The sequence below is a fragment of the Lentibacillus songyuanensis genome (assembly GCF_039548255.1).
In the GTDB taxonomy this organism is placed as follows: Bacteria; Bacillota; Bacilli; order Bacillales; family Amphibacillaceae; genus Lentibacillus_C; species Lentibacillus_C songyuanensis.
This window is the reverse complement of record NZ_JBCLVH010000004.1, coordinates 1-57,671: the sequence shown is the minus strand read 5'-3', so window position 1 is coordinate 57,671 and position 57,671 is coordinate 1. Positions and strand designations below refer to the sequence as shown.

Sequence of the window (57,671 nt, the reverse complement as noted above, 5' to 3'; positions counted from 1 at the left end):
AATCTCTAAAGATAACTGCTTAATGATTAAAAAAACGGCTGACTCATATACGAGTCAGCCGTTTTTTTGTCCTAGTAATACATGAGTTAAGCCCATGTATACATATTTTACAAATTAAAGTCGTAAAGCACAAGATTTTCAGCAATTGTTCATGATTCGTTCACAAATTGTTCACGATTCTGGGAGAACCTGCTTCAATTCATCTGTTGCATTTTTCCACATTTCCCCTTCTTTAAAGTCCACTAAAAAATCGCGCAGTAATTTTTTCGAATGGTCATCCATATGTTCGAGCATTATTTTTCCTTTTAATGACTTTTCCATATGGGTAACATGCTCAGGCATGGATTTATACGCGCGTTTTATCGAACGGTCGACACGGATTTCACTGCCACACACACCGGAAAAATAGGGACCATTCTCTCCTTTTTCAACTGTTACCCATACAATCCAGTACAATTTACCATTTGGAACAGAATCTTTATCCGGCAGAAATTTCACACGACGCTCCACCTCACTGCGCCCATGCATGGCACCCATATCGACAAAAGCTCGATCCTCAGTCGGATCAATAATTACCGGGGACATATTTTCCAGGCTGATCGTTCCAGCACCAAAACCTCTATCCCCGTCAAGTGGGTCATCTTTTATAATAGTGAATGGATTACTTTTCTTATTGTTAGAAGATTGTTCAGAACTCATTTTAGAACCTCCTTTATTACTGTTGGCACTATTGTAGCACAGATGATTGCCCATTTTCACGTCAGCGGAGTTCCTCTTGAGCTTGCCTATCCATGTTCTTGAAGTGAGTCAATCAATATCCAGGCGTCACTTATTTCCTGTTGTGTATAGTTTTGCTTCGGTTTGACGGCATGTACTTTTTCTACCACTTGCCCACGAGGTAAATCATCGAAATACAACATAGTTGCAACCAATTCTAAAAACCGCGAGCTTTTCGTTTTTAACTGCTCCACCTTAGCGGCAAAATCAGGCATATGTAAGTCAAATTGATGGAGAAACTCCAGACCATCTGCCGTAATTTGATAATGATATTGATAATAATTGCTTTTTTCCTCTTTTTCCTCAGATACAAATCCCAGGTTTGTCAATTCTTCCATACGTAACGATAATTCCTCAGAGTATGGTCCGTAAAAATGGAATTGATACTTTTCTTCAAATGGCACATGATTTTTTTGCAATATATAAATCATTTTCTGCAGCTTTTTGCGGCCTGTAACGTCTTTTGCGATTGAAAAAAAATGCATTAGTTTTGCATGATCAGTTAACATGTTTTTTCGCTCCCCCATACAAAAGTTCCTCTATTCGTTGTTTCATCTGATCGTTATTAATATCACGCAGTATATCCGCTGGGAAATACAGCTTATGGTCAGTCCGTTTTTTTCCGGAAATGGACTCGACAATATCTGACTCCCGTGACAGCTCCCGGAGCTCATGATTTGGCATAAGCAAATGAATGGGCAGGCGCTCTTCTTCCTCCCCCGGCCGATAAAAATCGTATGGCAAATCGGATGATGAATCCACCACGAGATAGTATTCCGGGTCAATTCCTGCTTCCTGAAATAAACGATGCAATTCCATCCATTCTTTCATTTGCAGGTTTGGGTTGAATTCCACGTATTTAAACAAGCGCCGATTCATAAATCGTTCACATAAATCGCTTAATATCGCATCATCTTCCTCTTGCCAAAGCTGAAAATAATAAAACACAATCGCCTCGTCAAGTTTTAGATATTCTTCCAGTGCCGGTTTTTTGTTGAAAAATGATATAAAATGTGTTGGTTTAAGCTTGAATTGGTAGTCATTTTCGAACAAGTATTTTGCCCGGTGCAGTATTTTCGATAGAATCACTTCCGCACTGCGGGTTACTGGATGAAAGTAGACTTGCCAATACATTTGATAGCGGCTCATAATATAGTCCTCCACCGCATGCATTCCGCTTGATTTGATCACAACCTGATCATCAAGCGGCCGCATCACCCTTAATATTCGTTCCATATCAAAATGGCCATAGCTTACTCCCGTAAAATAAGCGTCCCGCTGTAAGTAATCCATACGGTCCGCATCAATTTGGCTGGAAATCAGACTGACAACTAATTTATCTTCATATGTTTTCGCAATCACATCAGCGACCTTTTGGGAGAACCCTTCCTCCACTTGTTCCAAAATTGTATGTATCCGGGTATTACCAAGAATGATCTGCTGGGTAAAATCCTCATGGTCCAATTTAAATACCTTTTCAAAGGAATGGGAAAAGGGTCCATGCCCTAAATCATGGAGCAGAGCCGCACACAGGCAAAGCAGGCGTTCATCATTATTCCATTGTGGCTGGTCCTGGAAGTTAAAAATGATCCGCCGAACGATTTCATACACACCCAATGAATGATTGAAACGACTATGTTCTGCCCCGTGAAAGGTTAAATTAGTTGTTCCCAGTTGCTTAATCCGGCGCAGCCGCTGAAATTCCGGCGCTGCAATCAAATCCCAAATAACTCGGTCTTTTACATGCACATAACGGTGTACCGGATCTTTAAACACCTTTTCTTCATCCAGTTGTTCTTCCTTATACATCATAATGACACAACCCGTTTCTTTTCGACAGTTTTGTTATATTATATAATAGAAAGCGAAAGTTAAAAAGGGGTACTCGAGATTTTGAGCTTTATTTTAGACTCTTGACCAAAGTTATGGTGGATAACTTAATGTGATTTTGAGATAGACGACCGTTTCGGAAAAAACACGACGCTTTTCGTGGGCTTGTCCTCAGCCTCCTTGCCCATTCATAGGGGTATGCCGACGTTAGCCGTAAAGGCCGTTTTTAATCGCCCCTCCTGTAACAGAGCACTTTTTCTGTGGGATCTTCACACTGCGAAATTCGAGATCACTGAAAAAGTACCTTCTTTGGAAGAAAACGGGCTGGGACGTGCGAGAACAAATTCGAAACGTACGAGAGCAGGCCCGAAACGTGCGGGATCAAGTTCAAAACGTGCGACAGCAGGACCGAAACGTGCGGGATCAAGTTCGAAACGTGCGACAGCAGGACTGAAACGTGCGAGAGCAGACCCGAAACGTGCGGCAGCAAGCCCGAAACGTGCGACAGCAGGACCGAAACGTGCGACAGCAGGACCGAAACGTGCGGGATCAAGTTCGAAACGTGCGGGATGCAAAAGTTTCAAATCGAATCTACTTCACTTTTTCAGCAGTCTCGCGAAATTCCCATTGTTATTCATTAATTTCAACCATAGATTTTAGTGTCGACCCTTATTTTACGATTGAAGGAGAAGAGGATGAAAAATTGGCAAGACATCATTCATCACAAGACTTTTCGGTATATTGATCAGTCAAATCAATCCTATATTCAGCATGTGCCTGTTTCTGCTATTGTATCATTTGCCATTGATGACGCATTGGCCACATCGGTCAGTGAGGGTAATTCACCACCGTCTGTACGATTATGGGTGCATCCGCGGACTATTGTGCTAGGAATTCCTGACGCCCGCTTGCCTTTTATCGAACAAGGAATTACACAGTTGCAGCAACGCGGATATCAAGTGGTCGTACGTAATTCTGGGGGGCTTGCCGTTGCATTGGATGAAGGGGTTCTGAATATATCACTTGTATTGCCCGGCGTGAAACATATTTCGATTAATGAATGCTATGAGGCAATGGTCAGCTTTGTCCAATTTATGCTGCGGGATAAGAGCCGTGTGATTGAAGCGTATGAAATCAAAGGGTCCTACTGCCCAGGCGACTACGACCTAAGTATTGACGGCCGCAAATTTGCTGGTATTTCTCAACGGAGAATTAAAGATGGAGCTGCTATCCAAATTTATCTGGATGTAAATGGGGACAGCTATAATCGTGCTTCTGTCATCCGTGACTTTTACAATATTAGCTTGCAAGGAGCAGAAACAAAGTTTACGTACCCATCTGTTCAGCCGGAAACGATGGCATCCCTGTCTGAGCTTTTACATGAGCAGCTAACAATGACCGAGATGAAAAAGCGTGTGCTTACCGCTTTGCGCACATTATGTGAAGAAGTTGTGTTTACCGACTTCTCAGATAGCGAACTGACAACATTTCAAAAGCGACTCCAGCAAATGAAAGAGCGTAATGCTTTTATTGCGGAAATAACAAAGACGTAAGTGCGTGACAGCCGGTTGAGAAGCCGTTTCGGGATTTATTCCGAAACGGGCCGGACTCAGCTCAAATCAGCCAGGCTCGAAAGTGTCTATATTCTGTGTACATGAATTTTCTTTCGTGGCTTCATCAAGGCGATGAGGCCACGAAAGATGATTTCCCGCCTTCGTGACCTCATCTGGACACAGCCTACTAAAGTGGGAGTTTTCCGAATGAATTAGTTTCACCATTTCAATAACTAACCCCGTCCTCGGGTGCACACTTTACATAACCCCGGTTAGGACTGTGCTGCAGTGATTAGAGCAAGGTGGTAAACATCGTCACTGCTACAGCCGCGGGATAAATCATTAACTGGCTGGTTTAATCCTTGTAAAATTGGACCGACTGCTTCAAACCCGCCGAGGCGTTGGGCGATTTTGTAACCGATGTTTCCTGCTTCCAAACTTGGGAAGATAAATACATTTGCGTTTCCTGCCAAGACAGAATCCGGTGCCTTCTTTTGGGCTACACTTGGAACAAAGGCCGCATCAAATTGAAATTCCCCATCGATTAACAGATTCGGGTCTTTTTCCTTTGCCAATCGGAGCGCTTCAACCACCTTTTCTGTTTCCGCTGATTTAGCTGAACCTTTTGTTGAAAAGCTCAACATGGCAATACGCGGATCTATATCAAATAATTGGGCAGTTGTACCACTTTCAACGGCAATTTCTGCTAGATCCTGACTATCTGGAGCAATATTGATGGCACAATCAGCAAATACATATTTCTCTTCGCCACGCACCATGATGAATACACCGGACGTTTTCCTGATGCCTGCTTTCGTTTTAATAATTTGCAATGCTGGTCGAACCGTCTCCGCTGTTGAATGTACCGCTCCACTTACTAATCCATCAGCCTGATTCATGTACACCAGCATGGTACCAAAATAATTTTCGTCCTGTAAGATTTTCTGTGCCTCTTCTGTTGTTACTTTCCCATTCCGACGTTCAACAAACGTCTCTACCATCAATTGAAATTCTGGAAATTCCGCTGGGTCGACGATAGTGCAGGAAGAGACATCCACACCAATTTCTTCCGCTTTATGTTTAATACTTATCCTATTTCCGATTAAAACAGGTGTCAACGTTCCTGCTGCACCAAGCTTGCTGCAAGCTTCCAGCACCCGTTCATCCATCGCTTCCGGGAATACGATATGCTTATCTTGATTGGCGATGTTGCTTTCCATTGTTTCGAATAAACTGCTCACTTATTACCCTTCCTCTCTTAACGCTTGAACAAATTTTATTACATTCCCTGATCAAAAACCAAGCATCTTCATCTACTCAAAATGATAAGCTTTTTTAGACAGTAATGAAAGAAATTCCATCCATGAACCACGGCTTTTCACACATTTGCCATGAACTATTCACAATTACGTGACAATCTTTACGATCAAACCTAATTACAAAGCCATTCTCCATGATTATCATTCCCAAATTGTGATATAGTAAAAACGTTAGCAAGATTATTGATCGTAATAAAAGGAGCGATAGAATGGTTGAAGCAGTAGAAACAGCAGACGGATGGTATTCCTTGCATGATCTCAGAAGTATCGACTGGACTTCTTGGAAGATGGCTTCAAGCGAGGAACGAGAAGCGGCCATTAATGAATTTGAACAGTTGCTGGCAAAATGGGAGGCTGTGGAAGAAGCAAAAAATGGAAGTCATGTCCTCTACACAGTCGTTGGCCAAAAAGCCGATATCATGTTCATGTTTCTTCGTCCAACAATGGAGGAATTGAACGAATTAGAAACAGAATTTAATAAATCAAAATTTGCCGAGTATCTCAGACCGGCTTATTCCTTCGTCTCCGTGGTCGAGATTTCCAAGTACTCGGAACCCAAAGAAGGAGCACCGCTCGAATCCTATCCTAAAATCCAGGAACGGTTAAAACCGACTTTGCCAAAATGGGAGCATATGTGTTTTTACCCTATGGATAAGCGCCGTCAAGGAGAAGATAACTGGTATAACACAGAAAAAGATGTCCGAGCGAAATTGCTCTATGAACATAGTAAGACCGGACGCAAATATGCTGGCAAGGTGAAACAAATTATCACCGGATCATTTGGTTTTGACGATTGGGAGTGGGGAGTAACCTTATTTGCCCATGACGTTCTTCAATTCAAGAAAATCGTATATGAAATGCGGTTTGACGAAGTAAGTTCGCGTTTTGGCGAATTTGGCGAGTTTTTCGTTGGCAACCATCTGCCAAAAGAAAAGATACCAGCATTCTTACACGTGTAAATCAACAAGTAAAAGGGGGCCTTCTGTTTTATGCAGGAAGCCCCCTTTCGTGTACCAGTAAACAAAGGTTGATTCGGAACTAAAAACAGGGCTAAACCGATCATTTAGCCTTCTTGCCCATCGTCCTCGCACGCGCTCCCGTTTTGGCCTCTTATACTTCGTAATTACCTTTTTCTTTGTATACCCAGGAGTTCCCCCCGGAAGAAAAAGGCGAGAACTGCTTCCGTTAGTCATACCCCGGCTAAAAATTTCATACACATCATTAAAGAGCCTAGCATAAGGATATACAGAAATGGAGGTGTGCATCTGACTATTTTTTCTTAAACATAATAGTTATAAACCAACGTACTTCACAGGCACTGTGGTCAATAGAATACGAGTGCGACAGATCCCCTTGTATTTCTTCATACAACGGATCAAAAATTTTTTAGTGGAGGTTTTTTTATGAGTGAACAACAATATTATACGAACCAAATGTATCCATATTATTACCCATACCAAGCCTATTATCCAGCATATGACTATCAGGCGCTAAACCGGCAACAACAGCAATATCCACAGGCAGATACACAAATGCCTCAAGCAACACAACAAATGCCACAAACGAATGGAACAACAGGAATGCTGCCACCACAAGAATCCTATATTGAAAACATATTACGACTCAACAAAGGAAAAATCGCAACTGTTTACATGACGTTTGAAAATAGTTCAGGCGGTGGGAATGAGCAGGTTTTCAAGGGTGAAATTCTGGCAGCCGGACGAGATCACATTATCCTAAGTGATCCCGAAACTGGTATGCGTTATTTGCTATTAATGGTTTATTTGGATTACATTACATTCGATGAACCAATTAATTATCAGTATCCATTTTCTGGAGCAGCTGGACCCAACCTTGTACAATATCCACCAAGATAATGTCTCCGCCAAATAAGACACCTGTATGGGAAGAAACTGCATTCATACAACGGTTTATCTTTCCATACAGGTATATTCTTAACAAACCGCTTACCAGGAAAACTGTGAACGCCAAAAGGAGTGTATTGTTATGCGGCATCCATATGAAAAATTCATGAAAATCGAGTTATTCGCTATTATCGCCGCAATCATTGTTGGTGTCTTTGCGCTTATCAAAGGCTTTGTCTTAGTGATCACCCTTGCCCTATACATCATTGCCTTTAGTATGTTTAGCGGGGCAATTGTGGAATGGAACACACAACAGACACAACAAGCAGGCAAGCATATGGCGCAAGCAGCGTTATTGTTTATTCTCACAACCTATATGATCTTTCATTTATAAACCTATATTTACGTTAAAACCTGTTTTTATACGTGTTTCACAATAGCATATCCGAGTAACACCCAGCCGATTAAAAATGCCACTCCCCCAAGAGGTGTGATCATCGCAAACGTTTTAATCTCCGATGTAGCATAAATATACAAACTCCCGGAAAATAGCACAATCCCAATAAAGAATAACCAGCCTGCCCACATCAGTCCACCTGTTTGAATTTTACTGATTACCAGTCCGGTTACCAATAATGCCATCGTATGAAACATTTGATAATTGACCGCTTTTTCCCATATCCCTAGGGACTTTTCAGTAACCTTCCCCTCTAGTCCATGCGCTCCAAAGGCACCTAAAGCCACTGCCAAAAATCCATTGATGGCACCAAGCACTAAAAATAATTTCATATCCATTCATCCTCTCATTAGAAGTCGAAAATTGATTTCCCATTTGCATCATCATGATCAAGTGTTGGCTGCTTTGCTGGCGGATGCACTGTTCCCGTCATTGCCTTCATCTCATCAGCTGATATTTCATCACGCGTTACAGTTGGCAATTCATTACCTTCCAGCAACAGCTCACATAGCAAGCTGACATTTGCGACATGTTTGAGCATTTCCTGATGGTTTGCTTGTTTTTCGTTTGCCTGCTGCGCTTCCTTGATCATCTTTTGAAGTACGGTACGATCTGTTACTGCCATATTCTAACCGCTCCTTTAATCAAACTTGATTCATTATAACATGTGGAACTGCGGTGGTCTTCTGATTGCAATCACCACCATATATTTTTATCCATTTAAAAAAGCCTTGGAATTCCCAAGACCTTTTCCCCTATTTACTTATGACGAAATTGTTGTCATCCCGCATCTCTTCTTTTTTATAGCGGTCATAAACCCATCGCAAGAATTCTATTTCACGTTCCTGCAATGGTCTGCCAAGCTTCTCCTGTGTATCCTCTACTACATGTAAAAAGCTTTCCATTACGCCATATCCCCCTAAGTACAACATAACCTCTTTATATTGTAGCGTGATTTCAAACGCATATCAATACCGAAAAACAAAAATACAAAATATACAGACATAGTAAACTGATTTTTCGATTAAAGTAATCTTGATTCGGTTAACTGCTATGCGAGTAACTCATCACTTTATTGGCCCGGTTAAACCGATCTTTATAAATAATGTGCTCACGGTTAAATTTCGTTGGGCTGTCTAAACCGGCAACAGCGGCCATCTCAAAGACACCTTGACGAAGAGCGAGCAGATAATTACAAACACGATACTTTTTTTCCTCAATGCTTAGGGCATTTTGAAGCTTAGGATCGGTTGTTGCGACACCGACCGGACAATTATTCGTATGACAAACCTGAGCCATAATGCAGCCAACACTCAGCATAAAGCCTCTGGCAATATTAATCATATCCGCACCCATTGCAAGTGCCATCGCAATCTTATCGGGGGTAATCAGCTTGCCAGATGCAATTATTTTCGTCCGGTCCCTCAGGTTATATTTCTTCAGGAGATCATCTACGAGCGGCAATGCTGCAAATGTTGGCAGTCCAACTGATTCAGCCAATTCATAGTATGTTGCACCTGTTCCGCCATTTCCGCCGTCAACCGTAATAAAGTCCGGAACAATTCCCGTTTCAACCATTGCTTGAACATATCCCTCAACCTGCTGCTCATCGCCGACAACAATTTTGGTACCGACCGGCTTGCCGCCAATATCGCGCATTTTATCGACAAACTCCAGCAGTCCTTTTGCATCGCTAAACTCTCTAAATCTATTCGGACTATTAATGGTGACGCCAGGCTCTACTTTTCGGATGGCAGCAATTTCTTCGGTCACTTTTTGTCCTTCTACGTGACCTCCGCGGGTTTTTGCACCTTGAGCCAATTTTAATTCAAACGCTTTGACCTGTTCAATATCACTCCTTTTTTTAAACGCTTCCCAGGAAAATTCGCCTTCCGTTGTGCGCACACCAAACAACCCCGGGCTGATTTGCATGATGATATCCACATCACCCTTTTGATGATAAGGTGAAATACTTCCTTCCCCTGTATTCATCCAAGTACCACCAGCCATACCAAGTCCTTTGGAAAGTGCTGTTATCGCATGATCTCCCAGTGAACCAAAGCTCATCGCCGACTGACCAATCATTCCCTTAATCGTAAATGGATTTCGGACAGTGTCTTTTCCTAGAATAATAGCTTCATCATCCGTCAAATAGAATGGGTTTAATATCCCTTCTTCATGATGTTCCTTGCGACTGAGCAGCTTCTCATTGTCAATCGTATAAAGTCTTGTTTTAACTTTTGGCTGCTGATCAATCTTCATTTCCTCCCGTTGACTGGGAAACATGTTGTTGACAATATATAAACCATCCTGCTCAAATTCGCGTTCCGATCCATAGCCGATCATTCGATCATTGTATTTCGCTGCCTTGTAAACAAATTCAAACTCGCGCCGGTTAAACGGCTTGCCTTCATTATTATTGTTGAACAAATATTGGCGAAATTCCGGGCCTGCCTTCTCAGCAATGTAGCGAACTTTTCCCAATACTGGGTAATTCCGTAATATAGAATGTTCCTTTTGTCTTTGGTCATTGATGTAGATACGCAAAAACAATACAAATGGAACGATGATAATGATGGCTAAGATAATAATTAACGCAATAAGTAACGCCTTTGTCATGACTCCTTCTCCCTTCAAAATCACTTATTATTCCAACATACAATCATTGACGGCAAAAACGGAAGCATTCCCAATTCAGACTGCTTCCGTTTTCGGCTGTCATTCATCTCATGTCAGGTTAGCTGTCCAGTTTTTCTTCCAATTCTCTAATTCGTGATTGTAACGCTTCGATATCGTCTTTCGTTGCAATACCAAGATCCTTCATAATCTGTTCGGTTTGCTCATATTGCTTAGAGCTCCACTCACTTTTTTTCGCTTCTCCCTTGTCAATAAAGTTATTCATGACGGTGCGCGCCTGCTCCTGTGTCAATTCATTTTTCTCAACTAAATCCTTTAGCTTTTGTTCCAGTTTTTCCTTCCCACTTACTGCAGCACCCAGACCTAATAAAAAACCATTTTTTAATAAATCTCCCATCAGATATCCCTCCTATTTAGTTAATCGTATCATATGATAATGCCTAAAAAACAGCAAATGTAACATAAAGAAAAAAACGACAAGGACAATGACGCTTATTATCAACAATACAGACATCCCCATTTGGTACGCATAGATGCCGGTTAAACTGCTGCCTACTACCAGAACAAACATGATGATTTCAAGCAGCAAATAGAATTGATGCTGTAATCGCGTCTGCTGTTTCTCCCGTTGCCATTTCCTATCCTTTTCCCCATTTTCCAGAAAACCTAACATTGCTTTAGGAAGCGAGAGGATTGGTTTAACCGTGTCCATAGCAATTTCTTTATATACTGTTTCCAAAAAGGTCTTCCCGCAGCCAAACCATTGCTTCACCATCAATTTGGACCATTTGCCAAGATCAATGTCCGGATAAATACTAATTAACACACCAACAACAATGGAAATGGCCCTTCCCAAATAGGCATAGTCGGCCGACAGTTGAATTGGCTGCTCGTTAATAAACACACGAATGTCATCCTTGATTTGTTCCATCAAACGGGCATCCATATCCTTAAATGTTCCATTTTGGTACATGTCGATGGTCTGTTTAAAAATTTTTACTAATTTGTCTCGATCAGCGTTCGGCAGAATAAAGTTCATTTCATCCAGGGTCTTCAATATTTTGTCATAATCATCAACAATTATCCCTTGAACAAGCCGTTTAAACAGCTGGGTATCCTGCTTACGAATCTCACCGATCATACCAAAGTCAATGATAGCGAGCGTCCCATCCGGTTGAATTAAAATATTGCCAGCATGAGGATCAGCGTGGAAATAACCAGGGTTAAAAAATTGATCAAAGTAAAAATCAAATAACGTCTTTGCTGTCTGTTTAACACTAATCTGGTGCTCGCTCATATAAGTGGTATCCGTTATTTTTGCACCTGTTACCCATTCCATCACAAGGACTTTATCGGTGCAAAGCTCTGCATAGTAATCGGGAATATAGATCAACGGATAATCTTTGTATCGTTCTTTAAAATACTCCCCAAACGTAAGCTCCTGGTTGAAATTCAATTCACGATCCATGACAAAAACCATTTCCCGATAAAGCGTATGTAGATTGGTTACTTTTTCTAGTTTCGTGAATACCCGAATCAGCCAGAAAACAATTTTTAGTGCTTTAAAATCCATCTGAAACGTTTCCTTCACCCGATAGCGTCTGATTTTAATTGCGACAAGACTGCCGTCATGCAATCTCCCCTGATACACCTGCCCAATCGATGCAGATGCAATGGGTTTCTCCAATATTTCCGCAAAGTAATCATCAATACAACCATGCCATTCGGTTTCCATAACGTTTCGTGCATAGGAGAAAGGGGCTGGCGGTACACGGTCAACAAGCCCGGTTAATTCTTGTATGAACACATCTGGCATGAGATCTGCCCTCGTACTTAAAAACTGACCAACCTTAATTAATACCCCACCAAGATTAACTGCCTTTACGCGATATTCTTGTGCCATTTTCCGTAACAGATCATTCCACTTTTGATTGGTTTTCTCATCCCAAATCCGATGCCGTATATGGAAAAAGTATAGTTGCAACATAAATTTTACCGTCATCCAAACAATGACTGTACAACGGTAAATAACATTATATTTTAATGTGTTTTGCACAAACAACACCTCTAGCGCTTATTCCCAAAACAGCTATTATTTAAACTGGTTTTTTGGACTATTTATAGCATATTCATTTCCTTATATTCTACTCTCTTATTTCTGTCCTTAAGCTTATTTTTATTCAGCCAAGCAAAAAAACACGAAAAGGGAATTGCTATTTATACCGTTTTGCTTTACAATCAGATAATATAAATTATACTATCATTATGCATCTATTCGCGCTATAATTCAGTATATTATTGGATTATGTGTATAAAAATGCAATAAAGGGAGATTATTATGCAGTCTAAGTACACATTATTTGACCATCTTAAATTTATTATTCCATCATTACTTGGTGTTTTTCTATTTATGATACCTGTTCCAACGAGTGGCGGATTAACGATTCCAATTGCCATTCTCGCTAATTGGGTTCAAGATTTACTAGCGGATCAGCTTTCTGCAATTATGATGATGATTGTTGTCATTACAGCGCTCCTGACAGTACTAGCTACGGTAAAACCAAAAGTATTTGCCAAGACACCATTCTTTCAGCAGTTATTTCATACAAGTCCGTTTTGGACAGTGACGCGGGTACTTGCTGGAGTATTTGCTATTATGGTATTTTTCCACCTTGGACCAGAAGCCATTTATGGAGAAGATACCGGCGAAATGCTGTTAGGTGACTTATTGCACGTATTATTCGCTGTGTTTCTATTTGCTGGTTTATTTCTGCCACTGCTGATGAATTTTGGTCTTCTCGATTTATTCGGTACCTTAATGACGAAAATTATGCGGCCATTATTTCGCTTACCAGGACGGGCATCGATTGACTCACTGGCATCATGGGTTGGTGACGGAACCATTGGCGTCTTACTAACAAGCAAGCAATACGAGGATGGATACTACACCAAACGAGAAGCTGCCATTATCGGTACGACATTCTCCGTTGTTTCTATCACGTTTACCTTAGTTGTGATTGACCAAGTTGGACTTGGCCGTATGTTCGTCCCATTTTATTTAACAGTTCTTGCCGCTGGTTTTGTTGCTGCCATTATCATGCCGCGGATTCCACCGTTATCCAGAAAGTCGGACACATACATTACGGAATCATCGGAAAAAGCAGATGAACAGATTCCAGAAGGATATAATAGTTTAACATTTGGATATAAAAAAGCATTAGAACAAGCTAAAACGCAAACAAGTGTTACCAAATTCCTTAAAGAAGGCGGACAAAACATTTTGGATATGTGGATGGGAGTTGCTCCTGTTGTTATGGCGTTTGGGTTAGTTGCCTTGGTTATCGCCGAATCCACGCCATTCTTCCAATGGATTGGGGTTCCTTTTATTCCTTTACTTGAACTGTTACAAATTCCATATGCAGCCGAGGCCTCACAAACCATTTTGATTGGCTTCACGGACATGTTCCTGCCATCCATTATTGGGTCCTCCATTGAAGCGGACATGACCAGATTTATCATTGCCGCACTATCGGTCACCCAGTTAATTTATATGTCCGAAGTCGGTGGATTGCTGTTAGGATCCAAAGTACCTGTTTCATTTCTCGATCTAGTCTTGATCTATATCTTAAGAACGATCATTACATTACCAGTTATCACGTTGATTGCTCATTTTCTTTTTTGATGGTGCCAGAGATGGTCTATAGTTATTAAGTGACTAATCAGATTGCGTTTGAACATCAACCTAAAGGAGTGCGTATCAACCGAATTACAGGAATTATCGACCTAAATGTGCGGGCTTCAACCTAATTCCAGGAAGCATCGACCTAAGAATTCGGATATCAACCGAATCCGGAAAAACATCGGCCCAACCCCATGATTCTCAAGCAATTTTTATACTATTTGACAAAACGAAAAGGCCGTCCCATTTCTGCATGTGAGACGACCTTTTCTCTGTTGTTTATCCCACTTTTAAAATGGGTGTGAAAAGGCGGCTAAGAACAATACGTCCTGTGGCAAGCGCCTGTATTAAATTCTGAGTTCATCGAATGAATGAAACTTCATTTTATCCCACTCTTAACGGGCAGTAAGACTCCCACTTCAAGATTTTAGATAAGTAGAAAAGATAAGTGGGAGTCAACTGCATGACAAAGGTCCGATTCTGTTTAACTAACATTCAGCCGGGAAAAGCACCCTGCTGAATGAAGTTTCACTTTATTGAAAAGTTATATGCATGACATCATTTATTTTATTGGTCGCTAACGAGGTGTCTTTCGGAAGTTCCTGATCGACTTTTTCTACTTCACTATCTTTTTCAATCAGTCGATCCTGGTAGCCCATTTGTTTTGCTTGTCCTTTCATAAATTGGTAGAAACTGAGATTTTCCGTTGACCCCACATGATACACACCAGTAACATCATGATGAACCATTCCATCGATTACATTTGTTAAATCATCAATATGCACAAACGTTCGAATCAGGTCATCCCGGTAAGCGACTGATTTGCCAGCGCGTAAATGGTACGCCATTCGATCCGTTCGTTCGTCAAGTTTGCCAATGCCATTTTCACCATAAATTGGTCCGGCTCGTAAAATCACCGCATTTGTTAATTCATTATCGATCAGATACTCTGCTTTCACTTTGCCATTCACATAATTATGGTAGGCGTGATCATCGGGCAATGTGGAGATGGAATCCTCCTCTGAATATGGGCCATGACCATCGGAGAAAACAAGGTCAGATGATATATATACTAATTTGGTCTGCGGGGTTAAATGCGTGATTAGATGCATTAACCCCTGATCAGCCAATTGATATTCATTTGGTCCACTCATCACCGCCCACACGACTACATCAGGATTCTCCTGCTTGTAAAAATCAGAGAATGCCTCTGGTTCATTCACATCTAATTGATAGAGATTGTCAAGCATTGCTGGTTCCTGTAAATACGTTCCAACCACTTCGTCTTCACCCGAACGATTAAGCTGCAAATACACGGATGTACCTAGATATCCATTGGCACCAAACACACAAATCTTCATTTCTGTCACCATCCTTATTGGATTCGCATACAGTTAAAATTCTAATTTTGCTCTGTTCGTTTATTTGTTGGACTAAAGAACCCTCCTAGTGTTACTATCTTCCCTTCAACGAACGGTTGTGAAACCACTTTAATTGGTTTACTCGATAATACAAGTACGATAGTTGCAGCAATGACGCCTAAGCCAATGAGATGTAATATATTATGAACCTCAAATAAATCGGTTGCTCGGAACACTTGAATAAAAAATCCGTGTAAGAGATACACATATAATGTTCTCGTACCTAAATGTGTCAAGAAATTATGCTGTTTCGGTATCCACGCCAATACGCTCATTGCCATCAACGCAGAAGTAGTATAAACAAGCAGACGTGCCAGACCGCCAAATTCCGGCATTCCCAAATCGCCGTACGATTTGGAGGCTAATAACCAACCAGAGTTTATCTCTGGTGCAAAATAAATTGCCCCAGCTACCGATACCATGATAATGACTGAAATAATTTTTGCAGCTTTTGTTTTCAACAACATGACGTGGTCTTCTTTCAACCAATAGCCAAGCAAGAAGAATGGGAAGAACACGAAGGTACGGGATAAACTGAATGTATGGCCAATTTCACCAAAATAACCAACAATCAAGCCAATTTCAACCGCAATTGCCATACTTAATACTGGCGGGATTTTCTTAAACCAATAAAGTAACATGTGCCAGCTAAACAAACTGAATAGGAACCATAAGGACCATTGCGGATCAAAAAGTCCTGTTTGCCAGCTGTCTTTGCCAATAAAATAGTAAAAAGCTGTATAGATAATTTGGAAAATGACATATGGTATTAGCAGTTTCTTTGCTAGTTTCAAAATGTAGTCTTTGTTCCCCAAACCCTTCGCAAAAAAACCGGATAAGAATATAAACGCAGGCATATGGAATGTATATATCCACATGTATAACGTATTAATGTCCTGCGATCCGCTTGCGAAGGGCTGAATCATGTGGCCAAAAACAACGAGAAAAATTAGTGCCACCTTGGCATTATCAAAAAACGCATTTCTCTCCATAAAAGTCATCCTTTTTTGTTTGAGTACTTGCTCTTCTACTCTATTTTACCCGTTTTAAAACAAAAATAGCGCCATTTCATCAGGTTGTTAAACGGATGTAAATGAACTGAAAGAAAGATAACGGGATGTAATATTTTTTCACAGTGCTTCCACATTTTATCGTTTGGGCGACTGGCACCCAAACGATTTTATTCCCGATTTTACAATAAATTTCCAACGTTATTTTGCCACTTTTTTCTTTTGGGTCGTTACTTTTTTCTTTGGTTTTGGTTGTGTTGGTTTTGGTTTATCCGTTTTGGCCCGATCGAGTGATGCTTGTAATGCATCCATCAGATTCGTCACATTATCCGGTGTGGGCTCCTTTTCACCTGCTGTTACTACGTGGTCTTGATTATTTTTCTTATCTTCAATTAGCTGTAGCAAAGCGGTGCGATAGTCATCTGTATACTTTTCCGGATCAAATTCAGTTGTCAATTGATCAATTAACATTTTAGCTGTATCCAGTTCTTTATCTGCTGTTTCCACTTGTTCAGGAACATTTGGGACATCCTCCACTTGGCGGACCTCATCAGGATAATGAATGGTCTCCGCAACAAGCGTGTTTTGATAAACACGAATAACTGCAAGCTGTTCCTTTGAGCGAATAATCATTTTAGCAATCCCGATTTTACCCGTATCTTTCAGCGCTGCTCGCAGCAGCCCATATGCCTTGCTTCCGCCCTCATTCGGGGATAGATAGTAGCTCTTCTCAAAGTAAATCGGATCAATTTCCTCCAGCTTTACAAAATCAACAATTTCAACCGCTTTATCCTCCTGTTCTTTCTTTAATGCGGCCAAATCTTCCTCGTCCAGTACAACAAACTTATTTTTTGCATATTCATAAGCCTTTACAATTTCATCATTTTCCACTTTCCGGTCACATACGGGGCAAACACGTTCATATTTAATTGGTGATTGGCATTCTTTATGAAGCTGTCTTAGTTTTACATCCTTGTTTTCCGTGGCGGCATGCATTTTGACTGGGATATTGACTAGTCCAAAACTGATTGTACCCTTCCACATCGTGTGCATTAAAATAACCTCCCTTTCTTGAATAAACGTCTTTCTTTTTAGTTTGCGTGATCGGTATCATTTTATCCTCGATCATAAGAATTGCTCTCTTGGGTCATCTTATTAGCAGGAGGTGTCTGGAATGGAGATCATGAAGCCAATTGCAAGCACATCAATCCCAACTGGCGATGAATGGATGTATGAAGTAAAGTATGATGGCTTTCGCTGTATCCTGTCATGGGAACAGGATCGCATCACATTAACAAGCAAAAACCGTAAAGATTTAACGCCATTATTTCCTGAGATTGTTGATTATTGCATGAGCAAACAGGAACTGGTCGCGTCATTTTTACCACTAATCCTTGATGGCGAGCTAACCGTTTTAAATAATTCATACCAGGCTAACTTTTCCTGGATTCAAAAGCGGGGCAGACTTAAAGATAAGGAACCTATTCATCAAGCAGCCCAGTTGCGGCCAGCTACATTACTTGTATTTGACCTGCTGCAACTAGAGGGAACCGACATATCAACGGAAGCATTTTTACGTCGAAAAGCGCAATTACAGGAGTTCTTTATGAAAGGAAATTTTGACACCGACATCTCCCCATTAAACCGAATCAGTTATGTTCCCTGCCAGCAAGATTCTGCAGCACTATGGGAACGTATTTTTACATATAAAGGAGAAGGGCTGATTGCCAAGCGGAAAACTAGTGTCTATGAAGCAGGAAAAAGTCATACCAGTTGGTTTAAGGTGAAAAATTGGCGGTCGATCGAGTGTGTGCTTACCCACTATGATCCAAAAAATGATTATTTTACTGCCAATGTACGAAGCGGCGAGGAATGGAGTGAGGTTGGTAAATGTAAGCATGGACTCAATCCGGAAGCCAAATCTACCTTGACGCAATTATTTACCAGCAAGGGGAAACGTGATAACAATGGGTATCTACTGCCTCCTGCGATTTGTGCCGAAATCCATACGCTTGATTTGTTAAAACAGGAAATCCGTGAACCCGAATTCAGTAAACTTTTGGTAACTGCTTCGGCAACCGATTGTACGATGGAAAAACTAAAGCTGGATATGGCCATGCTCCCTGAGGAACTTGATCTAACCAACACAGCTAAATTTCTTTGGCCTGAAGCGGGTCTGACGAAGGGCAATTTACTAGTCTACTTGCGGGAAATATCCGCCTATATGCTTCCTTTTCTTAAGGACCATACACTAACCTTGATTCGCTGTCCAGACGGGGTTACGGCTGAATCGTTTTTCCAAAAGCATTTGCCCGGTTATGCTCCATCGTATGTTGACAGTGTGCCGAATGAGGAGGAACGATTGATCATTTGCAATAAATTGGAGGCGCTCTTATGGTTTGGTAATCACGGTGCATTAGAATATCATATCCCTTTCCAGCGGTCAGGAAACGCATCCCCTTCCGAAATTGTATTCGACCTCGATCCGCCAGACCGGGAGCATTTCTCATTAGCTGTACGAGCAGCCAAATTACTCAAGCAAATCCTTGATGATTTAGGACTTATCGGCTTTGTCAAAACATCCGGAAATAAAGGATTACAAGTACACATTCCAATCCCGGAAAACAGCATGACTTATGAGGAAACAGCTATCTTCACCCAGGCTGTCGCTTGGACATTAGAACAGCAATATCCTAATCATTTTACAACGGAGCGTATGAAGAAAAACCGCCATGGACGTCTTTACATTGACTATGTTCAGCACGGTCGGGATAAAACGATTATTGCTCCCTACTCCCCTAGAAAGACAAGCGAGGGAACGGTTGCTTTACCATTGTATTGGGAAGAATTACAGGACGATTTATCACCCGTCCAGTTTACAATTGAAAATGCCGTGGAGCGCGTAAAATTGCTTGGTTGTCCATTTGTCGGGTATTTTGTAGTGAAAGAGCAACAGAACCTGAATAAAGTGAAGCAATTGATTGGCAAATGAGACGTGCGGGCAGATCTCTCGTCTCATCCTTAATAGCGGGTTCGTGACTTTTGGTATCGGGGGTACTTTCTATCGGCGGAGGGGCGCTTTTATCATGCAGTTTAAATCATTAAAATAGAATTAAAGCCTATCAACTTTTCACTCATGTCCCACCCTCTTTTTATTTTATTGACTCAGCTACCTTAATTAACGTTTCTGCTTTTGCTTTACCTTATAGTTTGTTATTTCATTCATTATATTTATTTGGTTTCTCTATCTTAACAAGGAGCCACTTAGTTCATAGTCTAGGCAGGAAAGGAAGCTAGGAGCTTTTCTGGCAAGAAATGCTACCATAAGCGTTCTCGGTACATATTAAGCTGCTTCGTGTCAAAGTCGATGCTTTCTCAATGTCAGAGGTGGTTCACTTCGATGGGGCAATATTCAACACGCGGATAGACACCTCATCTCATATTTTACGGCAAATTACATGCTTTCATCGACGGTATCCTAATTCCAGCATGCATTTTTTCCAAAAGCAAAATGACCGCTCCCATTCAAGAAGCGGTCATTCCCTTATATGGCTATATCTTTTTCAACAGCGGTTTTGTCATTAAATTTCTTCACATTCAATTTGCCCAAAATGCGTGCTGTCAATGTTCCTGAAACCATGGAGTCATTCACATTTAGCGCGGTACGTCCCATATCGATCAACGCTTCAATTGAAATCAGCAAACCGGCGAGTCCGACTGGCAATCCCATGGATGAAAGAACGATGATAGCTGCAAATGTTGCACCACCACCAACTCCCGCAACGCCAAATGAACTAATTCCTACGATGAGGACCAATTTGGCAATGAAGCCAACGGTAAAAGGATCAATACCGACTGACGGTGCAATCATGATCGCAAGCATGGCCGGATATAAGCCTGCACAGCCATTTTGTCCAATGGTTGCTCCAAACGATGCCGACATGTTCGCAATCCCATCATGTACACCAAGTGAATTTTTTTGTGCATTAATATTTAATGGAATCGTCCCTGCGCTGGAACGAGACGTGAACGCAAAGGTTAAGACAGGTAAGACCTTTTTCAAGTATGTCATTGGGCTTAGGCCAAAGACACCAATAAAAATCAAATGAATGATAAACATTGCGATAATCGCCACGTATGATGCGATAACAAATTTTCCGAGCTCCAATATACCAGCAAAGTCAGTATTGGCTACAGTGTTTGCCATCAGTGCCAATATACCAAATGGTGTCAAGCGTAAAATCAGCGTCACAATCCGCATCACAACAGCGTAAAGTGAATTAATGATTTTGGTAAATGTTGCTGCCTGATCTGGCTCCTTTCGCCTGAGACCCAGTACGGCGATCCCGACAATGAGGGAAAAGATAACAACAGCAATAACCGATGTGGAGCGATCTTGTGTCATATCCAAGAAAATATTAGACGGGATAAAACTTACGATCTTCTCTGGAGTTGACGTATCCTCGACCTCACCTAATGTCGTCTCCAGCATGGTGCTGCGGTCCTGTTCGGCTTGCCCGGCATCGAGTTGATCTGCATTAAGGTTAAATAATGCCGCACTTCCAATCCCGACAAGGGCGGCAATCATGGCTGTACTAACAAGAATTCCAATGATCCAGGCTGCCATTTTCCCTAATTCCGATGACTTTTCCAAGTTAATAATCGATTGAATAATTGACACCATAACGAGCGGCACAACAATCATCATCAGCAGGCTGATATACCCTCTCCCTACGATATTATACCAATCAGTTGTTTGCGTTAATATGTTTGAACCAGAACCATAAATGGCTTGCAATACGGCGCCAAGCACAATTCCGACACCTAACCCAGTGAACACGCGCTTTGTAAATGAAAGATGTTTTTTTTGCATCCAAATAAGTAGACCAATAAGTGCTATTAAAACGGCGATATTCACGATGATTAAAAATATATCCACTTTATATTCCCCCATGCTGTTGTTCGGAACTAAATTAAATTATTCCGATATCGTTAGTATGTTTTATAATATACAGTTAGCGGGATAATGTGTCAAGGAAATAAATTTACCTAAATTAAAGGCAAGCGGATACCAATAGCCGATTCGCTTGCCCAGCACATCCTAACCAATTGTCGCCTGCAATTCAATTTCTACGTTCCCTTGTATAGCACGGGAGATCATACAGCTTTTCTCCGCCTTTTTAACCAAAGTCTTCAGCTTTTCCACTTCTTCAGGCGTTGCGCTGCTTTTTAAGGATACGGTCGGTTTATGAATAATCTTTTTGTACGTAAAAACCCCATTTGTCACATCGACAATTCCTTCTGACTCATGTGCCATCTTTTGTAGTGGCAGCCCAGCACGTTCAATCATCGCCGCCAGTGTAATAATATAGCATGTTGCTGCAGCACCCAACAGCATTTCATCTGGGTTCGTTCCGCTGCCAGGTCCGTCCATTTCCGGCGGGATGGAAATCTCAGTTTGTAAATTACGAGTCTCGATAGTTCCCACACTATTTCGTCCACCCGGCCAATTCGCATGTAAATGAAAATGATGTTCTGCCATTTGCTTTCACCTCAACCGTTTTTTGTTTGTACATATGCTTTTATCCATTCTGATGGTCCAATATTTCCTTTAACACACGTGCCTGGTTATACTGTTCATCTTTTGCCGAAAATAATAAGGTAATCTGATCATTGTGCTCTTTTGTCAGCTTTTTTAATTTTTCCAATTCCTCATGCTGCTCCCCACTAGCTAATTCATCCTTATACTTCTGCTTAAATTCAGGAAACTTATCCGGATCATGGCCAAACCATTTCCGCAATTCACTGGATGGTCCTATTTCTTTCATCCAATGGTCAAGCTTTGCCTTTTCCTTTGACATCCCTCGTGGCCACACACGATCAACCAAAATCCGTACACCATCGTCTTGTGCTGCATCTTCATATATCCGTTTCATAGCTATTGCCATCGTTGAACCCCTCCTTTATGCGATCATGCGTATGTTCTCTCTATTGTTCTACCCACTCTTTTAAGAAATCAACCATCAAGCAGATGAGGAAACTTTTTCGTTTTACCTCCCCCTGAAGTGAGCGTCATAACTGCCCGCTCAGCATGAGATAAAAATAAGACCCCTATTTTCATATTTTTAGGAGTCTTATTCGATCGTTCTTCTTATTTGTCCTTCATTACCTGCTCCATCTCCCGTTTCAAATCAGCCAGCTTTTGCCTGCTTGCTTCCTTGGAGTCTTCACAAACACCGTAATAACATTTGATTTTGGGCTCGGTTCCTGATGGCCGTAAACACACCCAGCTATCATGCTCCAACCAATACTTCAGCACATTTTCTTTAGGTAACGTGATTTGTTCCATCTTATTTCCTTCGTTGACCAACGTCCGCTCGCTTGTAAGGTAATCTTCCACTTGCAGAACTTGAAGCCCGCCAATTTCCGATAACGGGTTCGCTCGTACAGTATCCATCATCGCTTTAATTTTTGCAGCTCCCTCTTTTCCTTTTAATGTCAGGGAAGTCATGCCCTCTTGATAATACCCGTACTGTTTGTATAACACCTCTAATGCTTCGAGGAGGGTTTTCCCTTGCCTTTTCCAATAATATGCTATTTCACAAGCCATCACGGCTGCTTGAACCGCATCCTTATCACGAGCAATACTGCTGATCAAATAACCATAGCTTTCTTCAAAGCCGAAAATGAATGTTTCATCGGTTGCATCAAATTGACGAATTTTTTCACCAATATACTTGAACCCGGTTAGTGTATCGATTGTTTTAACCCCGTGGCCCGCAGCAATTGCCCTGCCCAGTTCCGTGGTGACAATCGTTTTGATCATGCGGCCATTGCTTAATTGAGATGGTTCCGTTCTCGTTAACAGATAGTCCAACATAAGTGATCCAAGTTGGTTCCCGGTTAACACGGTATATTCACCCGTTTCATCTTTAACCGCAACCCCAAGCCGATCTGCGTCCGGATCAGTACCAATTAAAAGATCAGCATCTTCTTTTTTTCCATTAGCCATTGCCAGCGTGAACGCTTGATGCTCTTCCGGGTTCGGTGATGCTACCGTGGAAAACTCTGGATCGAGTTCCGCCTGTTCGGCAACAACATGGACGTTCGGAAAATGTAGTTGTTTCAAACCGCGCATGACTAAATCATAACCCGTGCCATGTAATGGGGTAAAAATAATCGATAAATCCTTCTTCGCTTTCTGCTCATTATCGCTTAACCTGGAAATTTGTTTTAATTTTTTCAAATATGCCTGGTCAACTTCCTCACCAATCCAATGCAACAGCATTTGTTCCTCCAGCTGCTTCTGTTCAAGAACTGGCACGGTTAACTCATTTGTTGTCTGTTGAATGTGTGCGATAATTTTAGCCGCTTCTGCTGGTGTGATCTGTCCCCCGTCCTCGTTATATACCTTAAAACCATTGTATTCCGGCGGGTTATGACTGGCAGTAATCATCACACCGGCACAAGTTCCTAAATGCCTGACAGCAAACGATAATAACGGCGTTGGATGTAATGAATCAAATATATAGGTCTGCAACCCATGTGCCCCCAGTACTTTGGCGGTTTCCAGGGCAAATTCCCGCGACATATGCCGTGAATCATAGGATACGGCAACTCCCCGGTCACCAGCATCAGCAAAGGTTTCTTGTAAATAATTGGCCAGTCCATTTACTGCTTTTCGTACCGTATAAATATTCATTCGATTGATTCCAGGTCCCAATACCCCGCGCATGCCTCCTGTTCCAAATGTTAACTCTTGGTAAAAGGCATCCTCCAGCGCTGCCCGGTCACCTTGAAGATTCGTTAATCCCTCCCTGAGTGATGGATCCAGTTCTTGAAATGCTTTCCATTTGTTATAAACGTTTTCCCATTGTTCCATTCGTGTACGATCTCCTTTTACACCTGAATACTGACTGTCCACTTCAATCGTTTCATGTCAGCTGCTTACAGGTCCGATTCATTCAGCGGAAGAAACCAGCTTCCACTAAGACTATTTGCTCAAATTCTAGCATACTTTACCCATGAATTCTATTTACATTAGTTATTTGTTTAATCACAACAAATTTCGGTAAGAATAAAATAATGCTTCCTATTCATTCCATTCTTCAAGTAGAATAGAATATATGCAAAGGAGTGATGACGTGTACACAAAACGCTGGTTTCAAGCACTGGTTTTGTTCATTTTAATCTTTCTATTAATCTTGTTAATTTCGGCGACTGATTTTGTGTTCGACCCAATCTTTAAATATATGGGTGCTGTTGCCGTCCCAGTGGTGGGTGCGGGAGTACTGTTCTATCTCACAAAGCCAATCGTTCATCTGTTGGAAAAATATAAAGTACCCCGTGTACTGGCTATTTTCATCGTGTTCATTCTGTTGATTCTGCTTGTCTACTTCATTATTCACTACATAGCGCCAATTGCTCAGAAGCAATTCTCCACCTTGACTGATAATATACCGGAAATGGTGGCAGGAGCGCAGCATTTAATCTCATACTGGCAAGCCAACCAGGATATCATCCCAACGGAAATAAACACAACGATCAATCATATTACCGACAATTTACAGTCCTATATTGAATCGATGATGACCTTTTTATTTGGGTTTATTAGTCAGTTAATCGGGTTTGTCTTCTCACTTGTGCTTGTACCGTTCTTTCTATTCTTTATGTTGAAAGATAGCGATAAATTTGTTCCCTTTATTACACAAATCTTTCATAAGAAAAAAGCGGAAAACATTGGCAGTCTGATGTACAAAATTGACCATACCTTATCACATTATATTCAGGGCCAGTTAATTGTCAGTTCATGTGTCGGTGTGTTGCTGTTCATTGGCTATTTAATTATTGGTTTAAAATATGCATTAACATTGGCCTTATTTGGGATGGTCATGTGTGTGGTACCTTTTATTGGGGCATTTATCTCCGTTATCCCGGCAATGATTGTCGGTCTTTTTCAAGATCCGATTCTAGCAGTATGGGTCGCTATTATTATGATTGTTGCCCATCAATTTGAGAGCAACTTTATTGCGCCTAACGTTATGGGGCGGGCATTGAGGCTCCATCCGTTAACGATCATCACCTTAATTCTTGCTGCCGGTAGTATCGCAGGTTTTCTTGGCGTCTTGTTTGCAGTACCGTTCTATGCCGTTATTAAAACCATTATTGTGCATTTTTACAAAACCTATCAGGATACAAGGGTGGATAAAGATGATGCCCTTATATAGTTCGTGGGTGTATCATTAGAATTGATGTTCTTAGACCTGGACGATGTTTGCTGAATCTGGTTGATATCCTCGCTCCTGGGTTGATGTTTCTTCGTATCCGGTCGATGGCCACGTGCCTAGGTTGATGTTTCTTCGTATTCGGTCGATATCCGCGTGCCTAGGTTGATGTTTCTTCGTATTCGGTCGATATCCGCGTGCCTAGGTTGATGTTTCTTCGTATCCGGTCGATGGCCACGTGCCTAGGTTGATGTTTCTTCGTATTCGGTCGATATCCGCGTGCCTAGGTTGATGTTTCTACATATTCGGTCGATATCCGCGTGCCTAGGTTGATGTTTTGCCGAATTCGGTTGATGGCCGCGTGCCTAGGTTGATGTTTCTTCGTATCCGGTCGATATCCGCGTGCCTAGGTTGATGTTTTGCCGAATTCGGTCGATGGCCACGCGCCCGGGTTGATGTTTCTTCGTATTCGGTCGATGGCCACGTGCCTAGGTTGATGTTTCACCTATTCGGTCGATATCCGCGTGCCTAGGTTGATGTTTCTACATATTCGGTCGATATCCGCGTGCCTAGGTTGATGTTTTGCCGAATTCGGTTGATATCCGCTCTCCAAGGGCGATATTTCACCGAATTCGGTCGATGCCAAAGCATGGCTACTCCTGCTTAGGGAATCGATAAACAATCGAATCACCAACAACATAGTAGCCAATTTTTTTATAAATGCCATTTGAAGTCGGGTTGGCCTTGTCAGTATACAAACTGCAAAATTGAAACCCGCTTGTCAGTAACTGTGAAGATAATGCAGCAACAGCACTTGTTGCATAACCCTTTCGTTTAAAGCAATCCGGCGTGTATACCGCATTTATGGTTACACCGTGATCTGTTTCCCGTGACCGATTAACCATGGAAACAGGTTCACCCGCCACTTCCCACAAATAGACGGACTGATTAGCGATGAACCGTGCTGCCGTTCGATCTGCATTGGATTTAGCCATCTTTTCATTTGCTTCTTCGCCAAATTGCTGAAGCCATTGCGTAATCAGTGCATGATGTACTGCTTGTGCATGTATCAATTTCCCTTCAGCTAGAGGGATAGGCTGCACATGATCCAACTGATAAATTAATTGTTCCATATGGACGATTGCGTTCATGCCTATCAATTGTTCCCACTGTTTAACAAACATCGTGGCAGCTTTCACTGGACCTATGATGCTAGGGATATGCATGTGATGATCATATAAAAACTGGGTGACAGAACTAATAATTGCTTCATCCATATTGGGCGTATCCGCTAAAATCCAATTTTTCGGTGTCTCCATGAATGCATATACAACCTCATGATCCTGTTCTACAAACCCTAGGCACCCATATTCTCCCTCGTTAGGAGCATCTACTAATCGTTTAACGATACCAAGCATTAGGTTATTACAGGACTCTTTTTTCATTAACAGTGGTTCAACAACCTGTGCAAATTCCTGTGGTGACGATACTAATGTAATATTCATTCGATACCCCTTCCTTTTTTAAAATAGTAACGTAATATTCTTTTTTGTAAAGAGGAAATCCGTTAGAATGTATATAGGAGTGATAATTATGAATAAAAAAGAGATTGAAGCGAAGATCGCCGAATTAAAATCAGATTATGTGCGGATCCAAGGGGACGCCGAGAAATTGGTTTTAGTCGGGCAAAATACCGCAACTGCGGAAAAGAAGCTGATCGAGCTTGAGGAAGAAATTGCTGTTATGTACCGTAAGCTGGAAGAAATAGAATAGTTCGAGTGCCAGGCACCCGAACTATTTAGGTACTGGCACTCTCATTTTCTTTTCCATTTCCTTTTCCATTTCCATTGCGTCTGGTTTCCAATTTGGCCTGAATTTTTTTATCCTGCGGTGCTAAGCTAACCACAACATCCCCAGACTCAGGTGTTGATTTCATGTCTGAAGAATAGAAGACAATTTTTCCCGATGGCTTAATAAGATATAGCAGCACCGCTTCTTTATCCCGTTTCTCCAGATATTGTTTGTAATTATACTGATCGGTTAAAGTTGTTTGTCTAAACACAAATCCGGACCGAATATTTTCACTCAAGTCTTCTGTGGAAACTTCCTCACCAAATAAAATACGCCCGCCGATCTTATTGACAATATTATTAGTATCGCCATCCACCAGCTTATACGGACTCACCTTATAAACATTGGTTCGCCCATATTCCGGCATAAACGTCGTGCAAACGAGTGAATTGTACGAATGGTAATCCGTTGCCGCAATCAAATATTCATATGGAGTTGTATCCAAGTGGTATTCCGTTTGCTCGGACAGCATTTCCCCATGATAGAATGGCACGCCGGCCTCTCGCGCATTCCGTAATCTTTCCCAGGAAGAATCAACAATAATAACTGGCGCTTTCGCCTTAACCAGTGACTTTGCCAGTTCAACCGTAAATCGGTTACTGCCAGCGATAAGGGTACCTGGCCGCCCATCCATCGATAAGTGAAGCTTTTTTGCCAGCCAGCTGATTGAAAATCCGTGCGCGATAACTGTAAAGAACACCAATCCAAACGTCAATGTGGTAAGAATGGAAGCATCTTCATAGCCAGCGTCTCCCAGTATCGCAGCAAAATAACTGGAAACCGTTAATGCGACAATCCCTCGGGGTGCAATCCAGCCAACCAATATTTTTTCGTTAAGCGATAAATCAGTCCCGATGGTAGATATAAAAATCGATAACGGACGGACGATAATCATCATAAATATGACATATCCGATAATTCTTGGTTCAAATATATGCAAGATCGTATCCATATTTAAGGACGCCGACAACATAATAAAGATGGCAGATATTAGTAATATAGACATGTTCTCCTTAAAGTGCCGCATATCCTCTACCGAGCTAATACCCATGTTTGCAAGTGTCATGCCCATTGCCGTTACAGCTAACAGCCCTGTTTCATGGGCAGTCTCATCGGCAATCGTAAAACAGAGGATAACCACAATAAACACTGCTGGTGATTTTAGAAACTCAGGAATATTTCCGGTCTCAAACATCCAGCCAATACCTCGTCCACATGCCCAGCCAAAAATAACCGCAAAAACCGATGCCGCAAAGAATAACAATAGTGACAGCCCGCTAGGATCCTGGGCGGTAAAATAAGAAATTAATTCAAATGCAAATACCGCCAGTAGAGCACCAATCGGATCAACGATGATCCCTTCCCACTTCAAAATCTTTGCTGGCCGTGATTTTAATTTGGATTGGCGCAGCAAAGGCAGAATCACGGTCGGACCAGTCACAATAAATAAACCGCCAATCACAAATGCAACGGTCCAGGACAATCCTGCGATATAATGGGCTGTCAATGAGCCCAGTATCCAGGCAATAAATGCGCCAATTGTCGCAATGCGAAATACCGGCCGGCCAAGACCGCGCAGCTCCTTGAAATTCAAGTTTAAACTGCCCTCAAATAGAATAATCGCCACAGCAACGGTAATAATTGGCTTATATAACGTGCCAAAGTCTTCCTGTGGATTCATAATGCCGAACACCGGACCAACGATTAATCCGGCAACAGACATCACAACAATGGCTGGCAATCGATAACGCCAGGCCAACCACTGTGATCCAATCCCCAGCAGACCGACTAACATAATTTCAAATAAAACAGAAGGAAACATATCATACCTCCATTTCTTCCTATTTATCCCGCCTTAACGGGCAGTAAGACCCCCCACTTCAGGATTTTGAGGTGAAACTAAACAAGATAAGTGGGGGCAACTACATGACAAAGGTCCGATTCTGTTCTCAGCCTGCACTAGCACGTCTGAGTGCGTCAAAAACTCCCCCTGAATGAAGTTTCACTTTATATAAAGTCATTTTAAAGGGGGTTAGAAATAAAGTAAACAATTAAATCGTATTTCCCGCGAAGTTTTTCACGTGAACTGTGTATTAAAGCCCCCTTTAAACGCCATTAAAATCTGTAAAAGAGGGGCAGACTTCAGATCCGTTTGAATCCAATTCAGGAGCATTTTTAACATCTGCTCATCATGGGTCAAATCTACCTATTCGACAAGCATTGACAAGCCGTTATTCAACTTGGTAAACTTATTTTAATTTGCCACATTTCCAATACTCCTGCATTAATTGTCTGATTTCACAAAAAACAGTCATCGTCGGGAAACGCTAGTTTTAGAGGAGATATATCATCATGAATAGAAACATCTTTATCATTGGATTCATGCTTTTTGCATTATTTTTTGGTGCAGGTAATCTCATTTATCCGCCAACCCTCGGCATCGACTCGGGCACATCCTATTGGCTGGCGATCAGTGGCTTTGTCATTACCGGTGTGGGACTACCAATTCTCGCCGTTACCTCCATCGCTTTTGTAAAAAATGATGCCCGTGAATTAGCTGATCGCGTGCATCCATTGTTTGGATTATTGTTTACCTCGATTGTTTATTTAGCAATTGGCCCTTTTTTCGGGATCCCACGAGCAGCGGCCGTTGCCTATGAAATAGGTGTCGAGCCTTTTACACAACATACATCCACATTGGCATTATTTATTTTTACAACTATCTTTTTTATTCTCGTTTATTGGGTAAGTCTAAACCCATCCAAAATGGTTGATCGCATCGGGCAATGGCTAACTCCAATTTTGTTACTTGCTATTGTCGCACTCAGTGTTGGTGGTTTTTTTCTTTTGGACCAACCATTGCAAAGCCCAATTGCTAAATATACCGAAAATACCTTTTTCACTGGTTTTGTGGAAGGGTATTTAACGATGGATGCAATTGCTGCACTGGCATTTGGTATTATTGTTGTCAATGCCTTTAAAGAACGCGGTGTAACCAGCAAGAAAGGACTTGTCCGCGCCACGTTAAAAACTGGGATCATTACCGGTGTTGGACTTATCGCTGTCTATGCTTCCCTTGGCTGGATTGGGGCAAAGCTTGCGTCAACAGGCAGTTATGATAATGGTGGCAACATCTTATCCAGTGCGGCCCACATGATATTCGGCAATTTTGGTGCTTTCTTACTCGGTATCATTGTCATTTTGGCTTGTTTTACAACCTCTGTAGGTCTGGTCGTTGCTTGCGGGCAATTTTTTGTTAAAATCATCCCCCTTTCGTACAAATGGATTATTAGCCTTGTGACCGTTCTAAGTTACCTCATTGCCAACCAAGGATTAGATACCATTATTGGCTATTCTGTACCGGTGCTCACGTTTATCTATCCCATCACGATTGTGCTGGTATTATTAACGTTTATGCAAACCCTGTTTCAACGATCAAAAGCAGTTTACCGCGGAGCAATATTATTCACGTCCCTGATCAGTTTGTATGACGGCCTTGTTGCCTTTGGCATTAAGTTAGATGCCATTACACCCTACATGGAGTACTTACCATTTTTCGCAAATGGATTAGGCTGGGTTGTTCCGGCAATTATCGGCGGATTGATCGGACTGCTCTTTCGAAACCGGCAATCTTCTCCGCACGCTCATTAAGGGGCTGCCATCCGGCTGCCCTCCCTTCCATTTCTTTGATTCTCAGTCACATTCAAAAATATGTTAGGATAATACTAGCAATAGGAGGTCCACGTATCATGATGACAAAAGAAGAGAAAATACTGCAAACCTATTTCGGCTACGAAACATTTCGTCCAGGCCAGAAGGAAACCATTGATCATATTCTACAGACCAACAACACCCTTGCTGTGATGCCTACAGGCGGCGGGAAATCACTATGTTACCAAATTCCCGGTCTGTCACTTGACGGATGCGCAATCATCATCTCCCCGTTAATTTCATTAATGAAAGATCAGGTCGATTCCCTCAACGCATTAGGCATACCGGCAACGTTTATTAACAGCTCCCTTTCCACCGCTGAACAGCAAGAGCGTCTGCAGAACATGGCTAATCAGCGCTATAAGTTTGTTTATGTTGCACCAGAACGGTTTGAGTCGCAAAGCTTTGTTAATGTTGCGAAACGTATCCGATTATCATTAGTCGCCTTTGACGAAGCACACTGTATCTCCCAATGGGGGCATGATTTCCGGCCAAGCTACCGATCGATTGTAGCGAAGTTAACCCACCTGCCAAATATCCCGGTGTTAGTCGCATTAACTGCAACAGCTACCAGGGAAGTCATTTCCGATATTCAATCTTTATTACATATCGGTGACACACATGTAATCAATACTGGGTTTGAACGGGATAATTTATCATTTCACGTGGTAAAAGGAAAAGATAAGGCGACCTATGTACGCGCTTTTTTAAAAGAACATAGCTCGGAATCTGGCATCATTTATACCGCAACCCGAAAACAGGCAGATAGTTTATATGAACAATTACAGCGACGCGGCCTAGCATGTGAAAAATACCATGCCGGGATGGGAGAAGAGGATCGAAAGCGTGCCCAGGCGGCATTTATCCAAGATGAAAAAACGGTCATGATCGCCACGAACGCGTTTGGAATGGGAATCGATAAGTCCAATGTCCGTTATGTGATTCATTATGCCATGCCCATGACGATTGAATCCTACTATCAGGAAGCCGGGCGCGCCGGACGAGACGGTGAACCAAGTGACTGTATCCTGCTGTTTTCCCCACAGGATGTGCAGCTGCAGAAATTTTTAATTGAGCAATCGCTAATGGATGAGGATGCAAAACGGGACGAATATCGGAAATTACAGGCGATGATCAATTATTGTCATACACACAGCTGTTTAACGACGTTTATCCTGGAATATTTCAATGATCACCCGACTCAAAAAACATGCCAACGCTGCAGTAATTGCTTAAACCGCCAAGAGAAAAGTGATATTACCGAAGAGGCGCAAATGATTCTTTCTTGTGTAAAGCGTATGGGCGAACGATTTGGCACAGGGATGACTGCTAAGGTTTTAAAAGGCTCCAGAGATAAAAAGTTGCATGACTTTGGCTTGCATCGGCTCACTACATATGGGATTATGTCTGCGTATACGGAAAAGGAACTAACCGAGCGTATTCATTTCTTAATCGCCGAAAATTTACTGGCAACCGAAGAAGGGAAGTTTCCAACATTACGGTTAAACCAAGCATCGGTTGAGGTACTCAAAGGTCAGCGTACCGTGGTCATCTATACCGCGCCAATTCCAACCGGGGAAGAAGCGGACTATCATCTTGACCTGTTTGAACAATTACGACGGTTACGCAAACAGATTGCGGATGAGAAAGGAGTCCCACCATATGTGCTTTTCTCGGACGCAACCTTAAAGGAGTTAAGCCGCTACTTCCCAGAAACGAAAGAAGATATGCTTACGATTAAAGGGATTGGCGAGAAAAAGTACGAACAATACGGTGATGTGTTTTTAAATGTTATTCTAACATGGCGAGCCGAAAACCCGGACATCAAGTCGAAAATCCGAATATCCGACGCTCCAGCAGCAAGACCGGCTAAACGCAAACCAGATGAAGCTGGCCCAAGTCATATGATCAGTTATCAACTCTTTCAATCCGGCAAATCGATCAAGGACATTGCTACAATCAGGGAGTTTTCGCAGCAAACAATTGAAGGGCATATCTTTAAAGCGTTCAAGGATGGTTACCCAATTGCCTGGAACATCTTTTTTAATACAGAGGAAGAGGCAGCCGTGCTAGCAGCAAGAGAGAAAATCGAGGAACCAAAACTCAAACCATTACGCGAGACCCTACCTGATGATTATAGCTATACAACAATTAAGGCTGTTTTAGTGAAGAACGGGTATATGTAATTAGGAACACGGGCTAGTTTCATGCCGCTGAAAAACGGACGTCTTTTAATGGATTGCATGTGAGGCATTTGCTTTCATATTTGTCGTAGTAAATTATCGGCGATTTGCTTTTCAGCAATCCGGACGGCTCCTATGTCTCACTTTTCACATAAAATAAATTTGATGCTGCGCAACTTGCTCCTTTAATACGCATATAAATTAGCTATTTCGCCAAAAACCGTTTTCGAAATAGCTAATTCTATGTATAATATAGCTGTATTAGCTAAAAGGAGGCATGAACACAAATGAGAGTTCCTTCAACCAAAATGCAAAATAATTTCGGAAAATATCTGAAGTTTGTGGAAGCTAACGAAGAAATTATTATAACCAAAAGCGGAAAAGATGCAGCTAAAATTTTACCATGTTATGATGCAGATTCTGTCAGAGAAGGACAATCGGAATATCATTCTTCAAGGGATTGGGTAACGTACGAAGAATTTCTGGAAATAACGGAGGAATCGGAATTAAGGTTTGAATTAATCGATGGCGTCATCTACAACCCTGCCTCCCCTTCTTATAAGCACCAGCATGCGGTCCATGAGCTTCATGGTACATTTTACAATTGGTTCAAAGAGAAAAAATGTGTTCCACTAACATCTCCCTTCGATGTAACTTTCTTTAAAGAAGAAGACAATATCTGTGTGGTACAGCCAGATATTTTGGTGATCTGTGACAAAGACAACCTTGACGAAAAAGGCAAATATATGGGGACACCAACTCTGGTGGTTGAAGTGTTGTCTCCTTCCACAAGAAGCAAAGATATGTTAAAGAAGCTTGCATTATATAAGCAATGCGGTGTGAACGAATACTGGATTGTTGATCCAATCAATGAGCATATTTTGATTTATACGCTTGCAAACGATGATATTGTAAACAACAAAACCTATTCAAAAAATGCCCATCAGTTGGTTCGCTCTGATCTTTTTGAAGGACTGGTTGCGGATTTGCAGGATGTGTTCGCTTGATCATTTGAATGTGTATATGATGCCCAAAAGATGGGTGCCTTCATTCCACCTGCAATTTCTCTGAAGAATATAACTAACATTTTCATTAGAAGTGTTAAGTTTATCAGGAAGAATTGTACCATATATTACGCTTAATTACCTTTTTCCTAATGAAGTTTCACTTTATTACTTTTTCACGCATACCCTCAGTGCAACAGAGAATTACTGCTTAGCCACCATAGTACACCAAAAAATGTAACAATGGTTAGACCAACTTCTATTAGGGAGACTTTGTAGTTTACCCGGTTACCGGAATACTTCCACTCTACATATGCTTGAAAACATAGCTGGCATACGATAAAAAGGCATAATAGAATGAGTATAGTAGGTGCCTTGGCTGAAAACATAGACGCATCTATAATAATGACGATCACAAATATGAAACGTAACGTCCAATCGCCTATTTTATGTAATTTATTAATGTGGTTATAGGAAAACCAGCGCATTTTATCAGCCCCCATCATGCCGCGAAGAAGCGCTGGAATTCCGATAAGCATGATAATTACAATCCCCATAATGATGATAAGTTCATTCCAAAACCCAGCTTGTAGTCCGTAATAATTCATGTATAAACAGCTCCGTATTTGTTTTGACTTTCAATTTATCTGTTTGGACGGCACGCAGTTTCACGATTAAACCGTACGCAATATGTTACGCCCACTTCTTACAACACCTACCCTTATTAATTTCTACTGAATCGTACTTTTTGAACGGAACATCAGCATGTCATAACACGAATTGAAAGATTTTCTTCTCGATCATGAACCTTCAACATCTCCCGGCGAACGATATCCTGTGAAACTAGGAGAGTTCCTTCACCAAAATGAGTTTGAAGATTTTTTGCAATAGTCGTTTTACCACTGCCGGCATTTCCTCGTAGGATAATTAGTTTTGATTCCATTATGCTCTCCATTCCTCTGTTTCAATTTTAAACCCATTCAAACATTTTTTAATAATTATGTAAACTGATTTATCGAGAATTCCACTGCTTCACAGATAATCATCTAATCCGGGCATTGTGCTATATCTTTACTGAAATTTAACACCCAATAACGGATAATATATTTAGGGAAGGACAGTGTCAAAGTGGATTTCCTTTCTTGACAATTTGTCGTTTGTCCAGTAGAGTGTAGTGATCAACTAATTGAATAATATTTTCTTATCCAGAGAGGTGGAGGGACTGGCCCATTGAAGCCTCAGCAACAGACGGTTTGTACTGTGCTAATTCCAGATGCATATTGCGGAAGATAAGAAGAGCAGTTACTTTATATCCCTCTTCTTATTTTGGAAGGGGGTTTTTCTATTGTAATAAGTAATCAAATTATCATTTTCCCATGTACATGAGAGACATTATAGGAAACGAATGGCGATAGTCAACGATTCCTATTGTGAATAGATTATAAGCTTTGATATACCCCATATTGTATATAGGCATATCAATTTAAAATAGATTATTAAAGAGAGGCTCGGACAAATTTATGAAACAAACAATAAATCATCAAGAAACGTCTATAGGATATAACAAAGTGTGGATGGTGCTAATTTTAGGCGCACTAACGGCATTCGGTCCATTATCCATGGATATGTATTTACCGGGATTGCCAAAAGTAACCGAAGATTTTCAAACAACTGCCTCCCTTGCTCAGTTAAGCATAACCGCAACTCTAGTCGGTTTGGCAATTGGGCAATTAGTATTTGGTCCGTTAAGTGATATTAAAGGAAGAAAGCGCCCGCTGCTTGTGACGTTAACAACATACGCGCTTGCTTCTATTCTTGCTGTATTCAGCGATAATATTTGGGTATTTGTCTGTTTGCGATTTATTCAAGGGGTATCAGCTGCTGCAGGAATTGTCATCGCACGTGCGGCATCACGGGATATGTATACAGGGAAAGACTTGACGAAATTTATGGCGATGCTTGCACTGGTCAATGGGGCCGCTCCAATTCTCGCACCATTATTCGGCGGATTAGTACTCAACTTTGCGTCATGGCGGTTCGTCTTTGTCATTTTGTTCATTATTGGAATCGTGATGTTGCTCAGCGTAACATTTACGCTTCCAGAAACACTAGCAGAGAAGGACAGGAAACAAGGCGGTCTAACGGAAACCTTTCAAACGTTCCGTGTTTTGCTGAGAGACCGGGTATTTATCGGGATCGCACTGGCTCAAGCCTTTGCCTCCATGAGTATGTTTGCGTATATTGCCGGTTCCCCATTCGTTTTACAAAATATTTATGACGCAACACCACTGCAGTTTTCCGTTATATTTGCTATTAATGGAGTAGGAATCATTATTGCTGCACAGCTCACGGGGAGATTGTCCTCTACTATAGAGGAAACGCATTTATTAAAGTGGGGCGTTTCCATCTCTTTTGCAGGCGGTTTCCTCCTAATTGCGACCATCTTGTTTGCTTTTCCATTGTGGGTATTGCTGCCAGCACTGTTCCTGGTAGTTTCCAGTGTTGGAATCGTGAATACAACTAGTTTTTCGTTAGGAATGCAGCGTCAAGGAAAAAATGCGGGAAGTGCATCTGCGTTTCTAGGTATACTTCCATTCGCTGGTGGCGGGATTGTTTCACCACTTGTCGGGATTGCCGGTGATTATACAGCGGTGCCAATGGCTATTATCATATTCATTACCAGTACGATGGCATTCACCTTTTACCATATTCTTGTCAAACCAAATCGCACAGCCATTCATGACAGTAGTTCCTCTGCCGTATAACCAAGGGAAGGAATTTGCCAATAAAGTGAAACTTCATTCAGTGGGGGCTTACTACCCGTTAAGGCGGATAAGTGATTCCTAAGACGATTATAAAAAAGTAAACGTCATGGAGTAAGGGGCGCTCTATCTCCCAACTCCATGAATTACATATTCATTTAACAATTACTTATGGTTTCACGACTAACAAGCACCAAAAATGAAAACGTCATGCATCCCTCCGCTAAGAAGGTTGCATGACGCAATCTATTAAACCTCACTTCATGTCGAATGCCCATGTACCATTCCGGAACACAGCTTCGGTACTGCCGTCTGCTTTCACCCCGTCAATATCGAGTTTTTCTGAGCCAATCATGAAATCAACATGACTTAAGCTATCATTGACTCCATGTTTATCCAACTCCTCTGCAGTCATGCTTGCCCCACCTTCCAGGTTAGTTGGATACGCCTTCCCAAGAGCAATATGACAAGATGCATTCTCATCAAATAATGTATTATAAAAAATCAAGCCTGATTGAGAGACCGGTGATTCGTGTGGTACAAGGGCGACTTCCCCTAACCGGCGGGAACCCTCATCCGTTTCAAGCAAGTGTTTCAAGGTTTCTTCTCCTTGTTCCGCTTTAAAATCAATTACTTTACCATCCTTGAATGTGAGACTAAAATTGTCGATTAAACTGCCGCCATAATTCAGAGGTTTCGTACTTGACACCGTACCATTGACACCATATTTATGTGGCAGTGAAAAGACTTCCTCCGTCGGCATGTTTGGATTGAAGGTGATTCCCTTTTCCGATACAGCGGAGCCTCCTTTCCAAATATGACCCTCAGGCAATTCGATTTCCAAGTCTGTTCCTGGTGCTTTATAAACCAGTTTTTTATAGTTTTTCTTATTCAGTATTTCGCGGGCCGTTTTCAAGTTCGCATTATGTTCTTCCCAGGCAGCAATCGGGTCGTCCTTGTCCACACGAACAATTTGGACAATCGCTTTCCACAAACTTTCCATGGCATCTTCCTTCGATTTATCTGGAAAAATCTTTTGTGCCCAATCACCCGTTGGAATCGAAATAATCGACCATGTCACCCGATCATTCATCGTATATTGCCGGAAGTTCCGCAATGCTACAGCCCCTGCTTTGCTTGCTTTGGCAACACGTGATGGGTCAATGTCCTTTAATAAATCCGGATTTGTCGAGCGAATGGATAGTACTGCCGCACCATCTTCTACATATGTATCATGCAGCTTAACCTTCCACTCGGGGTAATCAGCAATTACTTCATCCGAGGCATTTTCGTAGTAGAGTTTTGTCAGCTCATCATCCCCCCAATTTACCTGGACATTTTTGGCCCCTAATTCATACGCTTTGCGGACGACAACTCGGGTAAAATCAGCCCCCTCGATTGGTGCATTAATCATAAGTGCCTGGTTTTTTTGCAGATTTACTCCTGTTTTTAATGCTAATTCCGCATACTTTTCCTGAGTTTGTTTACTTACCATAATTTTTTACCTCCAAAATAGTTTCTTCTTCCTTTTTTATTATTTCATACAATTTCAGTATTACCAAATCATGTGTTTAACGTATATCCTTGCCTTTTTCCAGCCTATTTACGGAAAAACTCATATGTGTTATGCTTATATTAGGTTACTTTTCGTAATTACCTATCTAACCAGAGAGAAGGTGATCTTCATGGAAGAATTATGTCCGCGTTTTGAAAAGGCAATGCAGCTGATGAGTAAACGATGGGTCGGACTGATTTTGTTCGAACTGCTAAAAGGAACAAAGCGTTTTTCGGAAATGGAATCGGACTTGCCAATCAGCGGAAGATTACTCTCTGATCGACTAAAAATGCTTGAAAAAGAAGGAATCGTCGAACGCAATATTTACTCCGAATTCCCTGTACGCATTGAATATTCCCTGTCTGGCAAGGGCAAAGCAATGGAGCCAGTCATTAAAGCCATTCAATGCTGGGCGGAGGAATGGATTACCATGGATGAATTAGAAGAGAAAGCTTAAGGTAGAGCAGGCTGTGGAACTACCAGCCTGCTTGTTATTTATATATGGGTCCGTCCTTTGATCTATGGAACAAAAGCAATTCATCAACCTTCATGTATGCTTTTCGATGAAGACGCACTGTTATCATATACAACATAGCCACTTGAGTTAACCTCCTGCAAAAAACCGCTTGGATCATTCCCTTCTTCCATTAATATTGGTTCTATTCTATCGTCAATATTTCTTCTAAGCTTAAACAAAAATGCACTAGCTTTTAAATAATCTTCAGGAAGTGACTCGACAATGACAGCAATTGTTCAACGGTCTTTGCACCCCAACCATTATCCCATTTTCTTTGCCATGATAAACTGACACATACCATACGCAGCCACCCGACTGGTCATATTCCGAAAATCAATCGTCGGATCAATTTCTACAATATCCATCACCCGAACCTTTTCATGTTGCGATGCCTCATATATCCCTGTAAGCAATGTTTGCGAATCCATTCCGCCTGGGCCAATCGCTGGACACCCTGGGGCGAATGCTTGATCAAGCACATCAATATCGACCGACAGATAAATCGCATCAACGTGTTCACCCAGTCGTTCAAGCTCCTTTTGCAAAATTTTTGCCAACGATATTCGGCCGACATCCTGCATCGAGTAAACCGTCACACCTTGTTCATCGGCATAGCGCGCGTACTCGCTGGCATTGGTGAAATCACGAATTCCAATTTGTACGAGATCGTCTCCACGAATTATGTTGTCCATTAATAGCCGGCGGAATGGTGTGCCATTGGTTGGTCCGCCATCCTCAATATTTCGCAAATCATGATGGGCGTCAAATTGAATCACACCAACGCGACCGACCTGCTGGGCATATGCTTTAATCGATGCATAGCTGATCGAATGATCCCCGCCTAACACCATCCACCACCTTGCAGCATTACTGGCATAAGCATCCCGCAGTCCTTCATAAGCGCGCTGCTGATCCCCAACGATGTCGGTCGGATCCATAGCAATATCGCCAACATCCAAGATTGGATCAGTTAATTCCAGCCCCGAATCCCCAGCATAGGTGGTATAGCTTTGTAAGACAGCACGGATAACATCAGGGGCAAACGATGCTCCCGAGTGGCTGATCGATGGTTTGGACAACGGTACACCCGCAAGTGCGAATGAGCCAGTCATCCCCGGTTTCCAATCACACAAAAGTTCTTTCACCTTGGTTGTATAACGATCTTTAAAAACTGCTTTCCCAGCTGGTTTGAAATGCCGTAATTCTGTCATCGCTGAACCACCGGCCTTTCATACAGAACCGCACCATCTTTAATCACCGTATTGGCATGGTTTACCCCATAGTGATATGGAAGGTACAAATAGTTCGGTGCATCCCAAATGACGACATCAGCTTTCCCGCCTTTTGCGATCACACCTGCCTCCCGCCCGCGGCCAATCGCATATGCCGCATTAACCGTGACAGCATGCCAGATTTCTGCCGGAGTTAGTTTTAATTTTAAGGCGGCGATTGACATGATTAATTGCAGGTTTTCGGTTACCGAGCTGCCTGGATTAAAATCGGTTGCGAGTGCAATCGCTGCACCCTGGTCAATCATTTTTCGTGCCGGGGCATAGCTGTCTTTTCCTAAATAAAAACTGGTTCCCGGCAAAATAACCCCGATTGTATCAGATACAGCGAGCCGTTTTATCCCTTCATCAGAAACAACGGCCAGATGATCCCCGCTGGTCGCCCCCAGCTCAACCGCAAGTTCCGTACCACCTAATGGATCAATTTCATCCGCATGGACCTTCAACCCAAAGCCATGCTCTTTTGCTGCTTGCAGATACCGTCTTGACTGCTCCACCGTAAATACACCTGTTTCTGTAAAAATATCCACAAACTCCGCCAGATCAGCTGCTTTTATTTCAGTAAACAATGCACGCATCGTCGCCAAAAACGCGTCGGGGTCACCCTTATTTTCTGGCGGAATCGCATGCGCCCCTAAAAATGTCGATACGATATCCAGCGGATGCTGCTTGTTTGCCTCCTTGACAACGTTCAACTGCTTTAATTCCGTTGCTCGATCAAGCCCATACCCGCTTTTCGCCTCGACCGTGGTAATCCCGTGCATTGCCATTCGATCAAGATGAAACAGCGCTTTCTCCAACAGCTCCACAAACGTCGTTTTTCTTGTTGCATTGACCGTGGATAAAATTCCACCACCTTGCTGTAATATTTCCAAATATGGCACTCCTTGCTGTTTCAAGGCCATTTCTTGTTCACGGGAGCCACCGAAGACAAGATGGGTATGCGGATCAACAAGCCCCGGCGTAACTAGTTTCCCCGTTGCATCGATAATCGTTGCCGCTTGAATCTCGCCAGCCTTTTCCGCAGAGCCGATCCAATGAATCATGCCATTCTTTACAGCAATTGCCGCCCCCTCAATCACCGCTAATTCGTTCATTGCTTCACCTTTAACAGGACCTTGTTTATCCATCGTTAATAGTTGCCCGATATTCGTTATCAGTAAATCTGCCTGCACCATAAACCCCTCCTGCTCAACCATTCTTGTAATCTATCGCCTTATTCCTGTTTCATCGGAATCGTAATATCATGCGCATCCGCAAAATCCATTGCTGTTTCGTACCCGGCGTCAGCGTGACGGATAATGCCCATTCCCGGGTCGGTCGTCAGTACCCGTTCCAATCGCTCTGTTGCCAAATCAGTTCCATCAGCAACAACAACCATCCCGGCATGCAAAGAATATCCCATACCAACACCACCGCCATGGTGAAAAGAAACCCATGAACCTCCAGCAGCCGTATTGATTAAAGCATTTAAAATCGCCCAATCAGCAACCGCATCACTGCCATCCTTCATTCCTTCTGTTTCCCGGTTTGGTGAAGCAACCGAGCCACAATCCAAATGATCCCGCCCGATGACAATCGGAGCTTTGATTTCCCCTTTGCGTACTAGTTCATTAATTGCCAACCCCATCTTTACTCGTTCTCCATAGCCTAACCAGCAAATCCGTGATGGCAGGCCCTGGAAGGAAACCCGAGCATGGGCCAAATCAATCCAGCGAATGAGGGACTCATTTTCCGGGAATAACTCCTTGATTAATTGGTCGGTACGGTAAATATCCTCCGGGTCACCAGAAAGCGCCGCCCAGCGAAACGGTCCTTTTCCCTCGCAAAACAACGGCCGGATATACGCTGGGACAAACCCTGGAAAATCAAAAGCATTGGCGATACCTTCATTTTTCGCTACCTGACGAATGTTATTTCCATAATCAAAAACAACCGATCCACGCTTTTGATAAAGCAGCATCGCCTTCACATGTTTAGCCATGCTTTCTTGTGAAAGTTGCACATATGTCTTTGGATCGGCTGTACGCAATTTTGCAGCAGCGTCCACGGAGTAACCAATCGGTACATAACCGTTTAATGGATCATGGGCTGACGTTTGGTCGGTAACAATGTCAATATCAATATCACAACTTAACAGCTCATGATGAACCTCCGCCGCATTCCCTAACAGTGCAATCGATAATGCCTTCCCTTGTTTCTTCGCTTCTGTCGCCAGCTCAATAGCCTCATCCACATTGTCCGTCATGACATCACAGTAGTTTGTTTGCAGCCGTTTTTCAATCCGGTGTTTATCGACCTCGACAGCAATAACTACACCTTCATTCATGGTAACTGCCAGCGGCTGTGCGCCGCCCATGCCGCCAAGTCCGGCAGTAAGGGTGATCGTATGCCGTAATGTGCCATTGAAATGCTTCTTAGCAAGAGCCGAAAATGTTTCATAGGTTCCTTGCAAAATACCCTGTGTACCAATATAAATCCAGCTTCCTGCCGTCATCTGTCCATACATCATCAAGCCCTTTTGATCAAGTTCATGAAAGTGTTCCCAGGTCGCCCAATTCGGTACAAGATTGGAATTTGCCAGCAAGACCCGTGGCGCATGCCGATGCGTTTTAAAAACACCGACAGGCTTACCGGACTGAACAAGCATGGTTTCATCATTTTCCAGGTTGCGCAGTGTCCTAACGATCGCAGCAAAAGCATCCCAGTTACGGGCTGCTTTGCCGATGCCACCATAGACAACCAATTCATCCGGGTTTTCGGCGACCTCTGGATCTAAATTGTTATATAACATGCGCAGTGCCGCTTCCTGCTCCCATCCTTTACACTCTAATTCCAAGCCCTTCTTTGCTTTTACATTTACTTTATTCATCAAAAATCGACTCCTTTTATATGAGATAAAAAATGGTGCAACACTATTTATCAAGCATGTTTTCGGTCGATGTTCCCCTTCCCAGGTCGATGTTCCCCTTCTCAGGTCGATGTTTCGGCGTTTTCGGTCGATGTTCCCCTTCCCAGGTCGATGTTTCAGCGTCTAGATTCAGTTTGATTACACGATTGCCCCCGCCTTTCTTTTCTCAATCCAACCACACGTTTTTAACCAATTCGTCATTGCCTCCATATCCGTTGAAAAGACACGATCTTTCGTAATCGAAGGAACCACTTCACGGGCAAGATCGTACAAGGCTTTCGTCTGGGAAGCCATTTTTTCAGTGCCTCGATATTCGACGGCCTGCATGGCGCAAATAAGTTCGATTGCTACCACCCGGCGCGCATTAGTCAGGATTTGCCATGCATGTCTGGCGGCAATCGTCCCCATACTGACATGGTCCTCCTGATTGGCTGATGACGGAATAGAATCGACACTCGCCGGATGGGCCAATGTTTTATTTTCCGAAACAAGTGATGCCGCACTATACTGCATGATCATCGCCCCTGATTCAAGTCCAGGGTTCGGACTTAGAAATGGCGGCAAATCATTGAGCTGCGGGTTCACCAGCCGCTCGATCCGCCGTTCTGCCATATTGGCAATTTCTGCGATCCCCAGTTTAATAAAATCCATGGCAAATGCGATCGGCTGTCCATGAAAGTTCCCACCGGAGATGACTTTGCTTTCCTCAGAAAAAATTAATGGATTGTCGGTCACTGCATTCATTTCGACAAGCAGTTTCTCTTTCGCATAGTTCACCGTTTGCCATGAAGCGCCTAATACTTGTGGGATACAGCGTAACGAATACGCATCCTGCACCCGTAATTCTCCCTGTTCGGTTGTCAATTGACTATCCTGTAACAGCAATCGGATTCGTTCGGCAACCTCCATTTGTTCCCGATGACCTCGGACGCGATGGACATCTGCGTCAAACGCATCCATGATTCCCTGTAATCCTTCCATTGTCACAGCAGCAATATGTTCGCTTTGACGTAACAATTTTTCTGCTTCCAGATACGTTACCACGCCAACTGCTGTCATTGCCTGTGTTCCATTAATAAGAGCCAAACCTTCCTTTGCTTTTAGCTGTATTGGTGCGATCCCTTCCTCGGTCAGGGCGGCAATTGCGGTTGTTCGCGTTCCGTTATAATCCACATCCCCTTCCCCTAATAATCCCAATGCCAGATGAGAAAGCGGAGCCAAGTCACCGCTAGCACCAAGAGATCCTTGTTCAGGGATAACCGGATGAATTCGAGCGTTTAGTAAAGCAACAAGCTGCTCCACCAATTCCGGACGCACACCCGAATACCCCTGACTCAATGCGTTTGCTCTGAGCAACAGCATCGTCCGACTAATTTCTTCCGGAAAAGCAGCCCCCACCCCGCATGCATGGGAATGAAGCAAATGAAGCTGCAACTCCTCTAAATCCTGTGTATCAATCACGACGTCACTAAATTTACCGAACCCAGTATTGATTCCATACATCGTTTGTTTCTCATGAATGAAGTCATTCACGGTTTCCCGGTTACGCCTTATTGTTTCAACGGCCTGTTCCGCTATCTTTACCTGTTCATGTTCATAGACAACACGCTCTACCTCATCAAACGTTAATGTCTTACCTGTTAACGTCACCATTTCCTGCACCTCCGCAATAACGATTTACCATAATAAAGCAGCCAATAAAAAAGAGGCATTGGTTACTTGAACCAAGCCTCTTCTGAAACAAACGCATATAATTTTAGTTTATGGATATTGTCCAGCATACAATCACCTCAAAGAAATAACATTGCTTATCTTTATTGTAATCGTTTCACTACCCTAATTCAACGGTGTTTTTTAATTTTCTGTTTCCTCTGGTCCATTCCGCTTCTGGTAAACAATCGAGAACCCAACAAAGGAGAAAATAATAGAAATAATCGGCACACAATAATTCAGTACAGCATATGGTGCATATGCCCATGCACTAACGCCCAACGTACTAAGAACAAACACGGCGTCTGTGCTCCATGGAACGAGTGCCGAGGTAATGGTCCCACCATCCTCCAAGGCGCGGGAAAGATTTTTCGGATGCAGATTTTTCTCTTTAAAACTTTTTGCATACATCCGGCCCGGAATAATAATCGAAATATATTGTTCGGCCGTAATCACATTTGTAAAGAACGATGAAATAACCGTTGTCGCACATAAACTTCGTGCTGTGCGTGCCAGCTTGAGAATTTGTTCAACAATCGCATGTAACATACCGGTTCCTTCCATCAAACCACCAAAGATCATGGCAACGACCGCCAATGATACGGTATACATCATGGAATCCAGCCCGCCTTGGTTTAATAAATCATTCACTGTTTCATTTCCGGTATCGATCGCATATCCTTCTTGCAGGGCATTCACTGCATCACCGATATTTCCGCCTTGAATAAATACTTCCGACAAAAAGCCTAAAATGATTCCGACAGTCAACGCGGGTAATGCAGGAACTTTTTTAAACACCAGCAGAATAACGACAAGTGGGACAAGCAGCAGCCATGGTGAAATCACAAAGTTGATCTGCAAGCTATTCATCACCGCATCAATATTATGTGTATCAATCGTGTTCCCTGCAAATTTCATTCCCATAATCAGATAGACAATTAATGCAATAATAAACGCAGGAACGGTCGTATACAGCATGTGTTTGATGTGTTCAGAAAGTGTTGTCCCAGCAATCCCTGAAGCAAGCACTGTCGTATCAGAAAGTGGAGACATTTTATCACCAAAAAAGGCACCAGAAACGATTGCCCCAACAATCATGGCCGGCGGAATCCCCATGCTAAGGCCAATTCCCATCCCCGCTACACCGATCGTGCCAATCGTTGACCAGGAACTGCCGATCATGACCGTTACCACCGCACAAATTATTAACATGGCAGCCAGGAAAAAGGACGGGGTAATAATTTTCAATCCGTAATAAATCATTGTCGTAACAATTCCACCGCCGACCCAGGCACTAATAATGAGCCCAACAAAAATCAGGATGATAACCGCTGGCAGTACTTTAGTGATCCCTTGATAAATATACTGCTCCAGGTCCTTCCAGGAATAGCCGCATAGCCAGGCAATGAACGCAGCTACAATGGCGCCTAACAGAATCGGAACGTGTGGAGCCCCTTCATAAACAATAATGACAAAAATCATCGCGATAATCATCACGATAAAAGGAATGAGTGCTAGTATTAATGGAATCTGTTTATTAGACTTCTCCATCCTTTTCCCTCCAATTGGTATTTACCCTTTACTGTATATTCCTCCCCTTGCCAGAGCCTATGCACTTCCTTACATAAAGTGAAACTTCATTCAGTGGGGGTTTCCCTTTCTCCCCCACTGAATGTTAGTTGAACAGAATCGGACCTTTACGGGCAGTTGACCCCACTTATCTTTTTAGTTCCACCTCAAAATCTTGAAGCGGGGGTCTTACTGCCCGTTAAGGCGGGATAATAAGAAGTATTATCTGTCTTCAATGGGGATAACTGATCATTTTCACATTATTATTGAACTGCTTTAACAACTCTTTAATACTTTACCATTGTAAAGTAATGAAGTGGCAAAGTCAATAGATTTTCGTCCGTTTTAAAACGAAGATCATAACCTTAAAGATTAATAGGAAAATGGAAGGACTGTTCGTAGTGGATGGAGCAAGGAGCATAGTATCATCATTGAGTAACTACCGAACGGGTGAAGCATGACGTCGTTCTGCCCCTCACCCAACGGATAACTACTAATCCTTCCACTGAGGCGATGAGGGACAAAACGTGGCGGAGTTTCTCTCGTTCCGGTCTTCATCGAGGGAATGACGAGGCCGGAGCGAATAGCTTTTTCATAGCTTCAGTGAAGCGATGTGGTCCTTTGTTTTTTCAGCGTGCTGTTAAAACAATTGCATCGACATATAAATCACAATTGTTACCGTGATGCTGCTGAGAAGGGTGGAAAACAAGACGATTTGGGCATGTAATTCTGGTGCCACATCGTATTCGAGCGCAAGGGTAGCCGTGTTCCTTGATGTTGGGAAAGAGCTCGCAATAAGCAATGACTGGGCGATAACTCCATCTATCCCCAATACAAAAATAAAAACAAGCGCAAACATCGGACCTGCCACAAGTCTCCCTAATAGGCTCCAGCCAATCACCCGATGAAAAGTATTAAACCGAATATCAGCCAGCTGAGCACCTAAAAGAAGCAACGCCAAGGAGGCAAAGCCATTAGCAAGTTGTTCTAAAGGAATCTGAACAACCATTGGCAACGGAACATTAAAAACATTAAAGATAATCCCCAAAAGCAATGCATGAATAATTGGCAGCCTAAGGAGTGATTTCAATATATCCATGACTGTTTTTGAGGCAGAAATTAAGTTATATAACCCATATGTATAGGTAAGCAAGTTTTGAAAGACAAGCATAATAATTTGTACGGATACGCCTAATGGATTTGCGCTGAAAATAAGCTGACTGACCGGCAGCCCGTAGTTGCCGGAATTCATTAGGGAAATACTATTTTTTAAAGCGGTGCGCTCTTCTCCTTCAAGCCTTAATGACTTTGCCAAAACCACGCTTAAAAGTATTAAACTGGTAGAAAAAAACAACAAATAAAACAACAGCTTCCCCAGTAAGCGATAATCAAATTCAGCTTGGTAAATATTTAAAAAAACAGCTGCAGGCATGAAACAGTAGGTAATAAGTTTCGCAATTGGTCGCAGCTGAAAGCGGAACTTTTTTTGTAACAATGCCCCAACGAACAGTAATATTAAAATGGGTAAAATGACTTCCAAAAAGACCAGACTGATATAACTCATATAGGACCTCATTTCCCTCGAAAGATAACGATTGGTAAATCCTGCAAATCAATTAACCACTTTTCTCCCGCTAAAATGGTATCAATACAGACCTTTTAGATTTGATAAATATTTACAATCTATCTTTATTGTATAAGATCAACTACCATTAAACAAATCAATAATTATTATTAGAAGTGATAATTATTAGTTATATATCTAGCAGAATGGAAGCTCGATGAAGGGGATCAAGTAGATTTTATTGAGGAAGGCTGGAAACAGGCAGACTTAACATATACGTCAGCTGATTTTCTTCGTTATTTTACATAATGCAGCCATTCGATTAAGAAAGAATAATATATAATCACGCCTCGTTTCAGAAGTCATCAAGCCCTCCCGAAACGAATCATGCAGAAATAATCCAGCATGAACGCTATCATGCTGGATCCATAGTACATCCCCATTATTTAAAGCTATCAAGATCACACTAGCTCTGGTTGTCGGCTGGCTTTCTCCAGCAAACAATCAACAAACCTGTCACACTTATTCACATCATCAGATTGTGGCCGTAATTCCACCTTCATCGTCACCGCCAAATCTGACTGAACATACAACATATCGCGAAATTCATCTACCGCTCCGCAAAAGTGGGGAAAGAAGCTATCGCCTGAACCAAATACTGCAGTTGGTATACTATCCATATCTGCACTTTCCAGTTCCTCATACAAAGCGAGCATCTCACCAGGGATACTGCCGTTTGCCCACGTATATGTGCCGATCACCAGTCCATCATACTGCGAAATCCGCTCCATTGGAAAATCCTTCAATGGAAACAATTCCACATATACGGATCGTTCTTGAAACTTTGCCTTCATAATTTCCGCCAATTCTTCCGTATTACCAGTCACCGACGTATAAACAATTGCAATTCGCATTCCATCATCACCTACAATTCCTCAAAGCCATTGGACTGGGTTACTTTAGAATACGTCCGCGCTTTTTGTTCAAAGAAGTCCGATTTTGTTTCATTAATCATTTCATCACTAAAGACGTGAATCCATGGCATGGGATTTTCTCGTTCCACATAAAGATTCTTCAAACCGATTTGACGCAGCCGTTTATTGGCCAGATACTCCACGTACTGGTCAAATTCCTCCAAATCAATCCCATCAATAGCAGCCAAAATGTAATGTGCCCACTCTTTTTCCAGTTCGGTCGCCTGCGAAATAGCCTGGTAAATATAATCAATATTCGCATCCGTATTGAGTTCCTTATTTTCTGCCAGCAGTATTCGAATTAACTGGGTAATAAAATAAGCATGCTGCATCTCATCACGTTGAATATAGCTGATCATCGTACTCGTTTTCAACATTTTTTGTTGGCGTGCCAAATTATAGAAGAAGGCAAATCCAGCATAGAAGTAGATTCCTTCTAAATTAACCGAGTTAACACCAAGCTTGAATAAATTCTCCGGTGTTGGATTAAATCGAAACTCGTCATATACATCGAGAATCAACTGGTTACGTTTCATAATAACAGGATCGCTTTTCGCCTGATTAAAGCGGCTATTCTGTTCGCGTAATGGCACCAATGAACTAAGAATATACGAATATGACTCATTGTGTACCGCCTCTTGCTGCGAAATCACAGCAAAAATCGCTTTAAAACTGGAATCCGTCACATAGTCCATCGCCTGATTCATGGTCGGCGTCTGCAAGCTGTCAAGCATGGCAAGCTGTGTATTCACCCGTAAGAAAACGTCCTGCTCCGTTTCGCTTAACAAGTCCCACTGTTTGATGTCATCCTGCATATTAATTTCCTGCGCCTTCCAAAAGTTTGACAACAACGCCTGATATAGATCATACATTTGTGGATAAGCAATATCGTTCCAGTTTAATAGTCCGGAAGATTTCCCGTTGATAATACCCGTTGACTTATTCGGATACTCTGGGTTCAATAAATTAATACGTTTGATTGGTGTATTGACTGACATTTGATAAAACCTCCCTTGGGGACAGCCGAGGCTGCTGAAAAAGTGAAATCGATTCGTTTTGAAAACCTCTGCATCTCGCACGTTTCAAAACCGCTGTCGCACGTTTCGGGCTTGTTCCCGCACGTTTCAGGTCCGCTCTCGCACGTTTCGGGCTTATTCCCGCACGTTTCGAACTTGTTCTCGCACGTTTCAGGTCCGCTCCCGCACGTTTCAGCCCGTTTTCTTGCAAACGATTAGAAAAGGTACTTTTCAGCGATCTCGGACAGACCCCCTATTATTCTTTATCTTTAACATCCACTCACTAACTATGGCACGCTTCACATTCCTCAATCTCCGCTTGAGACGTGCTTCTGACATAATACGTGGTTTTTAGACCCTGTTTCCATGCTTCTACATGCAAGTTCAATAATTCCTTCGCTTTAATATCATGCCTTACGTATAGATTAAAGCTGATTGCCTGATCCACATGACGCTGACGGGCTGCATTCTGCCTGATACTCCACAGCTGATCCAGTTCATGTCTGGAACGGCGATAGTAATTATATGTCTCATGGTCAAGATCTGGTGCCGTTACTTTAAACTTAAAGTTCTTCTTTTCCTCCGCATATTCGACCGCATAGATTGGATCAATGCCATCCGTTGAACCGCCAATTTTTGCCGTCGACGAATTGGGGGCTACCGCCATCAGCCAACCGTTACGAATTCCATGTTCGCAAATCTCCTCCTGCAGTGCTTTCCAAGCTGCGGAATCATATCCTTTACGAGCAAAATAAGCACCCGTTTCCCATTCCGATCCAGTGAATTCCTTGTACGCCCCTTTTTCTTTCGCCAGTTCCATTGACGCTTTGATCGCATAATAAGCAATCGTTTCGTAAAGTTGGTCGGCATAGTCAACAGCCTGTTCCGATTCCCAATGGATGCCAGTCTGTGCTAACAAGTGATGCCAGCCAAACGTACCAAGTCCTACAGCGCGGTACTTCCGATTGGTTATCTGTGCCTGCCCTACCTTGATCGTATTCAAGTCGATCACATTATCGAGCATCTGCATTTGGATCGATACCAAACGCTCAATCACGTCATCCGCTACCGCACGCGGAAGATTGATCGATGATAGATTACAGACGACAAAATCACCTGGTTTACGTACCATTACAATGTTGCCATCCGCATCCTCATATTCATTTGTAATCGTTGTTGCCGACATATTTTGCATAATCTCGGTGCATAAGTTACTGCAATAAATCGACGTTAGTCCCTGACCGCGAACATGTTTATTCGGATTTTGGCGATTTGCCTCATCCCGATAGAACATATACGGGGTTCCCGTTTCCAGCTGTCCCACCATGATCCGCGCCATAATATCCATCGCCCGATATGTTTTGCGCGGCAGCAATGGATGATTAACCGCCTCTTCGTACTTTTCGGTAAAATAGGCACGATCCGTTTCATCGTAAAAATCTTCTAACCCAAGCGCTCTGCCAGACGCATCCTTCCAGCCCATGATTTGCTTGACCTGATGCGGACAAAATGTGTGCCATTCCCCTATGCTTCGGCCATTTTCGTCGACTTCCTGCAATTTCTTCATAAATAAGTCAGGAATGGCCACGCCGGTAAAAATATCGTGTGCTTTTCGACGTTCATCGCCATTATTTGTTTTTAGATCAAGAAAACCGTTCATGATATCTTTATGAAACACATCCAAGTAAATGGCTACCGCGCCCTGTCGTTGACCAAGCTGATCTACGCTGACCGCAGTATCGTTCAATAAGCGGATCCATGGCACAACCCCTGATGAGTTTCCTTTAAACTTCTTAATATCCGAACCCAATGCACGAACTTTTCCGTAATAAATACCAATTCCGCCGCCATCCTTACTAAGTCTGGCAATATCCCAGTTATTCAAATAAATCCCATCAAGTGAATCCTCCACCGTATCGATAAAACAGGATGATAGCTGGCCAAAGCTTTTTCCTGCATTGGCAAGGGTTGGTGTAGCAACGGTCATATACAAATTGCTCATTGCCCAGTACGCTTCCTTCACCAATTCAAGTCGTTTCTCTTTTGCCTCGTTCTTCATTAGTGTCATAGCAATAATCATGAACCGTTCCTGGGGCAGTTCATATACTTGATGGTCGTGATCACGTGTTATGTATCGATCGGCAAGCAGGAAGAGACCAATATAATTAAACAGCTTGTCCCGCTGGGGATCGATTGCTGAAGCAAAGGACATGATTTCATCTCTGTCATATACATCCAGCAGATCCGTTGCATAAATACCTTTATCCGTAAGTGTTTGGATTAATTGATAAAAATCCCCATATTTTTGATCCGCATGATACCCGCGATTTGCGGCTGCTTGCTGGTACAATTCATTTAAATACATATGGGCTGCGACAAACGTCCACCCTGGCTGGTCCATAGCGATGTGATTTAACGCGTAAAACAGTGCATGATTGTTTGCTTCCTCTTTGGAAGTATCCATTGTAGCTAATTGCTGAATAATCCCTTCTGCTTGTAAATTATACTTCTGTGCTGCATCCTTAATAACATCAATTATTCCATCTACCGTAGTATCCATCTGTGTTTCCATTGTTTCTTCCTCCCTTAACGCTTCGGGAAATTAAAAAATCCACACCTGTGAATGGAGTGGATTGAAACAACAATGCCAAGTTATTCCATAAAAGGAATAGGAAATGCTAAAATCATTTCCTTTCTAATTGCTGGTCGGCACGATTATTTCATTTTCTCCATCCCCGAAGAAATTGAAATTTTATTTAGACATGTATTCAAATGTCACCAATGGGCATTCGAACAACTACGAAAGACTGGTCTCCTGACTTATGCTTCATCCTAAACCTGAGCCCTTCCTGTTTGAAAATCACAGTGGTTCTGCTCAGTTCGTCAGCACTTACAGTTGCGGGGGCAGCCCTGGATTTGCACCAGGTTCCCAATTAAGCTAATTCGCATCTTTTGTGTCAAATACTATATATAGTTTTTACCTGCAAACATTTACACAAGATATTGTATTACCTACTATTACCTATCCTAAATTAAATTTGTGCGTTTGGCAATAGGTTTCGTAAAAATCTTTCGGAAAAACGTGGATAAAGAAAAAACTGTCCACGTCAGCAGACAGCTTTTTCTATTTCTTAACAAGCTTGGAGCTCCCCCATTAAAGGAAGTTACACTTTATCATCTATTTATCTGCATGTGAAGCGTTTTTTCGATCCCATAATTCAACACCGCTGTCATCCTCTAATGTATCACGGTAAAATACCGGATCCTTTCCGGCCTTGCGCTGCTCGCGGTAATCGTTTAGAACGCGGTTGGCAATCTTGAACAGTCTGGCAATGGCGTATAGGTTTACTAAAGCCATAATAGACATGGTCAGATCAGCAAGTGCCCAAACAAGATCAAACGATGCGATGGCTCCAAAAGCAACCATCAACAGAACCGCAATACGGTAAATAAATAACCCTACTTTGCTGTCTTTGATATACCCAATGTTGTTTTCCCCGTAATAATAATTTCCAAGAATCGAACTGTAGGCAAATAGGAAGATGGCTATGCCAATAAAGACCGCCGCCCACTCCCCGACATGCGCCTGAACAGCATTCTGGGTGATTTGAATTCCGTCGAGCTTGCTTCCCTCATAGCCGCCAGCGGTAATAATAATAAGCGCAGTGGCACTACAAATTAAAATCGTATCAAAAAACACGCCCAAAGCCTGAATTAAACCTTGCTTGGCTGGGTGGGAGACCTCAGCTGTTGCTGCTGCATTTGGCGCACTACCCATACCAGCTTCGTTCGAGAATAATCCACGTTTAATTCCCATCATAATGGCAGCACCAAATCCACCACCAGCTATTTGCCGAATCCCGAATGCGTTTTCCACAATGACTGCAATCATGTTTGGAATCGCTGTTATATTAACGACTAATATATAAATAGCAAGGATAATATAAAGAACAGCCATCACCGGAACAATGATTTGGGTAACGTTGGCGATGCTCTTTAATCCGCCAAAAATTACAATCGCTGTCAATAACGCCAATATTATTGCCATTAGCTTACTATCAAAGTGAAACTCATTGGAAAAAGCCAGACCAATCGTATTCGACTGGACCGAATTAAACACCAGACCATAGGTAAATGTAATAATAATAGCAAAGGCAATAGCAAGTCCGCGGTTTTTGAGCCCCTTTTCGATGTAATAGGCTGGACCGCCGCGATATTGATCCGCCTCGGGTACTTTATAAACTTGAGCCAGCGTACTTTCCACAAAGGCAGACGCTGATCCCAATAACGCAATGATCCACATCCAAAACACGGCCCCTGGTCCACCCGCTGCTACTGCGGAGGCTACACCGGCAAGATTTCCTGTTCCAACTCGTGAAGCTGCACTAATCGCAAATGCCTGAAATGAAGAAGTCCCTTTTTTACCCTTCGCACTAACCGCCCGTTTATCAAAAATAACCCGGAACATTTCAGGAAACATTTTAAATTGAACAAAGTTTGTCTTTACTGTAAACCATAGCCCTAACCCAAGTAAGACGACAATTAGAACATACGTCAAAAAGTTATCGTTCACATTCTTTACTAACGCTTCAATGAAGTCCATGTAAAATTGATTCTCCCTTCAAACATATGAAAACCCCTTTTATTAGATATTGGCCAAAAAGTCTCTAAATAATAGGCCGCAATCTGCAGTACGTCGTTGGTTTTTATTCTGATACCTTTTGAAACTTGATCATCCCAAGCATCTTTTTACCTTTCCCGTAATTGACCTAAAAAAAACGTCGCATGGATTTTTCCCTGGCTTGTAAACAGAAAAGAAGCCGTATGGTTGGCTTCTTTTTTTCCTGATAGTGTACTGCAATATTGTATCTTAATTATACGTTTAGGTACAACCTTTTTTTATTGGAAAAAGACACTTGCCGTCCATCGGCTTCAGAAATCGGCGTGCTCTCTGCCGGTTAAAACAGCTCCCATCTGCCTAACAAACAACTCGAAACTTTTTCACCCTCTTTTTTTATTCCACGGATATTCTGTCCCAAAATTTTCGGCCATTTCCTTTGAGTTTCTTCGCCTTTGCTTACGTTGTTCAGCACGGGCTGGGGCACTTTGATGTAACTGCTTTTCCTGGTCGGTCTCTGGATATACGTCTGGGACCGGGATCGGACGGCCGTTGTGATCCACCGCGACAAAGGTCAAAAATGCGGTTGTACATACACCCCTATCTCCTGTTAGTAAATCTTCCGTTACCGCCTTAACAAAAACCTCCATCGATGTGTTATGCGTCCACGTAACAAAAGCTTCCACACAAATGGAATCTCCTTCCTTGACAGGCTCTAGAAAGTCAACGGAATCGGTAGAAGCGGTAACAACCGGCAGTCTAGCGTGACGAACCGCTGCTATTGCCGCCACATCATCAATATGTGCCATCAATTTTCCGCCAAATAAAGTTCCATGATGATTTGTGTCTGGCGGCAGAACATGCGATGTCTTTACTACTAATGAATTGGAACAGGCCTTACTCTCCATGATGCATTCTCCTTTTGTAAAATCTTATAGGATCGGTGATAATAACCGGGATAGTGACTCCTTGAACCGGATGCCGATCGAACGTTTTTCATATAATTTTTTCGTCATTTGGGTGGACATAGCGATATCTTGCTCGAATGCCTCTACTAACTTTTCGGCAATTTCTGTGTCATATAAAAATGCATTGACCTCAAAATTTAGCCGGAAACTGCGCACATCAATATTGGCAGTACCGACGGAGGAAATTTCCCCATCGACGATAATCATCTTCGCATGCAGAAATCCGGGTTGATAAATGAATACCTCTGCACCAGCATTCAATAAATCGCCAATATAGGATAGTGTTGCCCAATAAACAAACGGATGATCCGGTTTGTTCGGGATCATAATTCGAACGTTCACACCAGACAAGGCAGCAATTCTAAGCGCATCCCTTAAGCTTTCGTCAGGAATAAAATAAGGGGTTTGAATATATATATAGTGTTTCGCCGACAAGATCATTTTAATATACCCATTTTTTATTTGTTCCCAATCGGAATCTGGGCCACTGGAGACAATTTGAATCCCCACATCTCCTTCGGGCACTGCGGCATAATAACGATTATCATATAAAATATCATTCCTTGACGCTTGATTCCAGTCTAGAATAAAGCGGGTTTGCATATTATTGACCGCATCGCCAATAACCCGCAGATGGGTATCCCGCCAATAACCGAATTTCTTTGTCTTACCAAGATATTCATCACCGATATTAAACCCGCCGATATAACCAATTCTCCCGTCAATAATCGCAAGTTTACGGTGATTTCGATAATTAATTTTAAAATTGACTTTGGGTATCTTTGGTGGGAAAAATGCTTCTACTTCCCCGCCAGCCTGGCGAATCCGCTTAATAAATTTTCTGCTTAACGTACGGGAACCCATATCATCATAAAGCACCCGAACTTCCACACCCTCTTGCGCTTTTTTTACCAAACAGTCGGCAATTCGTTTGCCCAGCTGATCATAGCGAATAATATAATACAATAAATGAACATGATCTGTTGCGTCCTCCATATCATTGAGGAGTGCCGTAAATTTTTCCATGCCATCGGTATAAATAGAAACACGATTATCCTGGGTAAAAATAGCATCATCATTTCGTAAGTGTAAAAAGTATAAGTCCTTATAGGCAGCAATCGCAGGATGTTTAAAAACAAATTTATCTTCTTCAAGCGCCTTTATTTGCGATTGTACAGCTTTTTTCACCCCTAGTCTACTTTTGGTATCCCATGTGAATATTCGCTGTTTACTGATCGTTTTACCAAATATTAAATACAAAACAAATCCAACAATCGGAATAAATAATAAAACCATCAGCCATGCCCAGGTAGCCGTTGCATCCTTACGCTCCAGGAAAATAATCGTGAAGGCAAGAGCGATATTAACAATTGTGATAAAACCCAATAAATAAGGCATGAACACCATGACAGCTTCTCCTTCCAAATAGTTACCACATTTTCGTTACCTATAACTATTATGTAAATAAATAGCATTCTAATCCAAGTTCATACTAACTTATTATTGTATACTAGTGGCGATGAAAAACAAAGAAATCCGAAAAGCAGCCAAGACGGAACAGAAACTGCCTGCATAAGACGGACATCACAGAGTAGAAAGTTTCGTGCGTAGTTGATATAGACTCCCTCAGATAGATCCATTTTACTAGTAAATGCTCGCTTATTCGCAGGATTTCAAATCCCTTGTAAGGATAATGA

General features: G+C 42.2%; 48 protein-coding genes, 1 pseudogene and 2 riboswitches. Of the genes and pseudogenes, 14 read left to right on the top strand and 35 right to left on the bottom strand.

From position 1 onward, the window contains the following. Positions 1-171 precede the first annotated feature (171 nt). The 3 genes from WMZ97_RS05870 to WMZ97_RS05860 form a co-directional block, all read right to left on the bottom strand. Complete coding sequence (locus WMZ97_RS05870) at positions 172-699, bottom strand: YwhD family protein (protein WP_343271153.1); 528 nt, start codon at positions 697-699, stop codon at positions 172-174. Between the two features lie 86 nt (positions 700-785). Next, positions 786-1,286: a YwgA family protein gene (locus WMZ97_RS05865; protein WP_343271152.1), complete on the bottom strand. Its 501-nt coding sequence runs from the start codon at positions 1,284-1,286 to the stop codon at positions 786-788. Next, entirely contained in the window at positions 1,276-2,589 is a 1,314-nt protein-coding gene (locus WMZ97_RS05860) for an HD domain-containing protein (protein WP_343271151.1), read from the bottom strand. The genes WMZ97_RS05865 and WMZ97_RS05860 overlap by 11 nt, the downstream gene beginning before the upstream one ends. Positions 2,590-2,916: 327 nt before the next feature. On the opposite strand from WMZ97_RS05860, the gene WMZ97_RS05855 reads away from it, so the two are divergent. After that, positions 2,917-3,267: a hypothetical protein gene (locus tag WMZ97_RS05855; protein WP_343271150.1), complete on the top strand. Its 351-nt coding sequence runs from the start codon at positions 2,917-2,919 to the stop codon at positions 3,265-3,267. A gap of 35 nt (positions 3,268-3,302) precedes the next feature. Then, positions 3,303-4,160, top strand: coding sequence for a lipoate--protein ligase family protein (locus WMZ97_RS05850; RefSeq protein ID WP_343271149.1), 858 nt, complete (start codon positions 3,303-3,305; stop codon positions 4,158-4,160). Positions 4,161-4,432: 272 nt separating this feature from the next. On the opposite strand, the gene pta is transcribed toward WMZ97_RS05850, so the two are convergent. Then, positions 4,433-5,401 (bottom strand): phosphate acetyltransferase, encoded by a 969-nt coding sequence (gene pta / locus WMZ97_RS05845; protein ID WP_343271148.1) that lies wholly within the window; start codon positions 5,399-5,401, stop codon positions 4,433-4,435. Positions 5,402-5,688: 287 nt separating this feature from the next. Here pta and hemQ point away from each other — a divergent pair, with 287 nt between their 5' ends. The 3 genes from hemQ to WMZ97_RS05830 all read left to right on the top strand — a co-directional run bounded on the left by hemQ (position 5,689) and on the right by WMZ97_RS05830 (position 7,738). Further along, a complete protein-coding gene (hemQ, locus tag WMZ97_RS05840; protein WP_343271147.1) occupies positions 5,689-6,438 on the top strand; it encodes a hydrogen peroxide-dependent heme synthase in 750 nt (249 codons plus the stop codon). Between the two features lie 444 nt (positions 6,439-6,882). Then, complete coding sequence (gerQ, locus tag WMZ97_RS05835) at positions 6,883-7,356, top strand: spore coat protein GerQ (protein ID WP_343271146.1); 474 nt, start codon at positions 6,883-6,885, stop codon at positions 7,354-7,356. Positions 7,357-7,486: 130 nt separating this feature from the next. Continuing rightward, positions 7,487-7,738, top strand: coding sequence for a hypothetical protein (locus tag WMZ97_RS05830; protein WP_343271145.1), 252 nt, complete (start codon positions 7,487-7,489; stop codon positions 7,736-7,738). Between the two features lie 26 nt (positions 7,739-7,764). Here the strand turns inward: WMZ97_RS05830 and WMZ97_RS05825 are convergent, their stop codons facing one another. The 6 genes from WMZ97_RS05825 to WMZ97_RS05800 form a co-directional block, all read right to left on the bottom strand. Next, complete coding sequence (locus WMZ97_RS05825) at positions 7,765-8,133, bottom strand: DUF423 domain-containing protein (RefSeq protein WP_343271144.1); 369 nt, start codon at positions 8,131-8,133, stop codon at positions 7,765-7,767. Positions 8,134-8,150: 17 nt separating this feature from the next. Next, complete coding sequence (locus WMZ97_RS05820; RefSeq protein WP_343271143.1) at positions 8,151-8,426, bottom strand: YwdI family protein; 276 nt, start codon at positions 8,424-8,426, stop codon at positions 8,151-8,153. A 130-nt stretch (positions 8,427-8,556) separates the two neighbouring features. Next, the gene (locus WMZ97_RS05815) at positions 8,557-8,706 is read right to left on the bottom strand and encodes a hypothetical protein (protein ID WP_343271142.1); all 150 of its coding nucleotides are present in this window, start codon (positions 8,704-8,706) and stop codon (positions 8,557-8,559) included. Positions 8,707-8,845: 139 nt separating this feature from the next. Beyond that, the gene (locus tag WMZ97_RS05810) at positions 8,846-10,420 is read right to left on the bottom strand and encodes an FMN-binding glutamate synthase family protein (protein ID WP_343271141.1); all 1,575 of its coding nucleotides are present in this window, start codon (positions 10,418-10,420) and stop codon (positions 8,846-8,848) included. Between the two features lie 118 nt (positions 10,421-10,538). Then, entirely contained in the window at positions 10,539-10,835 is a 297-nt protein-coding gene (locus WMZ97_RS05805; protein WP_343271140.1) for a phasin family protein, read from the bottom strand. Between the two features lie 12 nt (positions 10,836-10,847). After that, on the bottom strand, positions 10,848-12,494 hold the full coding sequence (locus WMZ97_RS05800; RefSeq protein WP_343271139.1) for an ABC1 kinase family protein: 1,647 nt from the start codon (positions 12,492-12,494) through the stop codon (positions 10,848-10,850). Positions 12,495-12,776: 282 nt separating this feature from the next. Between WMZ97_RS05800 and WMZ97_RS05795 the strand changes: the two genes are divergently transcribed. Then, positions 12,777-14,120 carry a YjiH family protein gene (locus tag WMZ97_RS05795; RefSeq protein WP_343271138.1) on the top strand — a complete coding sequence of 448 codons (1,344 nt, stop codon included), beginning with the start codon at positions 12,777-12,779 and terminating at the stop codon, positions 14,118-14,120. A 530-nt stretch (positions 14,121-14,650) separates the two neighbouring features. Here the strand turns inward: WMZ97_RS05795 and WMZ97_RS05790 are convergent. The 3 genes from WMZ97_RS05790 to ku all read right to left on the bottom strand — a co-directional run bounded on the left by WMZ97_RS05790 (position 14,651) and on the right by ku (position 17,601). Next, positions 14,651-15,478, bottom strand: a complete 828-nt coding sequence (locus tag WMZ97_RS05790; protein ID WP_343271137.1) for a sugar nucleotide-binding protein — start codon at positions 15,476-15,478, stop codon at positions 14,651-14,653. A 41-nt stretch (positions 15,479-15,519) separates the two neighbouring features. Next, positions 15,520-16,530, bottom strand: a complete 1,011-nt coding sequence (locus WMZ97_RS05785) for an acyltransferase family protein (RefSeq protein ID WP_343271136.1) — start codon at positions 16,528-16,530, stop codon at positions 15,520-15,522. Positions 16,531-16,749: 219 nt separating this feature from the next. Next, on the bottom strand, positions 16,750-17,601 hold the full coding sequence (gene ku, locus WMZ97_RS05780; RefSeq protein ID WP_343271135.1) for a non-homologous end joining protein Ku: 852 nt from the start codon (positions 17,599-17,601) through the stop codon (positions 16,750-16,752). Positions 17,602-17,722: 121 nt separating this feature from the next. Here ku and WMZ97_RS05775 point away from each other — a divergent pair, with 121 nt between their 5' ends. Further along, positions 17,723-19,540 (top strand): DNA ligase D, encoded by a 1,818-nt coding sequence (locus WMZ97_RS05775; protein WP_343271134.1) that lies wholly within the window; start codon positions 17,723-17,725, stop codon positions 19,538-19,540. A gap of 552 nt (positions 19,541-20,092) precedes the next feature. Here WMZ97_RS05775 and WMZ97_RS05770 read toward each other — a convergent pair. The 4 genes from WMZ97_RS05770 to WMZ97_RS05755 form a co-directional block, all read right to left on the bottom strand. Then, complete coding sequence (locus tag WMZ97_RS05770; RefSeq protein ID WP_343271133.1) at positions 20,093-21,487, bottom strand: L-cystine transporter; 1,395 nt, start codon at positions 21,485-21,487, stop codon at positions 20,093-20,095. Between the two features lie 162 nt (positions 21,488-21,649). After that, positions 21,650-22,090: an OsmC family protein gene (locus tag WMZ97_RS05765; protein ID WP_343271132.1), complete on the bottom strand. Its 441-nt coding sequence runs from the start codon at positions 22,088-22,090 to the stop codon at positions 21,650-21,652. Between the two features lie 40 nt (positions 22,091-22,130). Continuing rightward, positions 22,131-22,496 carry a DUF488 domain-containing protein gene (locus tag WMZ97_RS05760; protein ID WP_343271131.1) on the bottom strand — a complete coding sequence of 122 codons (366 nt, stop codon included), beginning with the start codon at positions 22,494-22,496 and terminating at the stop codon, positions 22,131-22,133. A gap of 203 nt (positions 22,497-22,699) precedes the next feature. Next, on the bottom strand, positions 22,700-24,430 hold the full coding sequence (locus WMZ97_RS05755) for a phospho-sugar mutase (RefSeq protein ID WP_343271130.1): 1,731 nt from the start codon (positions 24,428-24,430) through the stop codon (positions 22,700-22,702). 262 nt (positions 24,431-24,692) lie between these two features. On the opposite strand from WMZ97_RS05755, the gene WMZ97_RS05750 reads away from it, so the two are divergent. Beyond that, positions 24,693-25,775, top strand: coding sequence for an AI-2E family transporter (locus WMZ97_RS05750; protein WP_343271129.1), 1,083 nt, complete (start codon positions 24,693-24,695; stop codon positions 25,773-25,775). A 650-nt stretch (positions 25,776-26,425) separates the two neighbouring features. On the opposite strand, the gene WMZ97_RS05745 is transcribed toward WMZ97_RS05750, so the two are convergent. Beyond that, positions 26,426-27,277 (bottom strand): GNAT family N-acetyltransferase, encoded by an 852-nt coding sequence (locus WMZ97_RS05745; RefSeq protein ID WP_343271128.1) that lies wholly within the window; start codon positions 27,275-27,277, stop codon positions 26,426-26,428. 88 nt (positions 27,278-27,365) lie between these two features. Between WMZ97_RS05745 and WMZ97_RS05740 the strand changes: the two genes are divergently transcribed. After that, positions 27,366-27,545, top strand: a complete 180-nt coding sequence (locus WMZ97_RS05740; RefSeq protein WP_343271127.1) for an SE1832 family protein — start codon at positions 27,366-27,368, stop codon at positions 27,543-27,545. A gap of 25 nt (positions 27,546-27,570) precedes the next feature. Here WMZ97_RS05740 and WMZ97_RS05735 read toward each other — a convergent pair whose 3' ends face one another. Continuing rightward, on the bottom strand, positions 27,571-29,445 hold the full coding sequence (locus WMZ97_RS05735; protein ID WP_343271126.1) for a cation:proton antiporter: 1,875 nt from the start codon (positions 29,443-29,445) through the stop codon (positions 27,571-27,573). 530 nt (positions 29,446-29,975) lie between these two features. Here WMZ97_RS05735 and brnQ point away from each other — a divergent pair. The 3 genes from brnQ to WMZ97_RS05720 all read left to right on the top strand — a co-directional run bounded on the left by brnQ (position 29,976) and on the right by WMZ97_RS05720 (position 34,524). After that, positions 29,976-31,274, top strand: coding sequence for a branched-chain amino acid transport system II carrier protein (gene brnQ, locus WMZ97_RS05730; RefSeq protein WP_343271125.1), 1,299 nt, complete (start codon positions 29,976-29,978; stop codon positions 31,272-31,274). A 98-nt stretch (positions 31,275-31,372) separates the two neighbouring features. Beyond that, complete coding sequence (gene recQ / locus WMZ97_RS05725; protein WP_343271124.1) at positions 31,373-33,520, top strand: DNA helicase RecQ; 2,148 nt, start codon at positions 31,373-31,375, stop codon at positions 33,518-33,520. Positions 33,521-33,804: 284 nt separating this feature from the next. Next, positions 33,805-34,524: a type II toxin-antitoxin system prevent-host-death family antitoxin gene (locus tag WMZ97_RS05720; protein WP_343271123.1), complete on the top strand. Its 720-nt coding sequence runs from the start codon at positions 33,805-33,807 to the stop codon at positions 34,522-34,524. Between the two features lie 185 nt (positions 34,525-34,709). On the opposite strand, the gene WMZ97_RS05715 is transcribed toward WMZ97_RS05720, so the two are convergent. Both WMZ97_RS05715 and WMZ97_RS05710 read right to left on the bottom strand, forming a co-directional pair. Then, positions 34,710-35,129 (bottom strand): DUF4181 domain-containing protein, encoded by a 420-nt coding sequence (locus WMZ97_RS05715; RefSeq protein WP_343271122.1) that lies wholly within the window; start codon positions 35,127-35,129, stop codon positions 34,710-34,712. Positions 35,130-35,302: 173 nt separating this feature from the next. Then, a pseudogene (locus tag WMZ97_RS05710) lies at positions 35,303-35,464 on the bottom strand (AAA family ATPase); the annotation flags it as partial. Positions 35,465-35,719: 255 nt separating this feature from the next. Continuing rightward, positions 35,720-35,817, top strand: a riboswitch (SAM riboswitch). Positions 35,818-36,041: 224 nt separating this feature from the next. Here WMZ97_RS05710 and WMZ97_RS05705 point away from each other — a divergent pair. Then, the gene (locus WMZ97_RS05705) at positions 36,042-37,286 is read left to right on the top strand and encodes a multidrug effflux MFS transporter (protein ID WP_343271121.1); all 1,245 of its coding nucleotides are present in this window, start codon (positions 36,042-36,044) and stop codon (positions 37,284-37,286) included. Positions 37,287-37,539: 253 nt separating this feature from the next. Here WMZ97_RS05705 and WMZ97_RS05700 read toward each other — a convergent pair whose 3' ends face one another. Continuing rightward, positions 37,540-38,778, bottom strand: coding sequence for an aminopeptidase (locus WMZ97_RS05700; protein WP_343271120.1), 1,239 nt, complete (start codon positions 38,776-38,778; stop codon positions 37,540-37,542). Positions 38,779-38,968: 190 nt separating this feature from the next. Here WMZ97_RS05700 and WMZ97_RS05695 point away from each other — a divergent pair, with 190 nt between their 5' ends. Then, positions 38,969-39,295 (top strand): winged helix-turn-helix transcriptional regulator, encoded by a 327-nt coding sequence (locus WMZ97_RS05695; RefSeq protein ID WP_343271119.1) that lies wholly within the window; start codon positions 38,969-38,971, stop codon positions 39,293-39,295. A 320-nt stretch (positions 39,296-39,615) separates the two neighbouring features. Here the strand turns inward: WMZ97_RS05695 and hutG are convergent, their stop codons facing one another. The 13 genes from hutG to cls form a co-directional block, all read right to left on the bottom strand. After that, positions 39,616-40,566: a formimidoylglutamase gene (gene hutG / locus WMZ97_RS05690; RefSeq protein WP_343271118.1), complete on the bottom strand. Its 951-nt coding sequence runs from the start codon at positions 40,564-40,566 to the stop codon at positions 39,616-39,618. Further along, entirely contained in the window at positions 40,563-41,822 is a 1,260-nt protein-coding gene (gene hutI / locus WMZ97_RS05685) for an imidazolonepropionase (protein ID WP_343271117.1), read from the bottom strand. The genes hutG and hutI overlap by 4 nt, the downstream gene beginning before the upstream one ends. Positions 41,823-41,860: 38 nt before the next feature. Further along, positions 41,861-43,516 (bottom strand): urocanate hydratase, encoded by a 1,656-nt coding sequence (hutU, locus tag WMZ97_RS05680; RefSeq protein WP_343271116.1) that lies wholly within the window; start codon positions 43,514-43,516, stop codon positions 41,861-41,863. A gap of 177 nt (positions 43,517-43,693) precedes the next feature. Then, on the bottom strand, positions 43,694-45,208 hold the full coding sequence (hutH, locus tag WMZ97_RS05675) for a histidine ammonia-lyase (protein ID WP_343271115.1): 1,515 nt from the start codon (positions 45,206-45,208) through the stop codon (positions 43,694-43,696). 201 nt (positions 45,209-45,409) lie between these two features. Continuing rightward, entirely contained in the window at positions 45,410-46,816 is a 1,407-nt protein-coding gene (gene nhaC / locus WMZ97_RS05670; protein WP_343271114.1) for a Na+/H+ antiporter NhaC, read from the bottom strand. A 658-nt stretch (positions 46,817-47,474) separates the two neighbouring features. Further along, entirely contained in the window at positions 47,475-48,398 is a 924-nt protein-coding gene (locus WMZ97_RS05665; protein ID WP_343271113.1) for an AEC family transporter, read from the bottom strand. A gap of 461 nt (positions 48,399-48,859) precedes the next feature. After that, positions 48,860-49,312 carry a flavodoxin domain-containing protein gene (locus WMZ97_RS05660; RefSeq protein WP_343271112.1) on the bottom strand — a complete coding sequence of 151 codons (453 nt, stop codon included), beginning with the start codon at positions 49,310-49,312 and terminating at the stop codon, positions 48,860-48,862. An 11-nt stretch (positions 49,313-49,323) separates the two neighbouring features. Next, positions 49,324-50,370, bottom strand: coding sequence for a ribonucleotide-diphosphate reductase subunit beta (locus WMZ97_RS05655; RefSeq protein ID WP_343271111.1), 1,047 nt, complete (start codon positions 50,368-50,370; stop codon positions 49,324-49,326). Beyond that, positions 50,339-50,599, bottom strand: a complete 261-nt coding sequence (locus tag WMZ97_RS05650; protein ID WP_343271110.1) for a hypothetical protein — start codon at positions 50,597-50,599, stop codon at positions 50,339-50,341. The genes WMZ97_RS05655 and WMZ97_RS05650 overlap by 32 nt, the downstream gene beginning before the upstream one ends. A gap of 72 nt (positions 50,600-50,671) precedes the next feature. After that, positions 50,672-52,960, bottom strand: a complete 2,289-nt coding sequence (locus WMZ97_RS05645) for a ribonucleoside-diphosphate reductase subunit alpha (protein WP_343271109.1) — start codon at positions 52,958-52,960, stop codon at positions 50,672-50,674. A 216-nt stretch (positions 52,961-53,176) separates the two neighbouring features. After that, positions 53,177-53,356, bottom strand: a riboswitch (cobalamin riboswitch). 210 nt (positions 53,357-53,566) lie between these two features. Continuing rightward, positions 53,567-54,991, bottom strand: coding sequence for an alanine/glycine:cation symporter family protein (locus tag WMZ97_RS05640; RefSeq protein WP_343271108.1), 1,425 nt, complete (start codon positions 54,989-54,991; stop codon positions 53,567-53,569). A gap of 398 nt (positions 54,992-55,389) precedes the next feature. Continuing rightward, positions 55,390-55,914 carry an acyl-CoA thioesterase gene (locus tag WMZ97_RS05635; protein ID WP_343271107.1) on the bottom strand — a complete coding sequence of 175 codons (525 nt, stop codon included), beginning with the start codon at positions 55,912-55,914 and terminating at the stop codon, positions 55,390-55,392. A gap of 24 nt (positions 55,915-55,938) precedes the next feature. Next, positions 55,939-57,381, bottom strand: coding sequence for a cardiolipin synthase (gene cls, locus WMZ97_RS05630; RefSeq protein WP_343271106.1), 1,443 nt, complete (start codon positions 57,379-57,381; stop codon positions 55,939-55,941). Positions 57,382-57,671 lie beyond the last annotated feature (290 nt).

Bases quoted from the DNA above. Each gene is read 5' to 3' on its own strand.
- WMZ97_RS05805 (WP_343271140.1), bottom strand. From the start codon at position 10,835: ATGGGAGATTTATTAAAAAATGGTTTTTTATTAGGTCTGGGTGCTGCA.
- WMZ97_RS05790 (WP_343271137.1), bottom strand. From the start codon at position 15,478: ATGAAGATTTGTGTGTTTGGTGCCAATGGATATCTAGGTACATCCGTG.
- WMZ97_RS05860 (WP_343271151.1), bottom strand. From the start codon at position 2,589: ATGATGTATAAGGAAGAACAACTGGATGAAGAAAAGGTGTTTAAAGAT.
- cls (WP_343271106.1), bottom strand. From the start codon at position 57,381: ATGGTGTTCATGCCTTATTTATTGGGTTTTATCACAATTGTTAATATC.
- WMZ97_RS05820 (WP_343271143.1), bottom strand. From the start codon at position 8,426: ATGGCAGTAACAGATCGTACCGTACTTCAAAAGATGATCAAGGAAGCG.
- hutH (WP_343271115.1), bottom strand. From the start codon at position 45,208: ATGGTGACGTTAACAGGTAAGACATTAACGTTTGATGAGGTAGAGCGT.
- WMZ97_RS05765 (WP_343271132.1), bottom strand. From the start codon at position 22,090: ATGGCAGAACATCATTTTCATTTACATGCGAATTGGCCGGGTGGACGA.
- WMZ97_RS05785 (WP_343271136.1), bottom strand. From the start codon at position 16,530: ATGGAGAGAAATGCGTTTTTTGATAATGCCAAGGTGGCACTAATTTTT.
- WMZ97_RS05810 (WP_343271141.1), bottom strand. From the start codon at position 10,420: ATGACAAAGGCGTTACTTATTGCGTTAATTATTATCTTAGCCATCATT.
- WMZ97_RS05705 (WP_343271121.1), top strand. From the start codon at position 36,042: ATGAAACAAACAATAAATCATCAAGAAACGTCTATAGGATATAACAAA.
- WMZ97_RS05645 (WP_343271109.1), bottom strand. From the start codon at position 52,960: ATGGAAACACAGATGGATACTACGGTAGATGGAATAATTGATGTTATT.
- nhaC (WP_343271114.1), bottom strand. From the start codon at position 46,816: ATGGAGAAGTCTAATAAACAGATTCCATTAATACTAGCACTCATTCCT.
- WMZ97_RS05720 (WP_343271123.1), top strand. From the start codon at position 33,805: ATGAGAGTTCCTTCAACCAAAATGCAAAATAATTTCGGAAAATATCTG.
- WMZ97_RS05850 (WP_343271149.1), top strand. From the start codon at position 3,303: ATGAAAAATTGGCAAGACATCATTCATCACAAGACTTTTCGGTATATT.
- WMZ97_RS05700 (WP_343271120.1), bottom strand. From the start codon at position 38,778: ATGGTAAGTAAACAAACTCAGGAAAAGTATGCGGAATTAGCATTAAAA.
- WMZ97_RS05755 (WP_343271130.1), bottom strand. From the start codon at position 24,430: ATGGAACAATGGGAAAACGTTTATAACAAATGGAAAGCATTTCAAGAA.
- hutI (WP_343271117.1), bottom strand. From the start codon at position 41,822: ATGGTGCAGGCAGATTTACTGATAACGAATATCGGGCAACTATTAACG.
- WMZ97_RS05635 (WP_343271107.1), bottom strand. From the start codon at position 55,914: ATGGAGAGTAAGGCCTGTTCCAATTCATTAGTAGTAAAGACATCGCAT.
- WMZ97_RS05745 (WP_343271128.1), bottom strand. From the start codon at position 27,277: ATGAATATTACATTAGTATCGTCACCACAGGAATTTGCACAGGTTGTT.
- hutU (WP_343271116.1), bottom strand. From the start codon at position 43,516: ATGAATAAAGTAAATGTAAAAGCAAAGAAGGGCTTGGAATTAGAGTGT.
- WMZ97_RS05735 (WP_343271126.1), bottom strand. From the start codon at position 29,445: ATGTTTCCTTCTGTTTTATTTGAAATTATGTTAGTCGGTCTGCTGGGG.
- WMZ97_RS05715 (WP_343271122.1), bottom strand. From the start codon at position 35,129: ATGAATTATTACGGACTACAAGCTGGGTTTTGGAATGAACTTATCATC.
- hutG (WP_343271118.1), bottom strand. From the start codon at position 40,566: ATGACAGAATTACGGCATTTCAAACCAGCTGGGAAAGCAGTTTTTAAA.
- ku (WP_343271135.1), bottom strand. From the start codon at position 17,601: ATGCACACGATGTGGAAGGGTACAATCAGTTTTGGACTAGTCAATATC.
- WMZ97_RS05695 (WP_343271119.1), top strand. From the start codon at position 38,969: ATGGAAGAATTATGTCCGCGTTTTGAAAAGGCAATGCAGCTGATGAGT.
- WMZ97_RS05740 (WP_343271127.1), top strand. From the start codon at position 27,366: ATGAATAAAAAAGAGATTGAAGCGAAGATCGCCGAATTAAAATCAGAT.
- gerQ (WP_343271146.1), top strand. From the start codon at position 6,883: ATGAGTGAACAACAATATTATACGAACCAAATGTATCCATATTATTAC.
- WMZ97_RS05760 (WP_343271131.1), bottom strand. From the start codon at position 22,496: ATGGCAATAGCTATGAAACGGATATATGAAGATGCAGCACAAGACGAT.
- WMZ97_RS05655 (WP_343271111.1), bottom strand. From the start codon at position 50,370: ATGTCAGTCAATACACCAATCAAACGTATTAATTTATTGAACCCAGAG.
- WMZ97_RS05830 (WP_343271145.1), top strand. From the start codon at position 7,487: ATGCGGCATCCATATGAAAAATTCATGAAAATCGAGTTATTCGCTATT.
- WMZ97_RS05665 (WP_343271113.1), bottom strand. From the start codon at position 48,398: ATGAGTTATATCAGTCTGGTCTTTTTGGAAGTCATTTTACCCATTTTA.
- WMZ97_RS05825 (WP_343271144.1), bottom strand. From the start codon at position 8,133: ATGAAATTATTTTTAGTGCTTGGTGCCATCAATGGATTTTTGGCAGTG.
- WMZ97_RS05795 (WP_343271138.1), top strand. From the start codon at position 12,777: ATGCAGTCTAAGTACACATTATTTGACCATCTTAAATTTATTATTCCA.
- WMZ97_RS05660 (WP_343271112.1), bottom strand. From the start codon at position 49,312: ATGCGAATTGCAATTGTTTATACGTCGGTGACTGGTAATACGGAAGAA.
- WMZ97_RS05865 (WP_343271152.1), bottom strand. From the start codon at position 1,286: ATGTTAACTGATCATGCAAAACTAATGCATTTTTTTTCAATCGCAAAA.
- WMZ97_RS05815 (WP_343271142.1), bottom strand. From the start codon at position 8,706: ATGGAAAGCTTTTTACATGTAGTAGAGGATACACAGGAGAAGCTTGGC.
- WMZ97_RS05775 (WP_343271134.1), top strand. From the start codon at position 17,723: ATGGAGATCATGAAGCCAATTGCAAGCACATCAATCCCAACTGGCGAT.
- recQ (WP_343271124.1), top strand. From the start codon at position 31,373: ATGATGACAAAAGAAGAGAAAATACTGCAAACCTATTTCGGCTACGAA.
- WMZ97_RS05640 (WP_343271108.1), bottom strand. From the start codon at position 54,991: ATGGACTTCATTGAAGCGTTAGTAAAGAATGTGAACGATAACTTTTTG.
- WMZ97_RS05870 (WP_343271153.1), bottom strand. From the start codon at position 699: ATGAGTTCTGAACAATCTTCTAACAATAAGAAAAGTAATCCATTCACT.
- brnQ (WP_343271125.1), top strand. From the start codon at position 29,976: ATGAATAGAAACATCTTTATCATTGGATTCATGCTTTTTGCATTATTT.
- hemQ (WP_343271147.1), top strand. From the start codon at position 5,689: ATGGTTGAAGCAGTAGAAACAGCAGACGGATGGTATTCCTTGCATGAT.